Origin of the sequence: Campylobacter sp. BCW_6468 (genome assembly GCF_001762865.1) — a bacterium.
In the GTDB taxonomy this organism is placed as follows: Bacteria; Campylobacterota; Campylobacteria; order Campylobacterales; family Campylobacteraceae; genus Campylobacter_D; species Campylobacter_D jejuni.
Genome location: NZ_MJXQ01000030.1, coordinates 115,343 through 172,552, shown reverse-complemented (window position 1 = coordinate 172,552; position 57,210 = coordinate 115,343). Strand labels below are relative to the sequence as shown.

Annotated in this window: 60 protein-coding genes, 2 tRNA genes and 2 pseudogenes (2 of these 64 only partly in view); 45 read left to right on the top strand and 19 right to left on the bottom strand. The window is 30.1% G+C overall.

The window, feature by feature from the left end; genetic code table 11:
• On the top strand, positions 1-195 hold the 3' portion of the coding sequence (locus AJ889_RS03670; protein ID WP_002935306.1) for an MATE family efflux transporter. It extends 1,134 nt beyond the left edge of the window; the window shows 195 of its 1,329 coding nt (coding positions 1,135-1,329); its start codon lies beyond the left edge, outside the window; it ends in the stop codon at positions 193-195.
• A 47-nt stretch (positions 196-242) separates the two neighbouring features.
• On the opposite strand, the gene AJ889_RS03665 is transcribed toward AJ889_RS03670, so the two are convergent.
• Entirely contained in the window at positions 243-1,172 is a 930-nt protein-coding gene (locus AJ889_RS03665) for a DUF2860 domain-containing protein (RefSeq protein ID WP_002859085.1), read from the bottom strand.
• Between the two features lie 153 nt (positions 1,173-1,325).
• Between AJ889_RS03665 and AJ889_RS03660 the strand changes: the two genes are divergently transcribed.
• From AJ889_RS03660 to AJ889_RS03625, 9 genes and pseudogenes are all read left to right on the top strand, one after another.
• Positions 1,326-2,702, top strand: coding sequence for a replicative DNA helicase (locus AJ889_RS03660; protein WP_032584709.1), 1,377 nt, complete (start codon positions 1,326-1,328; stop codon positions 2,700-2,702).
• A gap of 62 nt (positions 2,703-2,764) precedes the next feature.
• Entirely contained in the window at positions 2,765-3,367 is a 603-nt protein-coding gene (locus tag AJ889_RS03655; protein WP_079254347.1) for a hypothetical protein, read from the top strand.
• Positions 3,358-3,564: a hypothetical protein gene (locus AJ889_RS03650; protein ID WP_002935997.1), complete on the top strand. Its 207-nt coding sequence runs from the start codon at positions 3,358-3,360 to the stop codon at positions 3,562-3,564. The genes AJ889_RS03655 and AJ889_RS03650 overlap by 10 nt, the downstream gene beginning before the upstream one ends.
• A 78-nt stretch (positions 3,565-3,642) precedes the next feature.
• Positions 3,643-3,951, top strand: coding sequence for a GTPase (locus AJ889_RS09635; RefSeq protein WP_002935083.1), 309 nt, complete (start codon positions 3,643-3,645; stop codon positions 3,949-3,951).
• Positions 3,952-4,083: 132 nt separating this feature from the next.
• Entirely contained in the window at positions 4,084-4,761 is a 678-nt protein-coding gene (locus AJ889_RS09630) for a YcjF family protein (protein ID WP_224326892.1), read from the top strand.
• 10 nt (positions 4,762-4,771) lie between these two features.
• Entirely contained in the window at positions 4,772-4,942 is a 171-nt protein-coding gene (locus AJ889_RS09415) for a hypothetical protein (protein ID WP_002859946.1), read from the top strand.
• 13 nt (positions 4,943-4,955) lie between these two features.
• A complete protein-coding gene (locus tag AJ889_RS03635; protein ID WP_002859947.1) occupies positions 4,956-5,261 on the top strand; it encodes a hypothetical protein in 306 nt (101 codons plus the stop codon).
• Between the two features lie 8 nt (positions 5,262-5,269).
• Positions 5,270-6,337: an HP0729 family protein gene (locus AJ889_RS03630; RefSeq protein WP_002867693.1), complete on the top strand. Its 1,068-nt coding sequence runs from the start codon at positions 5,270-5,272 to the stop codon at positions 6,335-6,337.
• Positions 6,334-7,205, top strand: a pseudogene (locus AJ889_RS03625) (helix-turn-helix transcriptional regulator). The gene AJ889_RS03630 and the pseudogene AJ889_RS03625 overlap by 4 nt, the downstream one beginning before the upstream one ends.
• A gap of 21 nt (positions 7,206-7,226) precedes the next feature.
• On the opposite strand, the gene AJ889_RS03620 reads toward AJ889_RS03625, so the two are convergent.
• Together AJ889_RS03620 and AJ889_RS03615 are read right to left on the bottom strand one after the other, a co-directional pair.
• Positions 7,227-7,302 (bottom strand) — tRNA-Met (locus AJ889_RS03620).
• 33 nt (positions 7,303-7,335) lie between these two features.
• A tRNA-Gln gene (locus AJ889_RS03615) sits at positions 7,336-7,410 on the bottom strand.
• A 92-nt stretch (positions 7,411-7,502) separates the two neighbouring features.
• Here AJ889_RS03615 and AJ889_RS03610 point away from each other — a divergent pair.
• From AJ889_RS03610 to lpxD, 5 genes are read left to right on the top strand one after another with little or no spacing between them, the layout of a single operon-like run.
• Positions 7,503-8,522, top strand: coding sequence for a bifunctional 3,4-dihydroxy-2-butanone 4-phosphate synthase/GTP cyclohydrolase II (locus AJ889_RS03610; RefSeq protein ID WP_002935089.1), 1,020 nt, complete (start codon positions 7,503-7,505; stop codon positions 8,520-8,522).
• An 11-nt stretch (positions 8,523-8,533) separates the two neighbouring features.
• On the top strand, positions 8,534-8,977 hold the full coding sequence (locus tag AJ889_RS03605) for a GatB/YqeY domain-containing protein (protein WP_002852081.1): 444 nt from the start codon (positions 8,534-8,536) through the stop codon (positions 8,975-8,977).
• Positions 8,978-8,994: 17 nt separating this feature from the next.
• Positions 8,995-10,695 carry an acetolactate synthase large subunit gene (locus AJ889_RS03600; RefSeq protein ID WP_002887659.1) on the top strand — a complete coding sequence of 567 codons (1,701 nt, stop codon included), beginning with the start codon at positions 8,995-8,997 and terminating at the stop codon, positions 10,693-10,695.
• Positions 10,692-11,156 (top strand): acetolactate synthase small subunit, encoded by a 465-nt coding sequence (gene ilvN / locus AJ889_RS03595; protein ID WP_002852211.1) that lies wholly within the window; start codon positions 10,692-10,694, stop codon positions 11,154-11,156. The genes AJ889_RS03600 and ilvN overlap by 4 nt, the downstream gene beginning before the upstream one ends.
• A complete protein-coding gene (gene lpxD, locus AJ889_RS03590; protein ID WP_002852180.1) occupies positions 11,153-12,118 on the top strand; it encodes a UDP-3-O-(3-hydroxymyristoyl)glucosamine N-acyltransferase in 966 nt (321 codons plus the stop codon). Before ilvN ends, lpxD begins: the two co-directional genes overlap by 4 nt.
• Here the strand turns inward: lpxD and queA are convergent.
• From queA to hemW, 4 genes and pseudogenes are all read right to left on the bottom strand, one after another.
• Positions 12,107-13,135 (bottom strand): tRNA preQ1(34) S-adenosylmethionine ribosyltransferase-isomerase QueA, encoded by a 1,029-nt coding sequence (queA, locus tag AJ889_RS03585; protein WP_002935090.1) that lies wholly within the window; start codon positions 13,133-13,135, stop codon positions 12,107-12,109. The two genes, lpxD and queA, sit on opposite strands and share 12 nt — an antisense overlap.
• Positions 13,128-13,865, bottom strand: a complete 738-nt coding sequence (gene tatC / locus AJ889_RS03580; RefSeq protein ID WP_002856930.1) for a twin-arginine translocase subunit TatC — start codon at positions 13,863-13,865, stop codon at positions 13,128-13,130. The genes queA and tatC overlap by 8 nt, the downstream gene beginning before the upstream one ends.
• Positions 13,858-14,273 (bottom strand): annotated as a pseudogene (gene tatB / locus AJ889_RS03575) (Sec-independent protein translocase protein TatB). The gene tatC and the pseudogene tatB overlap by 8 nt, the downstream one beginning before the upstream one ends.
• A 58-nt stretch (positions 14,274-14,331) precedes the next feature.
• The gene (gene hemW / locus AJ889_RS03570) at positions 14,332-15,399 is read right to left on the bottom strand and encodes a radical SAM family heme chaperone HemW (protein WP_032584707.1); all 1,068 of its coding nucleotides are present in this window, start codon (positions 15,397-15,399) and stop codon (positions 14,332-14,334) included.
• Positions 15,400-15,499: 100 nt separating this feature from the next.
• Here hemW and AJ889_RS03565 point away from each other — a divergent pair, with 100 nt between their 5' ends.
• Genes AJ889_RS03565 through cmoA form a run of 10 tightly spaced genes read left to right on the top strand, consistent with a single transcriptional unit; the run spans position 15,500 to position 24,664 of the window.
• On the top strand, positions 15,500-15,970 hold the full coding sequence (locus AJ889_RS03565; protein WP_032581179.1) for an RNA pyrophosphohydrolase: 471 nt from the start codon (positions 15,500-15,502) through the stop codon (positions 15,968-15,970).
• A 1-nt stretch (position 15,971) separates the two neighbouring features.
• The gene (locus tag AJ889_RS03560) at positions 15,972-17,174 is read left to right on the top strand and encodes an aspartate kinase (RefSeq protein ID WP_002868086.1); all 1,203 of its coding nucleotides are present in this window, start codon (positions 15,972-15,974) and stop codon (positions 17,172-17,174) included.
• Complete coding sequence (locus tag AJ889_RS03555) at positions 17,175-17,711, top strand: HobA family DNA replication regulator (RefSeq protein WP_002861289.1); 537 nt, start codon at positions 17,175-17,177, stop codon at positions 17,709-17,711.
• 5 nt (positions 17,712-17,716) lie between these two features.
• Entirely contained in the window at positions 17,717-18,316 is a 600-nt protein-coding gene (locus tag AJ889_RS03550; protein ID WP_002867699.1) for a DNA polymerase III subunit delta', read from the top strand.
• Between the two features lies 1 nt (position 18,317).
• Positions 18,318-19,460: a dihydropteroate synthase gene (folP, locus tag AJ889_RS03545; RefSeq protein ID WP_032584706.1), complete on the top strand. Its 1,143-nt coding sequence runs from the start codon at positions 18,318-18,320 to the stop codon at positions 19,458-19,460.
• Positions 19,461-21,404: an NAD-dependent DNA ligase LigA gene (gene ligA, locus AJ889_RS03540; protein WP_002909507.1), complete on the top strand. Its 1,944-nt coding sequence runs from the start codon at positions 19,461-19,463 to the stop codon at positions 21,402-21,404. It begins immediately after the preceding gene.
• The gene (locus AJ889_RS03535; RefSeq protein ID WP_011049741.1) at positions 21,385-22,389 is read left to right on the top strand and encodes a membrane protein; all 1,005 of its coding nucleotides are present in this window, start codon (positions 21,385-21,387) and stop codon (positions 22,387-22,389) included. Before ligA ends, AJ889_RS03535 begins: the two co-directional genes overlap by 20 nt.
• On the top strand, positions 22,386-23,147 hold the full coding sequence (locus AJ889_RS03530) for a TlyA family RNA methyltransferase (RefSeq protein ID WP_070293262.1): 762 nt from the start codon (positions 22,386-22,388) through the stop codon (positions 23,145-23,147). The genes AJ889_RS03535 and AJ889_RS03530 overlap by 4 nt, the downstream gene beginning before the upstream one ends.
• Positions 23,113-23,967 carry a bifunctional riboflavin kinase/FAD synthetase gene (locus tag AJ889_RS03525; RefSeq protein ID WP_032584705.1) on the top strand — a complete coding sequence of 285 codons (855 nt, stop codon included), beginning with the start codon at positions 23,113-23,115 and terminating at the stop codon, positions 23,965-23,967. The genes AJ889_RS03530 and AJ889_RS03525 overlap by 35 nt, the downstream gene beginning before the upstream one ends.
• On the top strand, positions 23,954-24,664 hold the full coding sequence (cmoA, locus tag AJ889_RS03520; RefSeq protein WP_002859101.1) for a carboxy-S-adenosyl-L-methionine synthase CmoA: 711 nt from the start codon (positions 23,954-23,956) through the stop codon (positions 24,662-24,664). The genes AJ889_RS03525 and cmoA overlap by 14 nt, the downstream gene beginning before the upstream one ends.
• On the opposite strand, the gene AJ889_RS03515 is transcribed toward cmoA, so the two are convergent.
• From AJ889_RS03515 to nth, 5 genes are read right to left on the bottom strand one after another with little or no spacing between them, the layout of a single operon-like run.
• Entirely contained in the window at positions 24,654-24,875 is a 222-nt protein-coding gene (locus tag AJ889_RS03515) for an EexN family lipoprotein (protein WP_002859102.1), read from the bottom strand. The two genes, cmoA and AJ889_RS03515, sit on opposite strands and share 11 nt — an antisense overlap.
• The gene (locus AJ889_RS03510; protein WP_002855128.1) at positions 24,872-25,306 is read right to left on the bottom strand and encodes an EexN family lipoprotein; all 435 of its coding nucleotides are present in this window, start codon (positions 25,304-25,306) and stop codon (positions 24,872-24,874) included. Before AJ889_RS03510 ends, AJ889_RS03515 begins: the two co-directional genes overlap by 4 nt.
• Positions 25,307-25,363: 57 nt before the next feature.
• On the bottom strand, positions 25,364-25,996 hold the full coding sequence (locus AJ889_RS03505) for a trimeric intracellular cation channel family protein (RefSeq protein WP_002852232.1): 633 nt from the start codon (positions 25,994-25,996) through the stop codon (positions 25,364-25,366).
• Between the two features lie 10 nt (positions 25,997-26,006).
• Positions 26,007-26,657 carry a DNA/RNA non-specific endonuclease gene (locus tag AJ889_RS03500; protein WP_002852117.1) on the bottom strand — a complete coding sequence of 217 codons (651 nt, stop codon included), beginning with the start codon at positions 26,655-26,657 and terminating at the stop codon, positions 26,007-26,009.
• Positions 26,654-27,280, bottom strand: coding sequence for an endonuclease III (nth, locus tag AJ889_RS03495; protein WP_002852225.1), 627 nt, complete (start codon positions 27,278-27,280; stop codon positions 26,654-26,656). The genes AJ889_RS03500 and nth overlap by 4 nt, the downstream gene beginning before the upstream one ends.
• 80 nt (positions 27,281-27,360) lie before the next feature.
• On the opposite strand from nth, the gene peb4 reads away from it, so the two are divergent.
• From peb4 to AJ889_RS03470, 5 genes are all read left to right on the top strand, one after another.
• The gene (gene peb4 / locus AJ889_RS03490) at positions 27,361-28,182 is read left to right on the top strand and encodes a peptidylprolyl isomerase PEB4 (protein ID WP_002852119.1); all 822 of its coding nucleotides are present in this window, start codon (positions 27,361-27,363) and stop codon (positions 28,180-28,182) included.
• Positions 28,182-29,246, top strand: a complete 1,065-nt coding sequence (gene fbaA, locus AJ889_RS03485; protein ID WP_002852272.1) for a class II fructose-bisphosphate aldolase — start codon at positions 28,182-28,184, stop codon at positions 29,244-29,246. Before peb4 ends, fbaA begins: the two co-directional genes overlap by 1 nt.
• A 94-nt stretch (positions 29,247-29,340) precedes the next feature.
• Positions 29,341-30,783, top strand: a complete 1,443-nt coding sequence (locus tag AJ889_RS03480) for a MotA/TolQ/ExbB proton channel family protein (RefSeq protein ID WP_002852205.1) — start codon at positions 29,341-29,343, stop codon at positions 30,781-30,783.
• Positions 30,780-31,733 carry an OmpA family protein gene (locus AJ889_RS03475; protein WP_002852313.1) on the top strand — a complete coding sequence of 318 codons (954 nt, stop codon included), beginning with the start codon at positions 30,780-30,782 and terminating at the stop codon, positions 31,731-31,733. The genes AJ889_RS03480 and AJ889_RS03475 overlap by 4 nt, the downstream gene beginning before the upstream one ends.
• Positions 31,720-32,595 (top strand): 1-aminocyclopropane-1-carboxylate deaminase/D-cysteine desulfhydrase, encoded by an 876-nt coding sequence (locus tag AJ889_RS03470; protein WP_002852217.1) that lies wholly within the window; start codon positions 31,720-31,722, stop codon positions 32,593-32,595. The genes AJ889_RS03475 and AJ889_RS03470 overlap by 14 nt, the downstream gene beginning before the upstream one ends.
• Here AJ889_RS03470 and AJ889_RS03465 read toward each other — a convergent pair.
• Genes AJ889_RS03465 through dsbD form a run of 3 tightly spaced genes read right to left on the bottom strand, consistent with a single transcriptional unit; the run spans position 32,587 to position 36,349 of the window.
• On the bottom strand, positions 32,587-33,930 hold the full coding sequence (locus AJ889_RS03465) for a sodium-dependent transporter (protein ID WP_052775708.1): 1,344 nt from the start codon (positions 33,928-33,930) through the stop codon (positions 32,587-32,589). The two genes, AJ889_RS03470 and AJ889_RS03465, sit on opposite strands and share 9 nt — an antisense overlap.
• Positions 33,931-33,980: 50 nt before the next feature.
• On the bottom strand, positions 33,981-34,649 hold the full coding sequence (locus AJ889_RS03460; RefSeq protein ID WP_002852293.1) for an MOSC domain-containing protein: 669 nt from the start codon (positions 34,647-34,649) through the stop codon (positions 33,981-33,983).
• Positions 34,646-36,349, bottom strand: coding sequence for a protein-disulfide reductase DsbD (dsbD, locus tag AJ889_RS03455; RefSeq protein ID WP_032584701.1), 1,704 nt, complete (start codon positions 36,347-36,349; stop codon positions 34,646-34,648). Before dsbD ends, AJ889_RS03460 begins: the two co-directional genes overlap by 4 nt.
• 95 nt (positions 36,350-36,444) lie before the next feature.
• On the opposite strand from dsbD, the gene ppk2 reads away from it, so the two are divergent.
• The 5 genes from ppk2 to AJ889_RS03430 all read left to right on the top strand — a co-directional run bounded on the left by ppk2 (position 36,445) and on the right by AJ889_RS03430 (position 43,073).
• Positions 36,445-37,326 carry a polyphosphate kinase 2 gene (gene ppk2, locus AJ889_RS03450; RefSeq protein WP_002852184.1) on the top strand — a complete coding sequence of 294 codons (882 nt, stop codon included), beginning with the start codon at positions 36,445-36,447 and terminating at the stop codon, positions 37,324-37,326.
• 8 nt (positions 37,327-37,334) lie between these two features.
• Positions 37,335-38,525 (top strand): M20 family metallopeptidase, encoded by a 1,191-nt coding sequence (locus tag AJ889_RS03445; protein WP_070293260.1) that lies wholly within the window; start codon positions 37,335-37,337, stop codon positions 38,523-38,525.
• Positions 38,526-38,603: 78 nt separating this feature from the next.
• On the top strand, positions 38,604-39,776 hold the full coding sequence (locus AJ889_RS03440; RefSeq protein ID WP_070293258.1) for an efflux RND transporter periplasmic adaptor subunit: 1,173 nt from the start codon (positions 38,604-38,606) through the stop codon (positions 39,774-39,776).
• Positions 39,776-41,701, top strand: coding sequence for an ABC transporter permease (locus AJ889_RS03435; protein WP_002852201.1), 1,926 nt, complete (start codon positions 39,776-39,778; stop codon positions 41,699-41,701). The genes AJ889_RS03440 and AJ889_RS03435 overlap by 1 nt, the downstream gene beginning before the upstream one ends.
• 1 nt (position 41,702) lies before the next feature.
• A complete protein-coding gene (locus tag AJ889_RS03430; protein ID WP_002858594.1) occupies positions 41,703-43,073 on the top strand; it encodes a TolC family protein in 1,371 nt (456 codons plus the stop codon).
• A gap of 2 nt (positions 43,074-43,075) precedes the next feature.
• Here AJ889_RS03430 and AJ889_RS03425 read toward each other — a convergent pair whose 3' ends face one another.
• The 4 genes from AJ889_RS03425 to ctf are packed head-to-tail and all read right to left on the bottom strand — an operon-like array spanning position 43,076 to position 47,174.
• The gene (locus AJ889_RS03425; protein ID WP_002871373.1) at positions 43,076-44,254 is read right to left on the bottom strand and encodes an SGNH/GDSL hydrolase family protein; all 1,179 of its coding nucleotides are present in this window, start codon (positions 44,252-44,254) and stop codon (positions 43,076-43,078) included.
• Entirely contained in the window at positions 44,241-45,251 is a 1,011-nt protein-coding gene (locus tag AJ889_RS03420) for a DUF459 domain-containing protein (protein ID WP_032581164.1), read from the bottom strand. The genes AJ889_RS03425 and AJ889_RS03420 overlap by 14 nt, the downstream gene beginning before the upstream one ends.
• Positions 45,252-46,628 (bottom strand): MBOAT family protein, encoded by a 1,377-nt coding sequence (locus AJ889_RS03415; protein WP_070293256.1) that lies wholly within the window; start codon positions 46,626-46,628, stop codon positions 45,252-45,254.
• A 42-nt stretch (positions 46,629-46,670) separates the two neighbouring features.
• Complete coding sequence (ctf, locus tag AJ889_RS03410) at positions 46,671-47,174, bottom strand: non-heme ferritin (RefSeq protein WP_002852256.1); 504 nt, start codon at positions 47,172-47,174, stop codon at positions 46,671-46,673.
• A 179-nt stretch (positions 47,175-47,353) separates the two neighbouring features.
• Here ctf and AJ889_RS03405 point away from each other — a divergent pair, with 179 nt between their 5' ends.
• The 10 genes from AJ889_RS03405 to hypF all read left to right on the top strand — a co-directional run.
• Entirely contained in the window at positions 47,354-48,349 is a 996-nt protein-coding gene (locus AJ889_RS03405; protein WP_002859112.1) for a substrate-binding domain-containing protein, read from the top strand.
• Between the two features lie 9 nt (positions 48,350-48,358).
• Complete coding sequence (pstC, locus tag AJ889_RS03400; protein WP_002776292.1) at positions 48,359-49,273, top strand: phosphate ABC transporter permease subunit PstC; 915 nt, start codon at positions 48,359-48,361, stop codon at positions 49,271-49,273.
• The gene (pstA, locus tag AJ889_RS03395) at positions 49,270-50,358 is read left to right on the top strand and encodes a phosphate ABC transporter permease PstA (protein ID WP_002885789.1); all 1,089 of its coding nucleotides are present in this window, start codon (positions 49,270-49,272) and stop codon (positions 50,356-50,358) included. The genes pstC and pstA overlap by 4 nt, the downstream gene beginning before the upstream one ends.
• Positions 50,355-51,095, top strand: coding sequence for a phosphate ABC transporter ATP-binding protein PstB (gene pstB, locus AJ889_RS03390; RefSeq protein ID WP_002776307.1), 741 nt, complete (start codon positions 50,355-50,357; stop codon positions 51,093-51,095). Before pstA ends, pstB begins: the two co-directional genes overlap by 4 nt.
• Positions 51,096-51,155: 60 nt before the next feature.
• Positions 51,156-51,767 carry a DUF2920 family protein gene (locus tag AJ889_RS09625; protein WP_010891868.1) on the top strand — a complete coding sequence of 204 codons (612 nt, stop codon included), beginning with the start codon at positions 51,156-51,158 and terminating at the stop codon, positions 51,765-51,767.
• A complete protein-coding gene (locus AJ889_RS09620) occupies positions 51,737-52,384 on the top strand; it encodes a DUF2920 family protein (protein WP_002858554.1) in 648 nt (215 codons plus the stop codon). The genes AJ889_RS09625 and AJ889_RS09620 overlap by 31 nt, the downstream gene beginning before the upstream one ends.
• 88 nt (positions 52,385-52,472) lie before the next feature.
• Positions 52,473-53,789 (top strand): MATE family efflux transporter, encoded by a 1,317-nt coding sequence (locus tag AJ889_RS03380; RefSeq protein ID WP_032584688.1) that lies wholly within the window; start codon positions 52,473-52,475, stop codon positions 53,787-53,789.
• The gene (locus AJ889_RS03375) at positions 53,765-54,412 is read left to right on the top strand and encodes a M48 family metallopeptidase (protein ID WP_002852366.1); all 648 of its coding nucleotides are present in this window, start codon (positions 53,765-53,767) and stop codon (positions 54,410-54,412) included. Before AJ889_RS03380 ends, AJ889_RS03375 begins: the two co-directional genes overlap by 25 nt.
• A gap of 41 nt (positions 54,413-54,453) precedes the next feature.
• Positions 54,454-55,974, top strand: coding sequence for a hypothetical protein (locus AJ889_RS03370; RefSeq protein WP_002885455.1), 1,521 nt, complete (start codon positions 54,454-54,456; stop codon positions 55,972-55,974).
• Positions 55,955-57,210, top strand: the 5' portion of a protein-coding gene (gene hypF / locus AJ889_RS03365; RefSeq protein WP_032582488.1) for a carbamoyltransferase HypF. Its footprint extends 934 nt past the window's final position; 1,256 of the gene's 2,190 nt are visible here — the first part of the coding sequence; it begins with the start codon at positions 55,955-55,957; its stop codon lies off the right edge, out of view. Before AJ889_RS03370 ends, hypF begins: the two co-directional genes overlap by 20 nt.

Here is a 57,210-nt window from a genome sequence, read left to right as displayed (position 1 = left end):
GCTTTTAATAAGGCAAGCTTTTCTTTGGTTTTAAGTTTGGCGCAAAATTTATTTATACCTTTGTTTTTTCTTTTGTTTTTATCTTGTTTTATGGGTTTAAATGGAGTATGGCTAAGTCCATTTTTTGCTGAATTTTGTGTTTTGATTTTAGCTTGGATTTTTCTTAAAAGAATTTTTAAAGATCTATCTTTATAGGAGATAGATCTTTTTTAAATTTTATCAAAGGAGCTTTTTTATAATTTTTAGAATTTATATCCTATACCAGTTAGGACAATTTGATAGGTTTCATCATAAAATCCTATATCGCTATTTCTTTTTTCTATGCCATAATTTGCAAAACCATAAAGTCCGTTATAACCCAAAAATTGATTTTTAACAACTTTTAGATTAAGCTTAACTATATTACCATCTTGTTTTTTGTGGAAGATAGGATCAGTTCCTACTGCTTCATATTTGCTAAGATTTAAATTTGGAGTGAAGATGTAATCATTAGCAAAAGCCAAATTTGTTCCTATACTAAAACCATATCTTGAATAGCTTTGAGCTTTTCCGTCTGCATCATTGTAATCATAATTTAGTCCTAGGTTTAATAAGCTATAATTATAGTTTAATTCAATTTCGTGATAATATCCCTCCCTTTTTAAAGAGCTTTGTGCGATAGTGTCTTTATCATATTTGTTTTTGCTAAATAAATATGAAGTGGTAAATTTCCCAAAATCACTTTCATAAAGTTGAGAGATTTTAAAACCATATCTATCAACATCAGTTTCTTCTCTATTTCCTATTACATAAGGATTTGCATAAGCTTTTTCTCTTAAAGAGGAAATTACAGAAAAAGAAGTGCTAAAACGCTCTAAATAAGCTCTTTCGTAGCCTAAAGCTATACCGCTGATATCTCTTCCATTGTAGTTTTTAATAAAAATTCTATCATTATCTATAAGATTACCATAGTAAAGTTCTGCACCGATAAAAGGAATGAAAGAGGAGTCTGAATTATCAGCATTGTGACTGCTTAGATAATCGCTGTTTGCCAAGGTTGAAATATTACTTTTAATATCCCTTGCACCCACACCTATGCTTAAATTTCCACTAAAACCTTCTTGAAATTCTACAGCCGTAGCTGATTGGGTTAAAATGGAGGCTAAAACACAGGAAAATAAATATTTTTTCAAATGTTCTCCTTGAAATGTTTGTTGTTTGTAATTAAATTACATTTATAATTGTAACTAATATTACATTAAATATTTATAAAAAAATTAAGTTTTATAATTTAAGTTTTTTTAGATAGAATTTTTAGAATTAATTTATATTTATAAGGAAATTTAGTGCAGCAAGAGTATTATGACTTGGATTTAGAACGAGCTATTTTAAGCAGTTGTATCATGAGTGAAGAAGCTTATACTAGTATAGCAGGTGATATTAGCCCAAAAGATTTTAGTCTTAAAGCTCACCAAGATATTTTTAAAGCGGTTATAGCTTGTAGTAATAACAAAGAGCCCATTTCTGTAAGTTTTTTAAGAAAACATAAAAAAATAGATGAGCAAATTTTAGCAGAAATTCTTGCCACTCCTTCTATGATAGATTTGCCTGCTTATGTAAATGAACTTCACGAAAAGTCCGTAAAAAGACAACTCTTGAGTTTTGCACATCTTTTGCCAACTCGTATCAATGAAGATCGTGCTGTAAGTGAAATCGCAGATGAAATTGGTAAAGAAATTTTTAGCATTACAAATCGTGTGAATTCTAGAGATATTAAAGATGTTGATATGGTAATATCAGAACTTTTTGAAGAATTTAAAAAGCAAAAAACTTTAGAAAATAAAGGTATTATAGGGCTTGATACAGGTTTTGAAGGTCTAAATAAAATGACAAAAGGCTTTAAAGGGGGTGAACTTATAATAATCGCCGCGCGTCCAGGTATGGGAAAGACAACTCTTTGTTTAAATTTCATTGATAAGGTTTTAAGACAAAAAAAAGGCGTGGCTTTATTTTCTCTTGAAATGCCTGCAACTCAAATCATGCAAAGAATGCTATCTTCTAAAACTTCTATTCCTTTGCAAAAAATTTTAACTGCAGATTTAAACGATGATGAATGGGAGCGTTTAGGAGATGCTTGCAATGATTATAGTCAAAAGAAATTATATATTTACGATAGTGGTTATGCAACTATTGCTGATGTAAGGGCTATTTTAAGGCGTTTAAAATCTCAAGATGAAAGTATAGGACTTTGTGTGATTGACTATATAGGGCTTATGATGAGTAATTCAAATTTTAATGATAGACATTTGCAAGTTAGTGAAATTTCAAGAGGACTTAAGCTTTTGGCTAGGGAGCTTGATATGCCTATTATCGCACTTTCACAACTTAATCGTGGCTTAGAGCAAAGGGCAAATAAGCGTCCTTTGATGAGTGATTTGCGAGAAAGTGGAGCTATAGAGCAAGATGCGGATGCTATTTTGTTTGTATATCGCGATGAGGTTTATAGAGAACAAGAAGAAAAAGAAAGAGAGAATAAAGCTAAAGCCGAAGGCAAAGCTTATCAAAGGCTTTTTATACCAAATCCTATGCAAGAAAATGCTGAAATTATTGTTGGAAAAAATAGAAATGGACCTGTTGGAACTATAGAAGTTGTATTTTTAAAAGAAAAATCTTGTTTTGTAGATAAACCTATAGGCTATGAAACTACTGAATTTACAGGCTAGCTTTAATAAAATAAGTTTTTAATATTTTAAAGTTATTTTTTACGACACAACCTGTCGCAAGGGTGTTTTATACTTTCTTTGTTATTTTAAAACAAGGAGAGAAAATGTTAAAACAAATCGCATTTGGTAGTATAGCTCTTACAGCTACAGGATATGGCATAAAAAAATTATACGAAAAATTATCCAAGCCAGAAAGAAAATTTGATACACATGCTATTGTTCCAAGCTGTAAAGATATGATCAATACCGAAGAATACAAACTCAAAAGAGAGCTTGAAATCGAACAAAAGAAAAATCAAATTCAAGAATTTCTTTGCGAATGTATGGAGTGTTATAGCGGCTTTTCAAAATATTTTAATTCTAAGGAATTTTTAGAATTTGAGCAAAATTTTACCTCTAAAAATAATCATAAAACAGAATTTCTTTTGTCGTCTTATAAAGATCAAATGATAAAAGTAATCGACTATGCTAAAAAATTTAAATGCTTGAGTGCTTTTTTGGAAACACAAAGCGAAAAAAATGACTTAGCGGTTGTAAAAATGATAAGTGAAAGTATGGAGAGAAAAACACAGAGATTTTATCTGCAAACAAAATTTCAAACTTTTCCTCAGTATATTTTTCCTTCTGTGTGGAGTTCTCCTATGTGGGATAAACAATGGGAATAATACTTGGAATTTTAAGCCTTATAGCTGGCTTTGTTGCCATAGTGTTGATGTGTGGTTTGTATTTTATAGCGTTTATGGTTTTTGTTGGCATAGCGATACTTATTTTTCTTTCTATGCAACCTTATCCTTATAATATAATATTTTATGCTATATATTTAATCACAATTTTAGCGCTAGTGCTATGGCGTAAAACTTAAAAATTTCACTTCCCCCTTGACTGGGGGGGGGGATTTGATAAAATACAAAGTTAAAAATTTTAAAAACAAGGAGAAAATATGGCAAATAATGAGTTTAATTTCAACAATGGATCTTTTTTTAACGAGATAATGACATCGTTTGAAAAAATCAAAAAAGAAGAACAAGAAAATAATAAGTTAAATGTTTTAATACTTGGAAAAACAGGTGCAGGAAAAAGTACTTTAATTAATACCGTATTTGGTGAAAAAGTAGCCAAAACAGGTAGCGGCTCTCCAATCACTGCTAATTTAAACAAATATGAAAAAGATGGACTTTGTATATATGATAGTAAAGGTCTTGAAATAAAAGATGACAAAGGTATTGATAACTTAAAACAATTTATCTAAGATCAAAAAGCAAAAGAACCTTCAGATCAAATTCATTTGGTATGGTTTTGTATTTGTGAAGCAAATCGAAGAATAGAACCACAAGAAAAAGAATTAATAAAATTTTTAAAATCTGAAAAATTTTGTACAATATTGGTTATCACTAAAGCTCAACAAGATAAAGATGAAAATGGTTGTAGTTTTAAGGATATTGTTAAAAAAGAGCTTGAATTAGATGATGAAAAAATAGAAAGAGTAAGAGCTATAGCAATTGAAGATGATGAAGGAAATGTTAAAAAACTTTTAGGTATTAAAGAGTTAGTCAATAAAACTTATTGTTTTTTAAATGAAGGACAAAAAAATGCTTTTGCAAGAAAACAACAATATGATAAAGATTTAAAAAGAGAAGCTTGCAAAGAAAAGGCTCAAGATAAGATTAAATATTATGCAGGATTATCTTCAACTGTAGCATTATCTCCTATACCTTTTTCTGACTTTCCTCTTATTGCAACCAATCAACGTGCTATGATTTATCATATTAGTATGATTTACGAGCTTAATTTAAGCAGTAAAGATGATGCTTTAAAAATTTTAACAGCTTTACTTGCTACAGGTGTTACAGGATTTGCAGTCAAAACGCTTGCTACAGGTCTTATGAAATTTATTCCTGGTGTCAATTTTATAGGTGGAGCTATTAACGCAACAGTAGCCTACAACGCCACTAAAAAAATCGGAGAATTTTATATAGATTATTTAGATGAACATTTTGAAGATATGCAAAATGGAAAAAAACTTGATTTTGAATTTAAAAATTTATCAATAGAAAAATAAGCAATAAATCATGATTAAGCCTATTCCAAAATTTCAAAAATGTATAAAATGTGGCAAAAGTTTTTTAGCTAAACCTAAAAGCGATGCTTTAAATACTTTAGATTTTATATGTAGTGATTGCAAAGGCGAAAAAAGTGGATTTTTAAGTTCTTTGTTTGAAATTTTTAAACCAAAACACTAATCAAGGAAAAGAAATGTTTTCTAAGATTTTCTCATCTCTTAGTCTTGCAAATGCGTTTAAAGGCTTTTTATTTAAACGCATTTCAAGCCCTATGCAAAGTGCTCGTATTATCAGTATGGTTTTAGATATAAAAAATGCTTTTAATGACAGCAAAGATCAAGCAAGTAGTATTTGCAAAACTTTGGATTTGATAATAAATTTTAAAAAAGAACACCCGCAGGATTTTAACGAGTTGTTTGAAATTTTAAAAGATCTCATACAAGAATACGAGCAAAATCCTAATGAAATCAAGCAAAATCTCAAAGAAATCCTAAAATAAGGCAAAGCATGAACCACCTTTTAATCCTTTATAACCCCTACTATCAAGAAGATGTCATCAAGCAACATTTAAGCATTTTGCAAGAAAAATCCCAAGTTGCCTTTGGCAAAATCAAATCAAAGCTCAACGATCAAGAAAAGCAAAATTCCTTAGAAGAAATTTACCAAAGTACAAATGAAGAAAATTTCTTGCAACTCTTTTTAAGCGATTATGCTAATTTATTTGTCGCTAAGGTGATAAAAATTTCTAAAAATGTTGATGAAAGTTTGATTCCTAGTTATTATAAAGAAAAAAATTTAGAAGTGGAAGACTTTTTTATCATCAGTGATTTAAGAGAATTGGTCAGGGAAGATTTTAGTCTTTTAAGAGATAAATTTTTAGCCAATTTCATCACCCCAAACGATCACACTTATGCTATCTATGGTAATAATTACACCTATCCTTTGCCTGTGAGATTAAAAGAAGAGTGTTCTTATTTTTTAGGAGATGAAAAGCATTATCTAAGTGTGTATAAAAGCAAAGAATACCTAGCCATGCAAGAAAATTTCATACGCTTTGTTTTTGGCAAAAGGATTTTTTATCTCTTGCACCCTGATAGCATAAGCAATATCATTCATGCAGAATTAGAGCTTTTGCAAAGCGAAAACGATCTTTTAAATGATTTTACAAGCATTATAGTCAAATACTCCAAAACCTTAGAATATGAAATTTATGCTTTTGCCAAAAAAGTTCTTTTAAAAGCTTGTATGAAAGATCCTAGCCTTTATGATTTAACTTATAATGTCCAAAGCAAATCTTTTATACTTAAAGATTTTTTTACCCAAAAACCCAATCTTGGAAGTATTAAATTTCTACTCAGACATGAAAATATCCAATGTCATTTAGGAAAAAGTTTAACTCAATTTATCAATTATCCTTTTTCAAAAAGTCTTACTCTCATTCAAGAAATCCGCAATGAAGCCGTTCATGCAAAAGCCCCAAGTTTAAATGAAGTCAAAAAACTTAGAAATGAAATTTTAGGCATAGAAGGCGTAAGTTTGTTAAAAAGCATTTTAACTCACAAGGAAATTTCATGAAAGAATACGACAAATTAAGCATACGCTTGGTGCAGATTTTATCAAAATTTAACAATGGAGAAAGTCTAAGTGCCCAAGAGCTTGCACAAGAGTTTAATGTCGATACAAGAACCATACAAAGAGATCTTAACGAAAGACTTACTTTTATGCCTATTAAAAAAGAAAATGGAAGATATGTTTTAGAAAGCTTTGCTTTGGGAAAATTAAGCTTTAAAGACATACAGAATTTCGCCACCTTAAGCGGCATTGCTGAGCTTTATCCAAAACTCGATCAAGGCTTTATAGTCGATCTTTTAAGCCATAGGGTAAATAAAGTTTTGATGGTAAAAAACGAAGGTTTTCAAAAGGTGGATTATGAGCTTTTTAAAGATCTTAGTGTAGCTATACTCAAACACAATGTATTGAATTTTTCTACAAGGAAAAAGAACGCCAAATCAAACCTTACAAACTCATAAATTACAAAGGAATTTGGTATCTTTTAGGAGATGAAAACGATAAATTAAAACATTTTAATTTAGATAAAATTTCAAAACTTCGCACTAAAAATGAAAATTTTATTCCCAATGAAAAACTTCAAGAACAAATCCAAAATGATCCTAATATCTGGCTTGGAGAAAGCAAAGAAGTGATTTTAAAGCTTGATAAAAATGCTAAGGAATATTTTTTTAGAAAAGAAATACTAAGCAATTGTCAAATCATTGATGAAGATGAAACAAGCTATACTTTAAGCACTCAAGTTTCCTATGAAGATGAAATTTTACATTTGGTTAAACAGTGGATCCCCTATATAAAAATTCTAGCTCCTATAGAACTGAAAACACGGCTGGAGAATATTTTAAAAAGTTATTTAAACAATCTATCTAAATAAAATTTATTTTAAATCCATAACTGGTTGCGAAGGGGAGATTTGAACTCCCGACCTTCGGGTTATGAGCCCGACGAGCTAACCACTGCTCTACTTCGCGGCATATAAGATCTTTGAAATATAAAATAAGAAGTGGATGGGGTAAAGGGATTCGAACCCCTGAATGACAGGACCAAAACCTGTTGCCTTACCGCTTGGCGATACCCCAATAAATATTTTTTAAAAGTGTGATTATAATGAATTTTAATTTATTTGTCAAGCAATTTAAGTTATAATTTTAAAAATTTTAAGGAAATAAAAATGAAATTTGTTAGCGTAGAACAAGCGATTAAGGATTTACAAGCAGGAAAAATGCTTGTTATGGTAGATGCAGAAGATAGAGAAAATGAAGGCGATTTAATCTTTCCTGCGCAATTTAGTACTCAAGAAAAAGTAAATTTCATGATAAAAGAAGCTCGTGGTGTGGTTTGTGTAGCCTTAGATGAAGCTTTAGCAAAAAAATTTGAACTTCCTTTAATGGTGCCTAAAAATACTTCAAACCACGAAACTGCTTTTACTATAACTGTAGATGCAAAAGATGCTACAACGGGAGTTAGCGCCTATGAAAGAAATATGACTATACAAATTTTTGCCGATGATAATGCTAAGGCGAGTGATTTTGTAAGACCAGGGCATATCAATCCTTTAATCGCAAAAAAAGGTGGGGTTTTAGAACGCACAGGTCATACAGAAGGCACGGTTGATCTTTGTAAATTAGCAGGATTAAAAGGTGCTTGTGTGATTTGTGAAATTGTAAAAGATAATGGAGATATGGCAAGAAGAGAAGATCTAGAAATTTTTTGCCAAAAACATGATTTAAACATGATAGCCGTAAGCGATCTTATAGAATATCGCCTAAAACATGAAAGCCTTATTAAGCTTGAAGAAAAAAGTCAAAGTGTTTTAGCAGGCTTTAAAGCAGAAAAATTTATCTTTAGTGATCATAATCAAACCCAACACATAGCTTTTTGCTTTAAAGATATCAAAAAATGTGAAAATGTTAAATTTCATATCAGTGGTAGTGATTTTGAGCTTTTAACTTCAGATAAATTTTCAAAACTTTTAGAGCAAATCAAATTTCTTAGTGAAAATGGTGGCGTTATAGTTTTCATGCAAGGAGAAAAATCCAGTACTACTCAATACAAAAACTATGGTATAGGAGCACAGATTTTAAGATATTTTGGTATAGAAGAAATTAAACTTTTATCTCAAAGTTGTGATAAAGACTATATAGGCTTAGAAGGTTTTGGTTTAAATCTTAAAGCTTGTAATTTTAACTAAAAAGGAAAAAAATGACTTTAAAAGAACAAATTTTAAACGATATCAAAGAGGCAATGAAACAAAAAGATGATTTTAAAAGAGATAGTTTAAGAACTCTAAATGCAGCTTTTAAGCAAATAGAAGTGGATGAAAGAATAGAGTTGGATAATGAAAGAATTTATAAAATCATTGCAAGTGAAATCAAAAAACGCAAAGACGCAATCGAACTTTATCTTAAGGCAAATCGTGAAGATTTAGCACAAAAAGAACAAAATGAAATAAGTCTTTTTGAAATTTATCTGCCTAAACAACTAAGTGATGAGGAGTTAACTTTAGCCTTAAAACAACTTATAGAAGAATTGGGCGTAAGTTCACTAAAAGAACAAGGTTTGGTAATGAAAGAAGCTAAAATAAAATTAGGTGCGAGTGTTGATGGCAAAAGACTTAATTTAGCACTTAAAGAGCTTTTACAATAATTTTTTGGAGTGTTATTATGAAAGAGTTAAGCGGTTCGGCAATGATTTGCGAGGCTTTAAAAGAAGAAAATGTTAAAATTGTTTTTGGTTATCCTGGAGGCGCTGCGCTTAATATTTATGATGAAATTTACAATCAAAAGTATTTTAAACATATTTTAGTGCGTCATGAACAAGCGGCTTTGCATGCTGCTGATGCTTACGCAAGAATGAGCGGAGAAGTGGGCGTAGCTATAGTTACAAGCGGACCAGGTTTTACAAATACTATTACAGGTCTAGCTACGGCTTATAGCGATTCTATCCCTTTGGTGTTGATTTCAGGGCAGGTGGCAAATTCTCTTATTGGTACAGATGCTTTTCAAGAAATTGATGCAGTAGGCATTTCAAGACCTTGTGTAAAGCATAATTATTTAGTTACTTGTATAGAAGAGTTTCCACGCATTTTAAAAGAGGCTTTTTATATAGCAAGAAGTGGTAGACCTGGGCCTGTGCATATAGATGTGCCAAAAGACGTAAGTGCAACTTTGGGACTTTGGGAATACTCTAAAGAAATTTCCATGAAGACTTATAAGCCCGTTTATAAGGGTAACTCAAAGCAAATTAAAAAATTTGCAGAGCTTTTAAAAGAAGCAAAAAGACCTTTGTTTTACTTAGGTGGAGGTTGCATCAGTTCTAATGCAAGCGAGCAAATCAGAGAGCTTATAAAATTTACAAAAATTCCAGCAGTTGAAACTTTGATGGCGCTTGGAACTTTAAGAAGTGATGATGTTTTTAATCTTAAAATGGCAGGCATGCATGGAAGCTATGCTGCTAATATGGCTTTAAGTGAGTGTGATTTGCTTGTGAGTGTAGGAGCGAGATTTGATGATAGGATTACAGGAAAAACAAGTGAATTTGCTAAACATGCGACTATAGTTCATGTTGATATTGATCCTAGTTCTATTTCAAAGATTATCAATGCGCATTATCCTATAGTAGGAGATATTAAAGAAGTTCTTAAAGAGCTTTTAGAAGAGCTTAAAAAGGAAAATTTCAACACAACTTTTAAAGAATGGCACGAAACTTTAAAGCGTTATAATGAACTTTATCCGCTTTCTTATGAAGATAGCAATGAGATTTTAAAACCGCAATGGGTGATTGAAGAATGTGCAAAAATGGCTCCAGATGCAAGGATTATTACTGATGTGGGTCAGCATCAAATGTGGGTGGCACAGTTTTATCCTTTTAATTATCCAAGACAACTTGCAACAAGCGGAGGGCAAGGAACTATGGGATATTCTTTACCTGCTGCTTTGGGTGCAAAGCTTGCTGTGGGTGAAGAAGTGGTGATTAATTTCGTAGGCGATGGATCGGTTTTAATGAATATCCAAGAGCTTATGACTGCTTATGAGTATGGTATAAAAACTATAAATATTATTTTAAATAATGCCTTTTTAGGTATGGTAAGACAATGGCAAAGTATGTTTTATAAAGAGCATTTTTCACAAACTGATTTAAGCACTCAGCCTGATTTTATCAAAATAGCTCAAGGTTTTGGTTGTGAAGGTTATGAAATTTCAAACAAAGAAGAATTCATTCAAGCTTTTAGCCAAGCTTTAAAAAGTGATAAAACCTCTCTTTTAAATGTAAAAATTGATCGCTTTGAAGATGTTTTACCTATGGTGCCTGCAGGAGGTGCGATTTATAATATGATTTTACCAAAGGCAAAGGATAGACAATGAGAAGGGTTTTATCGGTAATTGTTTTAAATGAGCATGGGGTTTTATCTCGTATAGTAGGACTTTTTTCAGGAAGAGGTTATAATATTGACTCGCTTACAGTAGCACCTTTGGAAAATAAAGAATTTTCTCGTATTAATATAGTCACCTCAGGAAATGAAAGAACTTTTGAGCAGATAGTCAAACAACTTCATAAGCTCATTCCTACTTATAAAGTGATAGAAAGTGAAGAATTTATTGACAAAGAAATGGCTTTAGTGAAAATTCCTTTAAATGAAAATTTAGGTGGACTTGATGCCGTTTTGAAAGCTTATAATGGTACTATTGCAAATAGCAATGAGAATTTTTTGTTTTTAATGGTTGCTGATGATGCAAATCGCATTGATAATTTTTTAAAAACAATTAAAAAATACAATCCTAGTGATATAGTTCGCAGTGGATCTGTTTTGATGGAGATTAAATGAAATTAAGTGAAATAGCAGAATTTTTAAGCTTGGAATATAAAGGCGAGGATATAGAAATCAGTGCTTTAAATTCTTTATTGAAAGCAAATTTTACAGAGCTTACTTATTGTGATGGTGAGAAAAATACCAAAGATATACCTCACACAGGAGCTGCTGCTATTTTAGTATCTAAAGAATATGAAAATTTAGTACCTAAAGATACTAAAGCTTTGATTACTCAAAGTCCACATTTGAGTTTTGCTTTTTTAAGCAAGCTTTTTGCTAAACCTTTGATAAGCACAGCTAAAGAAAAAGTACAAAATATCGCAAAAAGCGCAAGAATCATGCCTAATGTTTATATAGGTGATAATGTAAATATCGGTGAAAATGTAATCATTATGGCGGGAGCTTATATAGGCGATAATGTCAGCATTGGTGATGAGAGTATTATCCATCCTAATGTAGTGATTTATAATGATACTAAAATCGGTAAAAAATGTCATTTGCTTGCCAATTGTGTAATAGGAAGCGATGGCTTTGGTTATGCGCACAATAAAAACGGCGAACATTATAAAATTTATCATAATGGCAATGTGGTTTTAGAAGATTTTGTAGAAGTGGGGGCTTGTACAACTATAGATAGAGCAGTTTTTGATAGTACTATTATCAAAGCAGGTACTAAGGTAGACAATCTAGTTCAAATCGGACATAATTGCAATATAGGTCAAAATTGTATCATTGTGGCACAAACTGGAATTTCAGGTTCAAGTGAGTTAGGACGCAATGTTATTATGGGTGGTCAAAGTGCAACGAGTGGACATTTAAAAATAGGCGATTTTAGTACTATAGCTGCAAGAGGCGGTGTGAGTAAAAATTTAGAAGGCGGGCGTGTTTATGGAGGTTTTCCTATCATGCTTCAAAAAGATTGGCTAAAACTTCAAGCTAAAATAGCAATAAATTTTAAAGAAAAATCACAAGATTAACATCGCATCGCCATAAGAGTAAAAGCGATATTTTTCTTTTATGGCGAGTTCATAAAGTTTTAAACACTGTTCTCTACCGATAAAAGCTGAAACTAGCATGATAAGAGTAGATTTTGGTAAATGAAAATTGGTTAAAAGATGATTTTGTCTTATAGGTGGATTTTGCGGGTGTAAAAAAAGATCACAAAAACCATTTTTTGTTTTAGTTCTTGCATAATATTCTATGGTTCTTGTTACTGTTGTTCCTACGCCTAAAATAGCTTGTTTAGAATCTATAATTTCACATGCTTGCTGCGGAATATTAAAAAATTCGCTATGCATTTTATGCTCTTGTATATTTTCGCATTCCACGCTTTTAAAGGTTCCAGCTCCTACATGTAAGGTTAAATGATAAATTTCGTGTTTTTTTCTTAAATTTTCAAGCATAGTCTCACTAAAATGTAAACTTGCAGTCGGAGCAGCCACTGCACCTAAATTTTTTGCAAAGATACTTTGATAATCTTTCAAATCACTTTTTTCATCCTCCCTTTTAATATAAGGAGGCAAGGGTATACGTCCTATCTTGTCAAGCAGGTTGTAAAGATTTGAGGTGTCTAAGGTTTTATCATTTTGAAAAAATTGAACTTTTCGAAGACCATCATTTAAAAGTTCTACAACGCGTACTTTTAAATCATCTTTAAAATATAAGATTTCATCTTTTTTAACACGCCCTTTAATTTGAGCTAGAAAAAGCGGATCGTGAGAATTTAAAAAAGGTTGATGCAAGAAAAGCTCTATTTTTCCTCCGCTTGCTTTATTGCCATAAATTCTTGCTTTAATAACTTTGGTATCATTGAAAAAAATCGCGCAGTTGGGTAAAAAGTCTTGTAAATTTTTAAAAGTAGTATGAAAAATTTCTTTGTTTTTGCGATCAAAAACCAAAAGCCTAGCATCTTCTTTTGGATTTGTAGGATAGTTGGCTATGAGTTCATTAGCTAGAGTGTAATCATAGCTTGAAAGAAGTAAGTCTTTATTCATCACTTTCTTTATCTTTTGGAGCAGGATTTACCTTTTGAACAATTAAAATAGAAAGTCCATAAAGTCCGCAAAGTGGTCCTGCCATTAAAAATTGAGATAAAACATCAGGTGGAGTCATAAAGGCTGAAAAAACAAAAATAACTAAAACAGCTATGCGAAAATGGCGTTTTAAAAAACTATCATCTATAAGTCCGATTTTAGCAAAGAAAAAGGCAATTACAGGCATTTCAAAAGCTAAGCCAAAAGCCACAACAACTTTCGTAAAAAAATCTACATAAGTTCCTATGGTAATCACAGGATTAAAATCTTCATTTAAACCAAAATTAATTAAAAATTTAAAAGCCAAAGGCACTACAACAAAATAGCAAAAACAAGCCCCCAAGGCAAACATAATGCTTGCAAAGCTAACAAAAGGCACCACAAGGCGTTTTTCATTATCATAAAGTCCTGGAGCTACAAATTTCCAAAATTGCCAAAAAATTACAGGTAGAGAAAAGATAAAGGCTGCAAAAAAACTAACCTTCATTGCGGTAAATAAGGCTTCTTGTACTTCAATTACATTCACATGTTTGGCTACTTCGGGTAAAACAGCTATAAGTGGAGCTTTTAAAATATCTAAGATATAGCTTCGTAGAGCAAAACATACAATAAACATAACTACAATGCAAGCAACGCTTATAAAAAGGCGTTTTCTAAGTTCTATTAAATGAGGTCTTAATTCTTCAAACATTTATTTTTCCGTTTTATCTTGTGTTTCTAATTTGCTAAGATTTGGTTTTTCCTCTGTATTTAAATTTTGTCCGCTAAGGTTATTTTTTACTTTATCATCTCTGCTATCAAAGGTTAAATCTACCTTTGTTTTATCTAAAATATCTCTTTTAAGGTCATCAAATTCTTCAAAACTGAGTTTTTTGCGTATATTTTCATTAGTGCTTGAAAATTCATCTTTGTATTTCTTAGCTTCTTCTTTTAAGTCATTGATGCGTATTTCTTTTTCTATGCTTGATTTTGCATCATCTATGTTGCGTTTTACAGCCTTTAGAATTTTTGCTATTTGCACTATAGCTTCTGGAAGTTTATCAGGCCCTAAGACTAAAATCGCTACAACTAAAATAACTATAATTTCACCAAAACTCATTAATCGTTACTCTTTGATTTGATATTTTAAATAAATATTTTACTTAAAAAACTTAAATTTAAGATGAGAGATATAAAGCAAGTTCGTCGCTAATGAGAAAATTAGGATTAAAATATCTTTTATTTTTGTAAAAGAGTTTTTTTTCTTTTAATAATATATTTATTTTGTCTTTTTGCCATTGATTGAGTTTTGTTTCATCAATCCCTACTATACTTCTAAGTCCTAAAAATAGGTGTTCTAAATTCAAGTCTTTAGAGCTTAGTTGCTCTATAGATCTAAAAGTGGGATTTTCTATGTAATTTTTTAAATTTTTTGCTGTATAAAAACGCTTATTTTCATAAAATCCTACCGCACTTAATCCACAAGCTAGGTAGTTTTTTCCTTGCCAATAAGCAAGATTATGTTTGCAAATTTGGGCTTTGGTTTTTGAAAAATTGCTGATTTCATATTGAAAAAAGTCAAGCTCTAGAAGTTGTTTGATAAAAAATTTCATTAAATTAGGAGCATTTTTTTTGAAATGTTCTTTTTTGGCAAAGGCTGTGTTTGATTCTATGGTTAAATTATAAGCACTAAGGTGTGTGATTAAAGCCTTGATTTGTTTTAAGTGTAAGAGTTCAAATTCAAGCATTTTTTTATTGTCTAATTTTGTATCATAAATAAGATCTAAATTGATATTTTTAAAACCTACTTTATTTGCATTTTCTAATGCTTTGATAATCATTTCTTGATTGTGAATTCTTCCAAGAAAGTGAAGTTTTTTAGGATGAAAACTTTGAGCTCCAAAAGAAATGCGACTAACTCCTAGATTTTTCATATTTTTAAGCCAATTTAATGTTGCTGAGTTGGGATTAGCTTCGCATGAAATTTCTACATTTTTATCTAGTAAGGGATATAAAATTTTAAAAATATCTTCATAATTATACGCATCGACACAACTTGGTGTTCCTCCGCCTATGAATAAGGTTTTAATTTGATTTGATTGAATGTTAAATTGTTTTAATTGAAAAACAATATCTTCTTTTAAAGCCTGAAAATAGGCTTTTTCATAATCATTTTTTTTCAAACTTGTAAAAGCGCAATAATTACATTTGCTTTCACAAAATGGAATATGGATATAAAAATGCATAAAAACCCTAAAATATTTTATTAAATTTTTAATGTATTTTAATAAAAATTTGATTTGATTTAGGTTAAAATTATATCCTTGAGATTTAAGGAAAAATATTGTGGAAAACGAGAAAAATTATAGACCAAATGTTGCAGCTATTGTTTTATCAAGTTCTTATCCTTTCGAGTGTAAGATTTTTATAGCTAAAAGAAGTGATATGGATAATATTTGGCAATTTCCACAAGGAGGCATTGATAAAGGTGAAAGTGTCAAAAACGCTTTATTTAGAGAATTAAAAGAAGAAATAGGCACTGATGAGGTTGAAATCATTGCTGAGTATCCAGAATGGTTGAGTTATGATTTTCCGAGTAAAATTGTTAAAAAAATGTATCCTTATGATGGGCAGATTCAAAAATATTTTTTAGTGCGTTTAAAGCACGGTGCTACAATCAATATCAATACTAAGCATCCTGAATTTGATGATTATCAATTTGTGAGTGTTAAACAAATTTTTGAAATGATTAATCATTTCAAAAAAAATATTTATGTTAGAGTGATCAAATATTTTGAAGAGAAAGGTTATATCTAAAATGCTTATAGTTCAAAAATATGGTGGAACAAGCGTTGGAACACTTGAGCGTATCGAAGCAGTAGCCAATAGGGTTATCCAAAGTGTGCAACAGGGTAATCAACTTGTTGTTGTAGTATCTGCAATGAGTGGGGTGACAAATACTCTTATCGAGCAAGCTGAATATTTTAGTAAAACTCCTAATGGTAAAGATATGGATATGCTTTTAAGCAGCGGAGAGCGTGTAACAAGCGCTTTACTTTCTATCGCTTTAAATGAAAAGGGTTGTCCCGCTATATCGTTTTCTGGGAGAAAAGCAGGAATTATTACAGATAGTGTTTTTACAAAGGCAAGAATTCATCATATTGATACAAAAGCGATAAAATCAGAACTTCAAAATGGTAAAATAGTCGTTATAGCAGGTTTTCAAGGTGTAGATGAGGAAGGTAATGTAACTACCTTAGGGCGTGGTGGAAGCGACTTAAGTGCTGTGGCGGTAGCAGGTGCCTTAAATGCGGATTTGTGTGAAATTTATACCGATGTTGATGGGGTTTATACAACAGATCCAAGAATTGAACCAAAGGCAAAGAAATTGGATAAAATTTCTTATGAAGAAATGCTTGAACTTGCAAGTTTGGGTGCAAAAGTTTTGCAAAATCGCTCTGTAGAGCTTGCAAAAAAATTAAATGTTAACTTAGTAACTAGAAGTAGTTTTAACAATAACGAAGGAACAATGATAACAAAGGAAGATGGAATGGAACAAGCTTTAGTAAGTGGTATTGCTTTGGATAAAAATCAAGCAAGAGTGACTTTAAGAAATGTAGAAGATAAGCCTGGAATCGCAGCTGAAATTTTTTCTGTTTTGGCAAATGAAAATATTAATGTAGATATGATTATACAAAATGTTGGAGTTGATGGCGCTACAAATTTGGGTTTTACAGTTCCTCAAAATGAACTTGAATTAGCCAAAAATGCTATGCAAAAAATTTTAAGCTCAAAAACAACTATAGAAAGTGATAGTGCTGTAGTAAAAGTTTCTATAGTCGGCGTAGGCATGAAATCACATTCAGGAGTGGCAAGTAAAGCTTTTAAAGCTTTAGCTGATGAGGGGATTAATATCGGTATGATTTCTACTAGTGAAATTAAAATTTCAATGATAGTTCATGAAAAATACGGAGAACTTGCAGTTAGAGCACTACATGAGTGCTACGGACTTGATAAATAAATGAGTGATTTTTTAAGTTTTACTCTTGAAAATATTCGCAATGGCGGAGCTTTTATGGCATGGTTGGAGTCGCGTCGTTTAGAATGGGCTCCTTTGATGGCTGCAAGACTTAAATATCTTTTAGAGGGACGCACTTTTGTCTTAATGTGCGATGAACAAAGATCTTGGTATGAAGAGTATTTTTTAAAAAATATAAATTCAAAAGCCGCTCGTCCTATGCTTCCTTTTGTGTCGTTAAATTCTTTATGCAAGAAGAAAGTACAAAGTTCAGAAGATATAGCTTTACTTAATGACTTGCTTGACATTTCTTTTCCTAATGGTTATGTGTATTTTTATATAGGAAGTGCTTCTGATAATAAATCTTTAATCGCTAAATCAAGAGATGATAGTTTATTGTGGCTTTTTGATGAGCAGTTACAAGATAGTTTTTATTTAAATTCTAAAGATAAAGACTTGGATATCAAGCTTATTAGTTTATATCAACTTTTTGATGTAAGTTTGGATGCAATATTATTTTCCAAGGTGCAATTAGGATAAATATTTTGTTTATTAGTAAGATTATTATCAGCGAAGATTTTTTAGGTATTAAAGAAGAAATGATTAATAATTTTGGTATTAAAAAATTAAGATTTTTTATGCCACAAAATGAATTTTTACTTGATGATGCAAGAGCGGTTGAAAAAGAAAGCTATATTGCAGAAACTGAAGAAAAAATTATTGTTTTAATGGCGGATTCTTATAGGATAGAAGCACAAAATTTTTTACTTAAACTTCTTGAAGAGCCTCCAAAAAATATTAAATTTCTTATTGTGGTACCTTCTAAAAATTTACTTTTACCTACCATAAAATCGCGTCTTATTTGCGAAAAAAGAAAAGTTGAAAAGGAAGTTAAAAAACTTGATTTAGATCTTAAAAGAATGGATTTAAGAATGCTTTTTGATTTTTTGCAAAAAAATGAAAATTTGGATAAAAATGAACTTATGGATCAAATCGCATTACTTGCTAAAGAATGTGTGAAATATAAAGATTTTAATGCTGAAGAATTAGAGTTTTTTTATGAAGGCTATGAGCTTGCAAAATTAAATTCTAAAAGCGGGGTGCTTTTAGCTACTCTTTTGTTAAATTACTATACAAAGAAATAAAATGAAATTTTTTAAAATCAATCCAAATACCGATTTTGATTTGCTTTGTTCTTTCATAAATCCCCATAAAATGGGACAAAAGATTATGAGTGAAAAAACAAAAATTCATTTTATTTTTATCAAAGATATTTCCACTCCTGCAGCAAATATTTTAAAACAAGATGCTTTAAGAATAGGAGCTGAACTTATTACTCATAAAGAAGTAATTACTGCAAAAATCACTCATTCAAATGCACTTTTAATGGCAAGTAAAGAGCAAATTCAAAAGCTTATTGCTAAAGAAAAACTTCAAGATTTTGGACTTAAAAATTTGGCTCTTTTTTTACAAAAAGATTTTTTAAAACCAAAAAAAGCTGAGCTTATGGCAGTGATTAATGTCAATGAAGACAGTTTTAATGCAAAAAGTCGTGTGAGTGAAGAAGACTTTGAAAAAAGGCTTAATGACTTTCTTGCTTTAAAGCCTGCGTATATCGATATAGGTGCGGTTAGTTCAAGACCTGGGAGTGAGTATTGTGGCAAGGAAGAGGAATTTAAAAGACTGAAAAAAGTACTTGACTTAATTTATGAGAAAAATTATTACGAACAAGCAATTTTTAGTTTAGATAGTTTTGATGAATATTGTCTAGAATATGCTTTAAATAAGGGTTTTAAACTCATTAATGATATTACAAGTTTAAGAAATCTTAATCTAGCTAAACTTGCAAGTAAATATGAGGCAAAATATTGCTTAATGCACATGCAAAACAATCCAAATAACATGCAAGATAATCCTTCTTATGAAGATTTGCTTGATGAGATGACTTTGTTTTTTAAAGAAAAACTTGAACTTTTAGAAAGTTTTGGAGTAAAAGAAAGTATTTTAGATGTAGGTATTGGTTTTGGAAAGAGTGCGGGGCATAATATGATTTTAATCAAACACTTAGAGCATTTTTTGCAATTTAATAAGCCTTTACTTATAGGTGCGAGTCGCAAAAGTGTGATTAATGCGTATTTTCAAAGCGAGATTAAAGATCGTTTAGCAGGAACTTTGTATTTGCATTTAAAGGCTTTTGAAAATGGTGCTAGTATTATAAGAGTGCATGATTTATATGAACACAAACAACTTTTTGCTTTAGCGCAGGCAATGGATAATATAGGAGTTTAGATGAAAAAAGAAGAGTATTTAGAAAAAGTTGCTTTAGCAAATTTGTGGATGAGGGCATATTATGAAAAAGATGAACCCTTGGCTAGCGATGAAGAATACGATGCTTTAATTAGAGAATTAAGAGTTTTTGAAGAACAAAACAAAGATGAAATTTCAAAAGACTCTCCAACGCAAAAAATAGCTCCTATCATACAAAGCGAGTTTAAAAAAATAGCTCATTTAAGGCGTATGTGGTCGATGGAAGATGTATTTGATGAGAGTGAGCTTAGGGCTTGGGCAAAACGCGCAAAATGTGAAAAAAACTTTTTTATAGAGCCTAAATTTGATGGAGCGAGTTTAAATTTGCTTTATGAAAATGGTAAATTAGTAAGCGGTGCCACTAGGGGCGATGGCGAAGTGGGTGAGGATATAACGCTTAATGTTTTTGAGATAGAAAATATACCTAAAAATATAGCCTATAAAGAAAGGATAGAAATTCGTGGAGAAGTGGTGATTTTAAAAGATGATTTTGAGAAAATTAACGAAAAAAGAGCCCTTTTAAATCAAAGTTTATTTGCCAATCCACGCAATGCTGCAAGCGGGAGTTTAAGGCAGCTTGATACAAGCATCACTAAAGAAAGAAATTTGAAATTTTATCCTTGGGGAGTAGGGGAAAATACCTTAAATTTCACCAAACACAGCGAGGTGATGCAATTTATCAGAGAGCTTGGTTTTTTAAAAGATGATTTTGTAAGACTTTGCGCTAATTTAGATGAGGTTTTAAAAGCTTATGATGAGCTTTTAGCTTTAAGAGAGAAAAAGCCTATGATGATGGACGGTATGGTGGTAAGAGTTGATGATCTTGCACTTTGTGAAGAATTAGGCTATACGGTAAAATTTCCAAAATTTATGGCAGCTTTTAAATTTCCTGCACTTGAAAAAACCACGCGTTTAATAGGGGTAAATTTACAAGTAGGAAGAAGTGGAGTGATTACTCCTGTGGCGGTTTTAGAACCTGTAAATTTAGATGGGGTTGTAGTAAAATCAGCCACCCTTCATAATTTTGATGAGATTGCAAGACTTGATGTTAAAATCAATGATTTTGTAAGCGTGATAAGAAGTGGCGATGTTATCCCTAAAATTACTAAGGTTTTTAAAGAGCGTAGAGAAGGTTTAGAGATGGAAATTTCACGCCCTAAGCTTTGTCCTACTTGCCAAAGTGAGCTTTTGGATGAAGGAACTTTAATAAAATGTCAAAATATAGATTGTGAAGATAGACTTGTCAATTCTATCATTCATTTTGTTTCTAAAAAATGTCTTAATATCGACGGACTTGGAGAAAATATAGTAGAACTTTTATACAAGCACAAAAAAATCACTACGCTTGAGAGCATTTTTCATTTAAAATTTAGTGATTTTGAAGGTTTGGAAGGCTTTAAAGAAAAGAAAATCAACAATCTTTTAAATGCCATAGAGCAAGCCAGAGAATGTGAGCTTTTTCGTTTTATCACGGCTTTAGGAATAGAGCATATTGGCGAGGTTGCGGCTAAAAAATTAAGTTTAAGTTTTGGTAAAGAGTGGCACAAGCAAAGCTTTGAAGCTTATGCTAATTTAGAAGGTTTTGGAGAGCAAATGGCTTTAAGTCTTTGCGAATTTACGCGTGTTAATCATACAAGAATTGATGAATTTTACAAGCTTTTAAATTTGAAAATAGAAAAACTTGAAATCAAAAGTGATAGTATGATTTTTGGTAAAACTTTTGTGATTACAGGTACTCTTTCACGTCCAAGAGATGAGTTTAAGGCTTTGATAGAAAAGCTTGGGGGTAAGGTAAGCGGCTCTGTTTCTAAAAAGACTGACTATGTGCTTTTTGGAGAAGAGGCAGGTTCTAAACTTAGCAAGGCTAAAGAGCTTGAAGTAAAATGTATAAATGAAAGTGCTTTTAATGAGCTTGTTAAAGAATAGTTCTTATATTTTAACGCTTTTGAGCCTTTTTGGCTTTTTGCTAACTTGGCAAAGGAGTGCTTTTTCTTTATTTTTTTTAATTCCTATTTTTTTAACACTTTTTTGGGAATTCTTTTTATTTTTAAAGCTTAGAAAAAATATTATAAAAGAAGCTACTTTGATTAAGGGAAGTTTGTTTTATCGTATTAGTATGGGGGATTTTTATCTTTATATTTTTAGCTTTTTTTTGGCGATTTTTGGACTTGTTTCTTTATTTTTAAATTTTTTAAATCTTGAAAAAATTGATTTTGTTTTTATATTTATAATTTTACCTTTATTGATGATATTTTTAAAAAAAGAATTGCATTTGCAATTTATAGATAATGCTTACAATGATTTTAGAATAGTTGTTATCGCTAGTTTTTTTACTGCTTTATTTTATGCATTTTATGGGCTTTTTTTTACTTACAATGAACTTTTAAATTTAGAACTTTTTTCTAGGAAAATCATTGCCTATAAGAGTGCTTCTTTTGTTTATTTTGATTTTTTATCTGAATTTTTACATTTTGTTTCAAATTTAAAATTTTTTATTTTTTCTTATTTTGGATATTTGGGGTTTAGGGCTTTAAATTTTATTTTTGATTTTTTTAATTTTTTTATGTTTTGTTCTCTTTTGGCTTTTGTTTTTAATTTTGTTTTGAAAATAAAGATAAAAATAATTGTTTTATTTTTATGTTTTATCATGGTTTTAGGAAATTATTTTTTAAAAGAGCAAAGAAATAATGCCTTAAAATCCGAACAAGAGCAAATACTTTTATGGATGAATAATTTTAATTTTTTAAAAGATAATAACTTAAGTTTAATTCAAAAAGAAAAAGATCTTTTTGAAAAAGATCTTAAAGATCTTAGAGAAATTTTTAAAAAAAATGCTTTTGAAATAGGTATTTGGTGGTTTTCTAAAGAAAAAGAAGACTTAGAAAAAAGAATAAATGAGAGTTTAAAATGAGATTTGATTTTTTTGTTTCAAAGCGTTTAAATATCAGTAGAAATAAAGCCTTAGAGCTTATAGAAAATGAAGAGATTTTACTTAATGGTAAGAGTTTTAAAGCTTCTTTTGATGTAAAAAATTTTTTAGAAAATTTAAAAAAAACGCAAGATTTAAATCCTGAAGATATACTTTTAGCCAATGAGTTAAAATTGGATCTTTTAAGTGAAATTTATGTTTCAAGAGCAGCTTTGAAATTAAAAAAATTTTTAGAAGAAAATGATATTGAAATAAAACATAAAAATTGTCTTGATATAGGATCTAGTACGGGCGGTTTTGTTCAAATTTTACTTGAAAATCAGGCTTTAAAAATCACTGCTCTTGATGTGGGTAGTAATCAACTCCATCCAAGTTTAAGAGCAAATGAAAAAATTATCTCGCATGAAAATACAGATCTTAGAGCCTTTAAAAGTGAAGAAAAATTTGAACTTGTTACTTGTGATGTGAGTTTTATTTCTCTTATTAATTTACTTTATTATGTCGATAATTTAGCTTTAAAGGAAATTATTTTACTTTTTAAACCTCAGTTTGAAGTGGGAAAAAATATCAAAAGAGATAAAAAAGGTGTTTTAAAAGATGACAAGGCAATCTTAAAAGCAAGAATGGATTTTGAAAAAGAATGTGCTAAGTTAGGTTGGCTTTTAAAAAATACGCAAAAATCAAGCATTAAAGGAAAGGAAGGTAATGTTGAATATTTTTACTACTATATCAAAAATTAATATTACTTCTTTAGCCATAGGTTGTTTTGATGGTATGCATTTAGGACATCTAAAACTTGTAAAATATTTAGATGAGAATGGGGCTTTGCTAGTTATTAATAAATTTAAAGGTCAATTTCTTTGCTCAAATCGTCAAAAAGAAGAAATTTCAGGAAAAAAAGTTATAGAAGTGGATTTTGAAAGTATAAAATCTTTAGATGGTAAAGATTTTTTAAGCTTTTTGAAAAAAGAATTTACCAGTTTAAAATTTATAGTCGTGGGTTATGATTTTTCTTTTGGGAAAAATAGGGCTTATAGTGCTAAAGATATTGAGTTTTTAAGTGGGATAAAAACTATAATAGTTGATGAATTTAGCATAGGTGGAATAGGTGTTCATGCAAGTTTAATTAAGGATTTTTTATCAAGAGCAAATTTGCAAAAAGCAAAAGAATTTTTAGGGAGAAATTATAGCATCAAAGGAAAGGTAATTAAAGGACAAGGCTTAGGTTCTAAAGAACTTTTTGCAACTATAAATTTAGATTGCGAAGGTTATTTTTTGCCTCAAAATGGTGTTTACGCTACTTTGTTAAAAAGTCAAAGAAAAACTTATAAAAGTGTGAGTTTTTTAGGTGTAAGATCAAGCGATGAAAATTTTGCTATAGAAAGTCATATTTTAGAAGAATTGGGTGAAAATTTCACGCAAGGAGAGTTTTTTGAACTCGAGTTTATATCTTTTCTAAGAGAGAATCAAAAATTTCAAGATCTAAAAAAACTTAAAAATCAAATTACTAAAGATATAGATCAGGCTAGAGAATTATTAAGGAAAAATGATGAAAGATGAACTTTTTAAACAAAGCCCTAAAAAACAATTTGAATTTGATAAAAGCGTGGCTAGTGTTTTTGATGATATGATCAATCGTTCTGTACCATTTTATAGAGAAAATTTAGAACTTTGTGGCAATTTATTGGCTAAAATTTTACCTACAAATGCAAGTGTTTGCGATTTGGGCTGCTCAAGTGCTAATTTTTTGATTTTTTTGGCAAATCTAAGAAAGGATTTTAAACTTTTTGGCGTGGATAATTCTGCTTCCATGCTTGAAGTTGCAAAATCAAAAGCTAAAGCTTATGGGCTTGATATAAGTTTTTTTGAAGCTAATTTATGCGAATTTGATTTTTTTACTTGCGATGTTTTTGTAGCAAATTATACCATGCAGTTTATTCGTCCTCCTAAAAGACAAGAATTGCTTGATCAAATTTATAAAAATTTAAACTCTAAAGGCATTTTGATTATGAGTGAAAAAATCCTTTATGAAGATGCTTTTTTGTCTAAAAATATCATAGAACTTTATGCTGATTATAAAGAAAAACAAGGCTATTCTAAGTTTGAAATCGCAGCTAAAAGAGAAGCTTTGGAAAATGTTTTAATTCCTTATAGTCAAAAAGAAAATTTAAATATGCTAGAAAAGGCAGGTTTTAAGAAAATAGAAAGTATTTTTAAATGGGCAAATTTTGAAACTTTCATAGCTTTTAAGGATTAGAAATATTTTCATCTTCCCATTCATCTTTTGGAAAACCTATCTTATATGCATTAACACAATCTTGACTAATGATAGCTTTGTGTCTGCATTCTAAACTTCTTTTTTTTGCTTCCTCGGGGTGATTTTGATAATATTCTACACTTTTGGTTTGTTCGCATGCTGCAAAAAATATACCAATAAGGCTTAAAAAAAGAGTTATTTTCATGGTCATTTTTCCTGTGTCATATTAACATCATCGCTAAAGATAGAACTTTGATTGTTTTCTGTTGTTTTGGAAGGATAAATTTCAGAAGGTGTTTCTGCTATAGGTGGTATTATAATACTTTCATTATTTTCTGAACTTTGGTTAATATCTTTTGTGGTTTTTTCTTTTTTTAAATCATTTTGTTTTAAAGCTTCTAATATTTGATTATCAGATTTTTTCGGTGTGTTTGGACTGTATTTACCCTCTTCATTTGTTGGTTTAACACCAACTTTTAATGCATTAATACAATCTTCGCTAAGAGTTCCGCTTTCTTTGCATTCTTTCGCTTTTTCTTTTGCTTCGCTAGGAAGATTTTTGTAGTAATTTTCTGTTTTACTATCACAAGCTGTTATATTAATAACTATTAAAATTGCAAGTAAAATACTTAGTCTTCGCATTTATCAATCTCCTAAAATTTTTAATATCTTAGCAAACTTGTATAAAGCAACGATAAATTATTTTTCTTCATTGTAAGAAAAAATAGGTAAAGACCATTGATATTTGATAGCTAAAAGCCTTGCAAAAACTCCTATAAAAAGAGTTAAAAGTGTGCAAACTAGGGCATTAAGCTCAAGCCAAATTATTAGAGAATAATAGATTGCTCCTGCAATTATGGCAATTCCTGCATAAATTTCTTTTTGAAACACCAAGGGGATTCTCATACATAAAATATCTCTTAAAATTCCACCAAAAACACCGGTAATTACAGCGGCAGCAACGGCTATGATAAAGCCATGGTTTTGATCTATAGCTATTTGAGCTCCAAGTATGCTAAAAACAACAAGTCCTATAGCATCAAGAGTTAGAAATAAAGTTTCAAGTTTGGTTACTACGCGCGGAATTTTTGTGGCTACAAGGGCGCAAAAACAGATTAAAATAATATATTCAGGATGTTTAACCCAAGTTAAAGGATAATGTCCTAAAAGCACATCTCGTATGCTTCCGCCTCCAATTGCTGTTACGAGAGCAATAAAAATAACTCCAAAAAGATCCATTTTGTGGCGTCCTGCAGCTAAAGCTCCTGTCATTCCTTCTGCGGAAATACCTATGATATAAAGAGTGGTTATCGTAAGAGCATTTATCTCCATAATTTATACCTTAAAATTTATCACAATTTATTTGATACTGTTTAATATTTTCATCATTTACTTCGTGGTTTGGTGCTTGATAGCATTCTTTAAATTTCGGAGTTTTAATAATTTTCACATAAAAACTTGGTATAGCAATACGGTTTTTAATGTATTGTGGTTCTTTATCGTAAAGTACTAAATTTAAAACTTCGATACTTTGAAATTCTAAAGCTAAATTTCTTTCTCTTTGTTCGATTTCATTCCAAATTTTATTATTTATTTGTGCATTTTGTGGGGTAATATTACTCATTAAAAATACTGAATTTTGAGCAGCTTTACTAAAGCTAAAAGAAGCATTGGGTGCAGTGTGTCCTCGTGTGTAACCACTGTTTTTATAATTACTCCAAGTAGTGCGGTATTTTTTAGGAATATTTGTATCATCTTCAAAGCGAGGGCGTTTTTTGATTTGTCTATCTTTCAAATTTGAAGCTTCTACCTTATAAGCAACAGCTTTTGTGCCTTTGAGTTTATAATCATAGCAATTTAGATAAAAAAACTTATCTAAGATTTGCGAGCAATTTATATTGTTAAAATAAGAAGAAAAATCAGCACTAGGCTTGTAAGGTTCTAAGGCAAAAATATTAAGAGATATAGTGAGTAAAAAGATGAAAATTTTCATTTAAGTTCCTTATCTTTACTTTTGCAAAGATGATTTAAAAAGCATTCTTTACATAAAGGTTTTTTAGCTTTACAGGTGTAACGTCCAAAAAGAACCATGGCTTGATGAAGATAGTTAAGATTATCTTTAAATGTGCGTGTTAAATCTTCTTCTGTAGCTTCTGGAGTTTTTGCTTTGCTAAGTCCTAAGCGGTGAGAAACTCTAAAAACATGAGTATCTACAGCCATGAAATTTGCTCCGCACCATTCTATTAAAACTACATGAGCGGTTTTTTGTCCTACGCCTGCTAAGGATTTTAAATTTTGTTCATCAAGGGGAATTTCTCCGTCAAAATTTTCACAAACTGCTTTTGCCATTTTTATAAGATTTTGTGCTTTATTATTAAAAAATGAACAAGTTTGTATATAGGTTTTAAGACTTGATAAATTTGCATTTGCAAGGGATTTAATATCAGGATAAGCTTTAAAAAGATCAGGAGTGATGAGATTAACTCTTTTATCAGTGCATTGGGCTGAAAGCATTACGCAGACTAAAAGCTCATATAAATTTGAAAATTTAAGCTCTGTTACAGGCTTGTCAAAATGTTTTAAAAAAAGTTCTTTGATTTCTAAATTTCTTTTCATTTTTTAATTTTAGTTAATTAGCTTTAAACCAAGTTTAGATATAATTGATTTTATATACATTTTATTAAAAAGGAAACCTAATGAAAAAATTTTCTTTAGTCGCAGCAACTTTGATTGCAGGTGTAGTTTTAAATGTAAATGCAGCTACAGTAGCTACTGTTAATGGCAAGAGCATTAGCGATACAGAAGTAAGTGAATTTTTTGCCCCTATGCTTAGAGGACAGGATTTTAAAACTTTGCCAGATAATCAAAAAAAAGCTCTTATTCAGCAATATATTATGCAAGATTTAATTTTGCAAGATGCTAAAAAACAAAATTTAGAAAAAGACCCTTTATACACAAAAGAACTTGATCGTGCAAAAGATGCAATACTTGTTAATGTTTATCAAGAGAAAATTTTAAATACTATTAAAATTGATGCGGCTAAAGTTAAAGCTTTTTATGATCAAAATAAAGACAAATATGTAAAACCTGCAAGAGTGCAAGCAAAACATATCTTAGTAGCGACAGAAAAAGAAGCTAAGGATATTATTAACGAACTTAAAGGTTTAAAAGGTAAAGAACTAGATGCTAAATTTAGCGAGCTTGCTAAAGAGAAATCAATTGATCCAGGTTCAAAAAACCAAGGTGGTGAGCTTGGTTGGTTTGATCAATCAACTATGGTAAAGCCTTTTACAGATGCTGCTTTCGCGCTTAAAAATGGTACTATTACTACAACTCCGGTAAAAACGAATTTTGGTTATCATGTAATCTTAAAAGAAAATTCGCAAGCTAAAGGTCAAATCAAATTTGATGAAGTAAAACAAGGTATTGAAAACGGACTTAAATTTGAAGAATTTAAAAAAGTTATCAATCAAAAAGGCCAAGATCTCTTAAATAGTGCTAAAGTGGAATATAAATAATGGGTGTTTTAGACATTGTAAAAGCAGGGGTGATTAGCGGAGATGAGCTTAATAAAATTTATGACTATGCTAAAGCAGAGGGTTTTGCTATCCCTGCTGTTAATGTTGTAGGAACTGATTCTATTAATGCAGTTTTAGAAGCTGCAAAAAAAGTTAACTCTCCAGTTATTATCCAGTTTTCAAATGGTGGGGCAAAATTTTATGCAGGGAAAAATTGTCCTAATGGAGAAGTTTTAGGTGCAATTAGTGGGGCTAAACATGTACATTTACTTGCTAAAGCTTATGGTGTACCTGTGATTTTACACACTGATCATGCTGCAAGAAAACTTTTGCCTTGGATTGATGGGCTTATTGAGGCAAATGCACAATATAAAAAAACCCATGGACAAGCTTTATTTAGTTCTCATATGCTTGATCTTAGCGAAGAAAGTTTAGAAGAAAATCTTAGCACTTGTGAAGTTTATCTTCAAAAACTTGATGCTTTAGGTGTCGCGCTTGAAATAGAATTAGGTTGTACAGGTGGCGAAGAAGATGGAGTGGATAATACAGGTATTGATAATTCCAAGCTTTATACCCAACCAGAAGATGTAGCTCTTGCATATGAAAGACTTGGAAAAATTAGTGATAAATTTTCAATCGCAGCAAGCTTTGGAAATGTACATGGAGTTTACAAGCCAGGAAATGTTAGCTTACAACCTGAAATTTTAAAAAATTCGCAAAAATTTGTAAAAGATAAATTTGCTTTAAATAGCGATAAGCCTATAAATTTTGTATTTCATGGCGGTAGCGGTAGTGAGCTAAAAGATATTAAAAATGCAGTAAGCTATGGCGTAATTAAGATGAATATTGACACAGATACTCAATGGGCTTTTTGGGATGGGGTGCGTGAATATGAACTTAAAAATAGGGCTTATTTGCAAGGACAAATTGGAAATCCAGAAGGTGATGACAAGCCAAATAAAAAATACTATGATCCGCGTGTTTGGTTAAGAAGCGGTGAAGAAAGCATGATAAAACGTCTTGAAATCGCTTTTGAAGATTTAAACTGTATAAACAAAAACTAAGCATTTTAAAAGCTTAGTTTTATTTTGTTTTAAAAATTTTTATCAAATTAAGTAGCAATCTTTAAAATAAAATTTTTAATGAGGTATTGGTTTCATGGATATTAAATCAGATGAAATTTCAGAACTTGTTTTGCCTGAAGGCAAAGATGCAAGAGGTTCTTTGGTTTATTTTAAAATTATTTTTATTCCAGCTTTTCTTTATATTTTGATTTTATTGGGTTATTTTAATGTAATTGACTTTAAGGTCGAATTACATACGGTTATTATGACAGGTGTGATTTTTTTTACAGCATTGATTTTTGCTAGACATAGTGCTGAGTATGCGTATAGTATTTTTGAACAACAAAAAGATGAATTTAAACAGGCTTTAAAAAGACATATTATGAGGCATTTTCTTGCCATAGGGAAAGACACGAAATCAAATGCCAATTTTGATGACTTTGCTTATACATATATTAAGGGTGCAAGAAATGAGAATTTTGCTAGTATAGGTTCGGCAATTTTTCCAATGATGGGAATTTTAGGAACTTTTATCAGTATAGCTTTTTCAATGCCAAATTTTAGTTCTAGTGATACAGCCGCTTTAGAACAAGAAATTGCAGATTTGTTAAGTGGAGTGGGAACTGCTTTTTATGTTTCAATTTATGGAATTTTTCTTGCATTATGGTGGATGTTTTTTGAAAAATATGGTAAAAGCAAAATAGATCGTTTGCTAAATCGTCAAAAAAACGCTACAAGTGGATTTTTTTGGACAAAAGAAGAGCTTGATCAAAGATATTTAACTGAAAGTTTGCAACATTTTGAAAAAATTGGAGCAATTTTTAAACAAGTTAGTAATGATGATTTTTTTGCAGAGCTTGATCATGCTATTGATAGAAAATTTGGTATTTTCCAAGATATGCTAAATGTAGAAGAAAAGGCTATTAGATTAAGTAGTGAACATATCAAACAAACCATGGGTGAGCTTAGTAAAGCACAAAGAGATCAACGCGATCTTGGAAAGCTTTATAGTGAAATGTTAAATGGTATAGGTTTGCTCAATCAAAATTTAAAAGAAATCAATACAAGAATGTCAGAACAATATAATCGCTTGCTTGATATCAGTAGTGATAAAATTCATCATCTTGATAAGACACTAAGTGCATTCGATGAAAAAATAGAGCGTTTTGGTAAAAATTTTGAACTTTATGAAAAAGCAATGTTGGAAAGTCAAGAAAAGGTTTTTGAGGGATTTAAAGCAAGCTTGTTTGAAGGTATGCATAAATTTAAAGAAGTATATGAAGAAGAAAAAAGTATTGATGCTAAAATCAAAATGATGGATGAGCTTAAAAAAGAAATGAAAGCACTTGATGAAGAAACAAGTCAAATGATGAGCAAGCTTTCTGGGGATGAAAATCAGAATAAAGAAAATGAAACCAAACAAATAGAAGATTTTTCAGAGTCTAAGACTGAAGAAAATCAAGATGAAATTCAAGCAGAAATATCTAAGCAAGAAAGCAATGATGAGCTAAAAAATGAAGATAAAGAAAATAAATGAAAAATGAGTCAAAAGAAGATAGCAATTTTTGGATAGCTTATGCTGATTTAATGGCAGGATTGCTGTTTGTTTTTATTTTGCTAATAGGTGCTATTGTTGTAAAATATGTTTTAACTCAAAGTGATTTAAAAGAAATCAAAGATAATCTCAATAAACAAGAGGCACGCTTAGAGGAGAGTAAAGAAGAGCTTAGAAATAAAGAAGCCATAGTGTTTAAACTAAGTTCTGATTTAAACAATGCTTCTAGTGCTTTAAATCTTGCTAATTCTCAAAAAGCAGAATTAGAGGCTAATATTACAAATTACAAGCAGTTAAGTAAAGATTTAAACTCAACTTTAGATAATAAAGATAAGCAAATTTTGATTTTACTAGGTCAACTAGAGAAAAAAGATGAAGAGCTTAAAAATTTACAAGAAGATTTTCAAAAAGCTAAAGAAAAGGTGCAAAATCTTGGTTTGATTCGTGAAAATTTAAGCAAGGAATTACAAAGTAAGCTTGATAATAATATCACTATAGATGAAAAGACAGGATCTATTTCTTTGCCTGCTGAAGTACTTTTTGATAAAGATTCTTATGTGTTAAAAAATGAGGCAAAGGCAAGTTTGAGAAAAATCTTAAGCGAATATTTTGATGCTATTCTTGAAGATCCAAAAATTTTTTCTAACATTGAAAATATTATTATTGAAGGACATACTGATAGTGATGGATCTTATATTTATAATTTAGATTTGTCGCAAAAAAGAGCTTATGAGGTGATGAATTTTATCTATACTTTTTATAAGAGTGATAAGCTTCAAAAGCTTTTAATGGCAAGTGGACGTTCTTTTTCAGATCCTGTGTTTGTCAACGGAGTTGAAGATAAGGATAAGAGTCGTCGCATAGAAATAAAATTTAGCATTAAAAATGATAATGCTTTAAAGGATGTAGAAAAATTCTTTGAATTTCATTAAAACAATTAGTCCTATACAAAAAATCAATTTTAACGGATTTGAATTTTATATTAAAAGAGATGATTTATTAGGGGAAATTAATGGAAATAAAGCTAGGAAACTTGCTTTTTATATCCATCAAAGATATCCTAAAAATCAATCTTTTGTAAGTTATGGAGGAAGCCAAAGTAATGCTTTGGCGGCATTAAGTATTTTTGCCAAACAAAGATCATATAAGCTTGTTTTTGCTTGTGAAAAAATTTCTACTTTTCTTAAGAATAATCCTTGTGGAAACTATGCTTTAGCTTTAGAAAATGGTGTTGATTTTGTAGAAAATATCCATTCTTTATCCTTAAAGCAATTTGCTTTGTCTTTGTGTAAAAAAGATGATGTTTTTATAGAACAAGGTATAGCTAATTTAGAAGCTCAATATGGCTATATGGAACTTGCTCAAGAAATTCAAATGCAAAGTCAAAGTTTAAAGCTTGATTTTGATATTTTTTTACCTTCGGGTACAGGCACTTCGGCAGCTTTTTTGGCAAAGTATTCTAAATTTAAAGTATTTACTTGCGCTTGTGTAGGTGATATTAAATATCTTAAAAAACAAATTTTAACATTAGATCCAAGCTATGATTTTTCAAATTTAGAATTTTTAACAAGTGATAAAAAATATCACTTTGCTAAGCCGTATAAAGAATTTTATGAGCTTTATATGGATTTAAAGTTAAAGTGCAATATAGAATTTGACTTGTTGTATGATATTTTAGGATTAAGTATAGCATTAAAACAAGAGTGGAAAAAACCATTGCTTTATATACATCAAGGTGGAATTTTAGGAAATTCCACTATGTTAGAGAGATATAAATTTAAAAAATCAGTTTAAAATTCCATAGATAAAAATGATTAAAATAATCAAAGGTACTATATATTTTACATAATAAAACCAAATTCCAAACCATGAACTTTTAAGTGTATTGTTATTGCTAAGTTCTTTTAGACTTTCTTGTTTGCCTAAAATCCAACCTACATAAATACAGCAAAAAAATGCAGTTAAAACAAACAAAATATTTCCACTAATGAAATCAAAACTATCAAAAATGTTTTTTCCTTTGATGATAACAATATCACGCCAAGGCCCATAAGTTAGAATACAAGGAAGATTGCCAAGTATGAAGATAAACCCTAGAGTTAGGTTAATAGAAAGATTTTTAGAATATTTAAATTTTTCTTCTAATACGCTAATAATAACTTGATAAATTGGCAAGCTTGTGGTTAAAGCTGCAATCAAGAGTAAGACAAAAAATAAAATACACACAATAGTGCCAAAATGGATATGAGAAAATGCTATAGGTAAAGTTTCAAAAACCAAAGAAGGCCCGCTATCTGGAGCAAGTCCCGCTGAGAAAAGTGCTGGAAAAATCATAAAACCAGCCAAAACAGCTATGATAGTATTTAAAACCCCTGTATAAATAGCGGTTTTTGCCATATTTTCATTTTTATTAAGATGAGATGAAAGTGTTATCATTACCCCAAAACCTAGGGATAAAGTAAAAAAGACTTGTCCTAAAACATCGATTAAAAGTTTTGGTGATAAAATTTTACTAAAATCAGGTTCAAGATAAAATTTAACTCCAGCCATAGCTCCATCAAGGGTTAAATTGCGTCCTACAACAATAATAAGACAGATAAATAATAAAGGCATTAAAAATTTTACGGATTTTTCTATACCATCTATAATGCCTCTTTTTAAAATAATATAATTAATAATTACAAAAACAGTGGTAAAAATACCAACTCCTAAAGGATTGAAGGCTATTTTGTCGTTAAAAAACTGATGAGTAAATTCTTTGCTTACTACATTGGCAAGACTAAAATTCCCTAGGGTTAATTCCCAAATATAAACTAAAACCCATCCTCCAAGTACCATGTAGTAAGCCATTATGCCAAAGCTTCCTAAAAGTCCCATATATCCAATACTTTGCCATTTTTGTTTGAAAGCATCTACGCTATTTGTCATCGCTTTTCTGCCTATGACATTTTCAACTAAAATAACAGGAATGCCTATGATAATCATGGCTATACAAAAAACTAATACATAAGCACCGCCACCATTTTCTCCTACAAGATAGGGAAAACGCCAAGTTGCTCCAAATCCTATGGTTGCTCCAGCAACTGTTAGAATATAAGTTAGTGTGCTACTCCATGTTTGTCTTTGCATGATTATCCTTTCGAAAAAGAATTATTTTACCTAAAAATAACTTTAAAAACTTATAAGCTATCCATATAGCTTATATCGTAAGTATTTTTTAAGCGTTTGTGTATCGTTTCGTGCCAATTTTGAGATATGAGAGAGTTTAATTTTTCTAATTTATCTAATAAATTCGGATTTTGCTTAAGAATTTGATGCGGGGAGTAAAAAAGTTGATTGAGTTCAAATACACTAAGTGAAGTAGAATTTTTTTCTAAAATTTTAATGTTTTCATGCTTTCGTATTTGTCCAACTTGTAAAACTTTATAATACCATCCACTCAAGCCCGTTTTAAAAATTTCATGTGTAAAATTTGGATTATTGTGAATTTTAGAAATTTTTACACAAGGTTTTCTAGGTTCGCTTACTTGCAGTATTGCATTTGAAAATTGATGTATATCACCTATGCAAACATTTTGTTCACAAAGCCCATCGATGCTCAAATTTTCACCCATTGAGCCAAAATTTAGCTTTTTATTAAGAAATCTTTCCCATATAGGATAGTTTTGACAAGAGTTGGCAAAAATAGCCTTATGGTAGCCTCCATGATGAATTTTATCAGCTATTTGATCATCTAAAACACCTAGAAAATCAATTTGTGTTTCTTCTAGGTAAGTATCTTTAATAAATGCGCTTTGGAAATTTTTATAGTTTTTAATTTTCCCTATTTGCAAACTTTGAATTTTCATGGTTCTATTTTTTTTAATAAATCATCAGCACTGATAAAACCCGTGATTTTTAATTTTTCTTTTCCATTTTCAAAGAAAATTAAAACAGGTGGGCCAAAAACATTAAATTCTTTCATGGTTTTAATTTGTTCATTATTATTTTCGCTTACATCAACTTTGATAAGTTTGTAATTTTGCATTTTTTGTATGATTCTTTCATCGCTAAAGGTTAATTCATCTAAAAGTTTGCAATTTTCACACCAAGATGCAGTAAAATCAAGCATTATAGGCTTTGTATTTGTTTGTATTTCTTGCTTTAATTGTTCAAAATTGTTGATATAATCATAGCTTAAAGCATGTTTTGAGGCAGATATAGTATTGAAATTTAAAGGATTTAAGAAATTTTTAGCCCCAAAAAGTCCTCCTAGGAAAATACTTAGAGAATAAGCTAAAATAAGAATTAAAATACTTTTTTTAATTTTAGAAATTATTGTAAAACTTTTTTCAAAAATTCCCATAAAAACACTAAAAAATACACCTAAAATTCCATAGGCAATTAAAATGTAATTTTCTTCAATAATTCTAGAAAGTATCCAAATAGCCATAGCCAACATAACAAAACCAAAGAAAATTTTTACTTTTTCCATCCAAAAACCAGGTTTAATAAAACCTAATCCTAAGCCTATGAAAAGCAAAGGTATACCCATGCCAAAACTCATGATAAAAAGTGCACTACCACCTAATAAAGCATTGCCTGTATTGGCTATATAAATTAAAGCACCTGCTAAAGGAGCTGCTACGCAAGGACCTACTATTAAAGCAGATAAAAATCCCATGATGGCTATACCTACAACTCCCTTCCCTTTTTCGCTTTTTTTATGTATAAAGGTTTGAAATCTTAATGGCAATTCAAAACGAAAAGCTCCAAACATAGCAAAAGCAAAAGCTATGAAAATTAGAGCAAAAAGAATTAAAATAATAGGTTTTTGTAAAATTCCTTGAATACTTGCTCCTAGAAAACTTGCTATAACTCCAGCAATAGCATAGGCTAAAGACATGAAAAAAACATAGATAAAAGAGAGAAAAAAACTATATTTTTTTGAAAATTTAGCATTACTTTTTGCTACGATAAGAGAAGATAAAATCGGAATCATAGGTAAAATACAAGGTGTTAAGGAGAGTAAAAGTCCATAGCCAAAAAAACTTAGCAAAATCCAAAAAAAGTTATCTGTTGCTAAAAAATTTGCTATAGAGCTTTCTTCAGATTCAATTTTAGTTTTTTTACCTGTTTTTTGAGCTTTGTAAGGTTTTGAAATTTCAAAAGCATCTTTTTTAGAAATGAGATCAAAGTACCAAGTTTGAGGATTATAACACAAGCCTTGTTCAGAACAGCCTTGAAATTCGAGTTTGATTAAATTTGTGGTATTTTTTGCAAAGCGCTCTAGTAATAAATTTGGCAAAGCTAAATTTAATTTTTGATAATAAACATTTTCATTACCTCTTGTAGAACTTTGAGGTAGATTAATCAAAGAACTTATATCTTTTTCGTTTATATATAATTTAAGTTTATTAGAATAAAGATAAATATCTTTTCCAAGTTCAATATCAATTGAGATAGAGTTATTATAAGAGTTTGATTTTACATTAAAAGCTTCATTTAAAGATAATATAGAAGCAAAACATAAACAAAAACTTAATAAAATAATACCAAAAATACGCATAAATTTCCTAAAAACTTATTTTTTCCTTATATTTTTAACTTCAATTATAATTTATTATGGTAAATTTACTTTAAATACTTTATAAAGGTTTGAAAATGCAAGAAAATAATTCTCCAAAAGCGCAAGCGGTTGTTAAAAAGAATGAAATTTATGTTTCTGTTAAAAGAAAGAAAAGTACAATAGAATATGAAAAAGATTTAAAGAATTTGCAAATTGAGCTTTTGAAATTTCAAAATCATGTTAAAGCCAAGGGTTTAAAGGTTCTTATACTTATAGAAGGGCGTGATGCGGCTGGAAAAGGTGGGGCGATTAAACGTTTGATTGAGCATTTAAATCCGCGTGGTTGCCGCGTTGTGGCTCTTGAAAAACCTAGTGATGTGGAAAAAACACAGTGGTATTTTCAGCGTTATATAGCACATTTGCCCTCAGCCGGTGAGATTGTGATTTTTGACAGATCTTGGTATAATCGTGCAGGAGTAGAACCGGTTATGGGTTTTTGTACACCGCAACAACATAAAGATTTTTTAAGAGAAGTGCCTTTGTTTGAAAATATGATTTCAAATAGTGATATTATTTTTTTTAAATTTTATTTTTCAGTATCAAAAGATGAGCAAAAAAAACGTTTTGAAAAACGCCGAAGCGATCCGCTTAAACAATATAAATTATCTCCTGTGGATCAAAAATCGCAAGAATTATGGGATAAATATACTTTAGCTAAATACTCTATGCTTTTAGCATCTAATACTCCAACTTGTCCTTGGACTATTATTTCTTCTGATGATAAGAAAAAAGCAAGATTAAATTTATTGCGTTTTATACTTTCTAAGGTAGAATATCCAAATAAAAAAACTGGAGATTTTTCCAAAATTGATGCAAAATTAGTGCGTAGTGGAGAAGAAGAAATACGAAAAATGGAGGCGAATTTGGAAAAACTTGACAGTAAAAAAGCAGATGAGAAAATAAAAGATTTAGATTAAGGAAAAGAATGCAAAAGCTGGTTGAAAATTTAGCACTAAAGTACTATGATAAAGTAGTTGATTTAAGACATCAAATTCATATGCATCCTGAGCTTGAATTTGAAGAAGAAAATACAGCTCGTTTAGTGTGTAAAATTTTAGATGAGTTTGGCATTAAATATCAAAAAAATATTGCAAAAACAGGAATTTTAGCTACTATAGAAGGAAAAAAGAAGAGTCAGAAAAAACCAAAATGCGTTCTTTTAAGAGCGGATATGGATGCTTTGCCTGTACAAGAAAAAACTAATCTAAGTTATGCTTCAAAAATTGATGGTAAGATGCACGCATGTGGACATGATGGACATACAACAGGACTTTTGGGAGCTGCTTTGATATTAAATGAGCTCAAAGATGAATTTTGTGGCACGATTAAATTTATGTTTCAGCCCGCAGAAGAGGGAAGCGGTGGAGCTAAACCTATGATAGAATCAGGTGTATTGGAAAATCCTTATGTTGATGCGGTTTTTGGTTGTCATTTATGGGGGTCTTTGCTTGAAAATACTGCTCAAATTGTAAGTGGCGAAATGATGGCTGGAACGGATATTTTTGATTTGGAATTTATTGGCAGAGGAGGACATGGAGCTCATCCGCACACTTGTATAGATCCTATAATTATGGCAACGCAATTTGTAAATAATATACAAAGTGTTGTTTCTAGGCGTTTAGCCCCTTATGAAGCAGGGGTGATTACCGTAGGTCAAATTTGTGCAGGAACTACTTATAATGTTATTCCTACAAATGCTTATTTAAAAGGAACCGTGCGTTTTTTAAATGATAAAACACAAGATATTTTAAAAAGTTCTCTAGAAGAAGTGGCTGCTGCTACAGCAAAATCTAATGGTGGAGATTATAAGCTTAAATATACTAAAGAATTTCCTCCATTGATTAATGATGAAAAAGCTGCTTTAATAGCAAGAAAAGCTTTTGCAAAGGTCTTAGGAGAAGAAAATATCATTGTTTCTTCTAAACCTGACATGGGGGCTGAAGATTTTGCTTTTTTAACACGAGAAAGAATGGGAGCTTATGTGTTTGTTGGAATTTCAAAGGATTTAAATCATCCAGCTTTGCATCATAGTTCTACTTTTTGTTGGGATGATGAAAATTTAAAAGTCTTAATGCAAGGTGATGTGATGATGGCTTTAGAATTTTTAAATTTATAAAATAGAATTAAAAATTCACAAAAAATTCACAAAAAATGAGTAAAATTTAATCTTGATTTTTCTTTAGGATTTGTTATTATGAAAAAGAAGGTTATTTTAATCGTTTTAATTGCAATACTTGGAAGTGTTGGAGCTTATTTTATTTTTTTTAATAATGATGAAAAAATCAGCTATTTAACTCAAAAAATACAAAAAAAAGATATATCTCAAACCATAGAGGCAGTAGGAAAGGTATATGCCAAAGATCAAGTTGATGTGGGTGTTCAAGTTAGTGGACAAATTATAAAACTTTATGTTGATGTGGGAACTCATGTAAAGCAAGGTGATTTGATCGCTCAAATTGACAAAGATAAACAACAAAACGATTTAGATATTACAAAAGCTCAGCTTGAAAGTGCTAAGGCTAATTTAGAGAGTAAAAAAGTTGCCCTTGAGATTGCGAATAAGCAATATCAAAGAGAGCAAAAACTTTATGCAGCTAAAGCAAGTTCTCTTGAAAATTTAGAAACTCAAAAAAATAATTATTATACTTTAAAAGCCAATGTTGCAGAGCTTAATGCTCAAGTAGTTCAGCTTGAAATCACTCTTAAAAATGCACAAAAAGATTTAGGTTATACAACCATTACTGCTCCTATGGATGGTGTTGTGATTAATGTAGCTGTAGATGAAGGACAAACAGTTAATGCTAATCAAAACACTCCTACTATAGTCCGTATAGCTAATTTAGACGAAATGGAAGTAAGAATGGAAATAGCAGAGGCTGATGTGAGTAAGATAAAAGTAGGAACAGAGCTTGATTTTTCTTTGCTTAATGATCCTCAAAAAACTTATCATGCTAAGATTGCAAGTATAGATCCAGCTGATACTGAAGTGAGTGATTCTAGTACAAGCTCAAGCTCATCAAGTTCGAGTTCTTCAAGCTCAAGCTCATCAAATGCTATTTATTATTACGCAAAATTTTATGTAGCCAATAAAGATGATTTTTTGCGTATTGGTATGAGTATACAAAATGAAATTGTCGTAGCGAGTGCAAAGGCTGTTTTAGCAGTGCCAACTTATGCAATTAAAAGCGATCCAAAAGGTTATTATGTTGAAATTTTAGAAAATCAAAAAGCTGTTAAAAAATATGTCAAACTTGGCATTAAAGATTCTATCAATACTCAAATTTTAGAAGGCGTAAATGAAAATGAAGAATTGATAGTAAGCTCAAGTGCTGATGGCTTAGCCACTAAAATGAAGTTGAGATTTTAATGATTTTTCTTAAAAATATTTGCAAGAATATAGGTGAAAATGCCATTTTAAAAAATGTAAGTTTAAGTATAGAAAAAGGTGAATTTGTTGCTATTATAGGACAAAGTGGAAGTGGTAAAACTTCACTTTTAAATATCATAGGAACATTAGATACGCCAAGTAGCGGAACTTATGTTTTTGATGAGTATGAAGTCACTAAACTTAATAACGATGAAAAAGCAAGATTAAGGCGTGAAAAAATAGGCTTTATATTTCAAAGATATAATCTTTTAAGCTTGCTTAGTGCTAAAGAAAATGTTTCTTTACCTGCAGTTTATGCGGGAAAAAATTTACAAGAAAGAAGTCAAAATGCTAAAAAACTCTTAAATGATTTAGAATTAGCTCACAAGTTAGATTCTAAGCCAAACGAATTAAGCGGAGGGCAGCAACAACGCGTTTCTATAGCAAGAGCTTTAATCAATGGCGGAGAGCTTATTTTGGCTGATGAGCCAACGGGAGCTTTGGATAGTAAAAGCGGTATTATGGTGCTTGAAATTTTACAAAAACTTAACGAGCAAGGTCATACTATAGTCTTAGTAACTCACGATCCAAAAATTGCAGCACAAGCTAAAAGGGTTATAGAGATTAAAGATGGAGAAATTTTAAGCGATACTAAAAAGGAAAAAGCTCAAGAAAAACTTATTTTAAAAACAATGCCCAAAGAGAAAAAAACACTTACTTTGCTTAAAAATCAAGCCTTTGAATGTTTTAAGATAGCTTATTCTTCCATACTTGCACACAAACTTCGTTCTATTTTAACTATGCTTGGAATCATCATAGGTATTGCTTCTGTAGTTTGTGTTGTAGCTTTAGGATTAGGCTCTCAAGCTAAAGTGCTTGAGTCTATTGCAAGACTTGGGACAAATACTATTGAAATTCGCCCTGGAAAAGGATTTGGGGATTTGCGTTCGGGTAAAACAAGGCTTAATTTTAGTGATTTAGAAACGCTAAGATCTTTAGAATATTTAGAAGCAGTTGATGCTCATTCAAATACTTCAGGAGTGGCAACTTATACCAATATTTCTTTAAGCGCAAGAGCTGAAGGAGTAGGGGTAAATAATTTTGCTATAGAAGGTTTAAGGATAGATGCGGGAAGAATTTTAAATAATGATGATGTAAAAAATAGTACCAATGTTGCTGTATTGGATTTTAATGCTAAAAAAAATCTTTTTCCTGATGAAAAAAGTGAAAATATTTTAGGTCGTGTGGTGCTTTTTAATTCTCAACCTTTTAAGATTATAGGAGTTTTGCAAAAAGATACAGACAAGCCTATAGAAGATAATGTAGTACGTCTTTATATACCCTATACAACACTGATGAATAAGCTTACAGGAGATAGAAATTTGCGTGAAATCATAGTTAAGGTTAAAGATGATGTGAGTTCAACTTTGGCTGAAAATGCTATTATAAGAATTTTAGAAATTAAACGCGGACAAAAGGATTTTTTTACTTTTAATTCTGACACTTTTAAGCAAGCTATTACAGCAAATAAACGCACTACAACCATACTTACCGCTTGTGTGGCTGTGATTGCTTTGATTGTTGGGGGTATAGGAGTGATGAATATCATGCTTGTTTCTGTAAGTGAAAGAACAAGAGAAATAGGCATACGCATGGCTATAGGGGCTAGAAGAGAAGATATTATGATGCAGTTTTTAATCGAAGCGGTTATGATTTGTACTATAGGGGCGATTTTAGGTGTGATTTTATCGATTTTTGTTATTTTTGCTTTTAATACTTTAAGTACGGATTTTCCTATGATTTTAAATGCCTATTCTGTGCTTTTGGGACTTTTAAGTTCTATGTTTATCGGTGTGGTTTTTGGTTTTTTCCCTGCAAGAAATGCAGCAAATTTAAATCCTATTAGCGCATTATCAAAGGAATAAAATGAAAATAATACTTAGCATTTTTTTAGCATTTTTCTTGAGCGCTTGTGGTGTAAAACTTAGCTTGCCTAAAGAAGTTGATTTAACTCAAGAACAAATGAAAGATTTAAATCTTACTTATGATTGGTATAGATCTTATGATAATGCAAAATTAAATGAATTTCTAAATTTTGTTTTATTGAATAATAGTGATATTAATATTGCTAGAAAAACTTTGCTTTCGGCTTTGGCTAGAGCTGATTTGATTGATTATGATTTATATCCGACTTTAAGTGGAAATTTGGGTTTTGGTGCGGATAAAGATTTAAATTCAGGCAAACAAAGTAAAAATTTCAATAATTCTTTAAATTTAAGCTATGAGCTTGATATTTATGGCAAATTAAGAGATAGTGCAAGTGCGAGTGAATTTAGTGCAAAAGCAAGTGCTTATGATCTTGAAAATTTAAAAATAAGTATGATCAATACAGCTTTAAATGATGTGTTTGAGCTGGCTTATTTTAACGATGTAGATAAATTGCTTCGAGCTTATCTTTCAAATTTAGAACAAATGAAAGAGCTTTATAACTATAAATACAAGCTTGGAAAAATAGAAGAATTAGATCTTTTAAACATAGAACAAAGCTTATTAAGAGCTAAACAAAATTTATTAAGCAATGATCAAAATCGTAATTTACTCATAAAAAATTTACAAGATTTATTGGCAAGGCAAGAAGGTTTTGCTTATATAGAGTATTTTAAAACTTTATCTTTAAATGATTTTAAAACCTTAAGTCCTGATTTTAATATACCTTTAAAAGCTTTAGCGTACCGTGCAGATGTGAGATCTAAACTCAATAGCTTAAAATCAGCCTTTAAGGATTATTCTTCCATGCAAAAATCTATTTTGCCTAGTATTTCTTTAGGTGGAGCATTAAGCGGAAGTGATAAAAAAATCGATGATAGTTTTAAATTTGAAATTTTAAGTGGCAATGTTAAGATTTCTTTACCTTTCTTAGATTATGGTAGAGTAAAGCAAAATATCAAAATTTCACAATTTGCTTATGAGCAACTTTTAATTTCTTATGAGCAAGTCTTGCAAAGCGCGATGAATGAATTTGCATTGAATTATAAAGATTATCAAAGCGATACCTTGCTCTTGCAAAATTTGCAAAATATTAACATTAAACAAGAGCTTATCACTAAGGCGTATTATGAAAAATATATTTTAGGAAAAAGCGAATTAAAAGATTATTTGGATGCAAACAATACTTTAAATTCTACCCAGCAAGAATTTTTAAGAGCTAGATTTAATCTTTTAAAAACCATTAATTCTTACTATCAAATCACAGCTTTAAGTTTTAATGATAAAAACTTAGAATTTCCTAAGTATTAAATTTAATAATCGATGATATTTTTTAAATCCTCGAGTAACTTTTTAGCCATTAGCTCATAGCCTTTTATAGTAAGATGTACATCATTGAGCGAAAGCTTTTGTTCTATCCATTTGTTTTTTCCCCCACTATCTTGCATAAACTGATGCATATCAAAGATAAGAGTTTTTTCTTCTTTAGCAACTTCATATAATGCTTTGCGTATGGTAAAAAAATCAGGAGCAAGCTTGTAGTTTTTACCTTGTTTTTGAACTACGGTTGGTGGAGAGATTAGCATGATAACAGCGTTTTTATTGTAAGTTTTTAAAATACTAATCCATTTTTTTAAATTGTTTTTAAATTTTTGTTTTTCAAACCCTTTAAAGAGTGCATCATTAGAACCATAGGCAAGAATAATTAAATCATTGTGTAAAAGTTCTAGTTCTTTTTTTACAACTGTTTGATTCCAAGAGAGCCATAAATCACTTTTGGCACCATTGATTGCAATGGTATCTAAGAAAACATTATTATTTTTATTTGTGATGAAATATCCTCCTAGTTCAGCATCCTTTTGTAAGGCTGAAATTTGCAAAGGAAGATCAAGTTCTAGTTCTTTATAAGACCATTTGTTAATTTGTGTAGTTCTTAACTCATAGCTTTGATTTTTTGCATCTTTGATGCTAAAAGCATTGGTATTTTGCTTGGCCTTAAATAAAAATCCTATTTTGAATTTTTTTTTATCTAGGGTTGTATCAAGGTTGATTTTTGCGCCTTTAGTTTTTGCTTTGGCTATTATCCCACCTAGTGGAAAATTATGTCCAGCATTAGCAGGATTTCTTGAGTTTAAAATTTCAAAGTTTTTATAAGAATAAACAAGATTAAGATTTTGTTGATATTTAGGCTGTAAAGGATAGGCAAAACCTATAGAGTTAGAACGGATTAAATATCCTCTTATGACACGCGGAAAGAAATCAGCCGCCATATGAGAATCTCCATAAATTCTAATTCCTATGTTTTGATTTTTTTCTAATTTTTTTTCTAGATTTTTAAGATCTTTTTTTAATACATAACTTGTTAAAGCAGAGTGATTTTTGTTTTGATTGAGTATGGAATCTATTGTGTCATTTGTATTTAAATTTTGTGCATAAGAGCTAGTAAAAATAATAAAAAACAATAAGATAATTTTAAATTTATTTACTAACATTTTCTTCCTTAAGTTTTATGTGTTCTAATAAAAGTTTAGACATTTCTCTTGCGCCACTTGGAGTAAAATGAACCCCATCATCTGTTCTTACTTTTATACTTCTATTGTTTTCATCTTTTATATAAGCTGAGTATTGATCATTGACGCTAAAAAATAGCTTAGTGTTGATAAAAATTTCTTTATTTTTAAGAATTTCATCGCTGTAAATTTTGTTAAGTATTTGTATTTTTTTGTTTAGTTCCTCTCTTTTTACAGGAGGGATTTCAAACCAAAAAACTTTGGCTTTATGTTTTTTAGCGATCTTAATGATTTCATCTACACGACTTGTGTAAATATCTATCCAAGAAGGGGAGCCAAAACGATGATAACTTCCTCCTTTTTTAATATCCCAAGGATCATTAGCACCAAGAAGAACAACAAGATATTTAATATTTGAGTTTTTAACAAAAGCTTCATTGGTGGCTTTTGACCAGTCAAAATAGGATTTATAAGAAAGGCCTGTATTTTGTTTGCTAAGATCGGTTACCTTAAGATTTAAATTTCTTAAATCTCTATTTAAGGCTATTGCAACACCTTGCATTAAAGAATCTCCGATAAATAAAAACTCATCTCCATTTTGTAGTTCTAATTTGGTATTGTCGATAAAACTAATATTTGCATCTCGGATTAAGGTTGGATTTGTTTCTTTATGAGAAGTGTTTTCATCATTTTCTAAAGTGTTTAGAACTTTATCTATTTTACTTAAGTTTTCATCTATTGATTTATTTTCTTGATTTGTAGTTTCTTCATTAGTTTGAGGCAAGGGTTCGTTGCTTAAAATTGCACGAATTTGTTCTAATTTAATTTTGAAGCCATTGGCTTCTTTTAAAAGATCATTATGAGGATAGAATGCAAAGTGATATTTTTGTTCTATATAAGAGCTAATGCTCTGATTCATAACTACAACAACCAAGCCAAGCACTATAATCAAAATAAAGAAAAATCTAACCACACTCATCTAAAAACTCGAATAAATAAAATCAGGAATTCCATCTGGCATAAAAGCAAAAACCAAAAGTAAAATAAAAGCTATGATAAAAGGTTTTAGTAAAAATGGAGTAAGATTTAAAATCTTAATGCAATATTCTTTAAAATTAATAAATAAAGGATAGATCATAAAAAGAACCCCAAAAGCAACCAACATATAGATATCGTTATAAGATGGAATTTGGAAGAAATTATAATAACAAGCTTTAAAATATTCTATTGCATCTTCTAGATTTTTGCTATAGTAAAAGAAAATCCAAGTAAAACATACAAATTGAAAGGTTAAAAATCTTCCTAAAGCTGGAATTTTTTGTAAACTAAATTTGCTTAAAGCTAGCAAATGTATAAAAACTATGCCAATACCATGCAATAAACCCCAAACAATAAAAGCAAGTGTATTGCCATGCCACATACCTGAAAGTATAAAAGCGATGAGTATGTTAACTATAGTGCGTGACATTCCTTTTCTATTGCCCCCTAAAGGTATATAGATATAATCTCTTATAAAGGTTGAAAGACTGATATGCCATCTAGCCCAAAAATCTTTTAGGTTTTTTGCAAGATAAGGCATGTTAAAGTTAGATGGAAGGGTAAAACCTAACATTAAAGCAAAAGCACAAACTAAATCAACATATCCGCTAAAATCGCAGTATATTTGAATCGCATAGGCGTAAATTGCGCTTAAAAGTTGTATGAAATTATAAGATTGTGGAAAGTCTAAAATACTTTTAGCATAAATTCCAAGGTAATTGGCTATTAAAACTTTTTTAACTATACCAAAAACAAGCAAGATGATGATTAAATTTGCATGTTTAAATTCGCGTTTTTGATAGGCCTGCTCAAAGAAAAAAGAACTTCGCATAATAGGCCCTGAAAGTAGTGTTGGAAAAAATGATAAGAAGGTTGCTAAATTTAAAAAACTTTCTAAACGGCGTTTTTGATAAACTTCTACAAGATAGGTGATAGAAGTAAAGGTATAAAAACTAATTCCTATTGGTAATACTAAATTAATATTTAAAAATTCTAAACCGAAAAAATTTAATATCTCATCAACACTTCCTTTGATGCTAGGAAAGTATTTAAAAAAACATAAATTTAAAATAATAAAAGCCATGCAAGTAGCGAAAATATAACGCTTGCGACGCACAAAAATTAGCAAGGCAAAATAGTGTATAAAAAAGGTATATATAAATAAAACTAAGGCGAAATAAGGATTGATTAAAATATAAATAATATAAGAGAAAATTAAAATTAAAATATTTTGTATTTTATAATTATTTTTAAAAGTCCAATAAATAGCAAAAAAAGCTATCATTAAAATACTAAATTCTAGAGAAAAATAAGTCATACCTTCAATCCAAAGCGAGATTTGCCCATAATAGGGCAAAGATTATTTTTTTCTACTTAATGCAATATTTTTGATGTATTGATCAGCTAAATAAAGTCCATTTCCGTGTTCTCCGATTAACTTAATCTTGTCAACTATACCGCGGAAAAGTGCTTCTTCTTCGTGTTGTTCGCTTACATACCATTGTAAGAAATTAAAAGTAGAATAGTCTTTATGTGTTAGCATGTGTTCAACTAAAGTATTGATTGATTTTGTGATAAATTGCTCATGTTCATAGGTTTTTTCAAAAACATCAAGTAAAGATTTGAAATTTTGTTCAGGCTGTTTTACTTCTTGAAGCTCTACATGAGAATCTGTTTCATTAAGATAAGTGATAAGCTTTTTAGCATGATCGCTTTCTTCGCTTGCATGTGCAAACAAGAAGGCTCCAGCTCCATCAAGACTGTTTTCATAGCACCAAGAACTCATACTAAGATATAAGTTTGCTGCATACATTTCTTTGTTTATTTGTTCATTGAGTAATTTTACAACTTCTTTAGAAAGCATTCTTATCTCCTTATTAAAATTTAAAATGTTTTATAATGATATATTATTTTTTTAAAAACAAGCTAAATTTTTTGATAGTTAAAAATTATATTTAAGAAAAATACAAAATAAAAAATGTTTCCAAAATGTTTCCAAGTTTTTTTAAACTTCCATTACTTTTTTAAAGTTAAGGAGAAAAAATGAAAAAAATTCTATCTTTAAGTGTGGCAAGTCTTGCACTTTGTGGTGCTTTAAATGCAGCAGATTTAAAAATCGCAGGTTCATCGACTGTGTATCCTTTTACTTCTTTTGTAGCTGAAGAATATGCTTCGATTAAAAATACAAAAACCCCTATAGTAGAGAGCTTGGGAACAGGGGGTGGATTTAAGGTATTTTGTGAAGGAACTACTGATATTTCTAATGCTTCAAGACCTATGAAATTAAGCGAATTTGAAACTTGCAAAAAAGCAGGGGTAACTGATATAGTAGGGATGATGATAGGTTATGATGGTATAGTTTTAGCTCAAAATAAAACCAATGCTCCATTAAATATCACAAAAAAAGAACTTTTCTTAGCATTAGCAAAAGAAATTCCACAAAATGGAAAACTTATACCAAATCCTTATACAAACTGGAATCAAATCAATAAAAATTTACCAAATCGTAAAATTAGTGTTTATGGTCCACCATCAAGTTCAGGAACAAGAGATACTATAGAAGAGCTTGTAATGAGTGATGTGTCTAAAAAAATTCCTGAGTATAAAGGCGAGTATAAAACCATACGCCAAGATGGTGCTTATATCCCAAGTGGTGAAAATGATAATCTAATCGTTTCCAAACTTACTATTGATAAGGATGCTTTTGGAATTTTTGGTTATAGCTTTTTAGTGAGCAATTCAGACAAAATCAATGCTGCTAATATCGATGGTGTTACGCCAAGCGAAGAAAGCATCGCAGATGAAAAATACGAACTTGCAAGAAGTTTGTTTATTTATATCAATGCTAAGAAAAATCCAAAAGAAGCCTTTGATTTTGCAAAAATTTATATGAGTGATGATTTGGCAAAAAGTGGTGGAGAGCTTGAAAAAATAGGACTTGTTCCTTTGAGTGATGATAAATTAAAAGCTTCTCAAAAACACGTAGAAGATAGAAAAATTTTAAATGATGAGCTTGTAAAAGCTGGAAAAGTTTTTTAAGGAAAAACTTTGTTAAAAGAAAAAATAATCAAATTTGCACTTTTTTTATGTGCTTTTGTAAGCGTGATAGTAAGTTTTGCTATCATGCTTACAATTTTAATTGAAGCTTTAAAATTCTTTCAAAAAGAAAGCGTTGTTACCTTTTTATTCTCAAGTCAGTGGGCAGCTGATGCAGCTTTTATGAATGCAGATGGCACGAGTAAACAAGGTGTTTTTGGGGCGCTATCGCTTTTTTGGGGAACTTTTTATATTTCATTGATTGCTATGCTAACGGCTTTACCTTTAGGGGTTATGTGTGCTATATATTTAGGTGTTTTTGCTGGCAAAAAATCTAAAAATTACTTAAAACCTATTTTAGAAATCATTGCAGGGATTCCTACTGTTGTTTTTGGATTTTTTGCGGCTATAGTTGTAGCGCCTTTTATAGTGTGGTTTTTTTCTTTATTTGGCATACAAGCAAGCTTTCAAAGTGCTTTAGGCGCAGGTTTTATCATGGGGATCATGATAGTACCTATAGTGGCTTCTTTATCTCAAGATTGCATTGAAGCAGTAAGCGAGAAAAGGATTAATGGCGCTTATGCTTTAGGTATGACAAAAAAAGAAGTGGTTTTTGCCGTGATTTTACCTGAGGCTATTCCTGGTATAGTTGCAGCTTGTCTTTTAGGACTTTCAAGAGCCTTAGGCGAAACTATGATAGTGGTGATGGCAGCTTCTTTGCGTCCAAATTTAACTTTAAATTTTTTAGAAGATATGACAACGGTAACGGTAAAAATCGTAGAAGCTTTAAGTGGAGATCAAGCTTTTGATAGTTCTTTGGCTTTAAGTGCTTTTTCTTTAGGTTTGGTGCTTTTTGTCATCACTTTAATCATCAATATGTTTAGCGTTTATCTTATCAATCGCTTTCACAAAAGGAAAAATTTATGAAAAAACTTTTTAAAAAAAGACAAAAAGCTTCAAAGTCTTTTAAAAGACTTTGTAAAATGGGGCTTTATATTAATTTAATTTTTCTTTGTATCTTTTTAGGAAGTGTGGCTTATCTTGGATTTCCTGCTTTTAAGCAAACCTATATTTTTGTAGAGGCTAATAGAAATTCTCCTGCTTATGATCTTTTATCTCGCGCAGAACAAAGAAAAATAAGAACAGGACAAATCGCTGAAAAATCTTGGCTTTTGGCAAATTCAGAAGTAGATCAATATATGAAGCAAAAATATAATCGCCTTAGTGAAAAACAAAGAACTTTAGTCGATGATCTTGTGCAAAAAGGCGAGATAGAGCTTAAATTTAATAGCAATTTCTTTTTAAATGGGGACTCAAAATCTCCTGAAAATTCAGGAATTTTATCTTCAGTTGTAGGGACTTTGCTTGTTATGCTTGTTTGTATGGTTGTGAGTGTTCCTATAGGCGTTGCAGCGGCAATTTACTTAGAAGAATTTGCGCCACAAAATATCCTTACACATTTTATAGAAGTGTGTATTAACAACCTTGCAAGTATTCCAAGTATCTTGTTTGGACTTTTAGGACTTGGAGTGTTTATCAATCTTTTTGGAATGCCTCGCTCAAGTGCTTTAGTGGGTGGGCTTACTTTGGCGATCATGAGTTTACCTATTATCATTGTTTCAACTAAGGCAGCTTTAAAAAGTGTGGATATTAACATGAAAAATGCCGCTTATGCCTTAGGTATGACTAAGGTTCAAATGGTAAAAGGCATTATGCTACCTTTAGCTATGCCTATGATTTTAACAGGTTCTATTTTGACTTTAGCAGGGGCTATAGGCGAGACTGCGCCTTTGATGATTATCGGTATGATAGCCTTTATCCCTGATGTAGCTAGTTCGATTTTTGATTCAACTAGCGTTTTGCCTGCTCAAATTTACTCATGGTCGGCTATGCCAGAGCGTGCATTTTTAGAAAGAACCGCAGCGGGTATTATTGTGCTTTTAGGACTTTTAGTTGTGTTAAATCTTAGTGCAATATTATTAAGAAAATATTTTCAAGGAAAATTAAAGTGATAGCAAAAACAACAAATTTAAATTTATTTTATGGAAAAAAACAAGCTTTATTTGATATCAATATGCAAATAGAACAAAACAAAATTACTGCACTCATCGGTGCTTCAGGATGTGGTAAATCCACTTTTTTGCGCTGTTTTAATAGAATGAATGATAAAATTGCAAAAATCGATGGTTTAGTGGAAATTGAAGGAAAAGATGTTAAAAATCAAGATGTAGTAGCCTTGCGTAAAAATGTAGGCATGGTTTTTCAACAACCTAATGTTTTTGTAAAAAGCATTTATGAAAACATCTCTTATGCACCAAAACTTCATGGTATGATTAAAAACAAAGATGAAGAAGAAGCTTTGGTGGTGGATTGCTTGCAAAAAGTGGGGCTTTTTGAAGAGGTTAAAGATAAATTAAAGCAAAATGCCCTAGCTCTTTCAGGCGGACAACAACAACGTCTTTGTATCGCAAGAGCTTTAGCGATCAAACCTAAACTTTTGCTTTTAGATGAGCCAACTTCTGCACTTGATCCTATAAGTTCAGGCGTGATTGAAGAGCTTTTGAAAGAATTAAGCCATAATCTTTCTATGATCATGGTTACGCATAATATGCAACAAGGCAAACGCGTAGCTGATTATACAGCATTTTTTCACCTAGGTGAGCTTATAGAATTTGGAGAAAGCAAGGAATTTTTTGAAAATCCAAAGCAAGAAAAAACCAAAGCTTATTTAAGTGGTGCTTTTGGGTGAGATTTATTTTTTGGAAATTTGATGATATAATTAATTAAAAATTTCAAAAAAAGGTTTAATATGATTATAAACCAAATTTATTCTATAGATTCTTGTGATGATGTAGAATTAAATATCAAAAGGGGAAGTAAATTAGAATTTAGATTGACTTATGATGATAGTAAAGAAATAGAAGCTATTGTTTGTATTATTCCAGGTGGTGCTGAAGATATGAATAGTTATATTTATATTGATGATTATTTGACTAGAAATTATAAAGTTGCTGTTATTAATATTAACTATCATTGTATAGGAAATAGACCTCATTTGGGTTCTAGTTTTTATTTGGATGATATAGATAAATTCATTTTAGATACTAGTTTAAAGGCTATAAATTTAAAATGTATAAATGTTTATGGTATAAATTCTTATGAAAATCTAAATAATGCTTTTATAAGAATAGATCAAGAAATTCAAAAATTAAAATTAAATCAACAATTACATCAAAACTATAAGTTAAAAACACATGTAAGTTTTTTACCATTTAAAAATGAATATCAAAATTTTGGTATAATGCAAGCTATGGATATTTTAAATGCTATTTTTTATATAAAAGAAAATTCTCCATTTAAACTAATGAGGGGGGGGGTATTAGAACGATTTTGTTTGGAAATTCATATGGCGGATATTTAGCAAATTTATGTGCAAAAATAGCTCCTTGGAGTATTGATTTTATATTAGATAATTCTTCTTTTGTTAATTTGTTTGGAAATATTTTTAGACTTATAGGTTTTGGAAAAGAAATCGATTTTACTAGATATCATGGAACATATGATGATACTTTATTTAAAAATATATTTTTATATTTAAGTGATAAAACTTATTGGAATAATAATAAATTTTCAAAAAATTATTTTTCAAATGCTAGAAAAATCATAAGAGAACCATTAAACAAAGAACATCTAATAATACAAAGCTTATACCCAAATCCAAAATATATTTTATATCATAGTATTTTTGATGAAAGATCTCCTTTTAAAAATAAGGAAAATTTTGTACATATTTTAAAAGAATTAAATTTTAAAGTAGAATTTTTTGCTATTTCACAAGTTGATAATAAGTTTATTAAAAATTTAAATCATGGAATGGGATTGAGCACAAAATTATTTTTTAAAAAACATTTATTGCAAATATTAAAAGAACCTTTGCAAGATAAAATTTGCAAGAAGGAAGTCTCATATAAATGTGATGAGCTAGTGTATACTTTCAAAGAAGAAAATCATCAAATTATTTTAAATATAACAAATTGAGTATATTAAATGTTTATATTTAAAAAAGTAATTTTTAAGTAGAATTGTTTTTTAAAAAAATATTTAAAAAAAGAGATAAGATAACATCATGGCAAAAAAACAACTCTCCTTAACAAGACTCAGTTTTCCTATATTTTGGGATTTGCTTTCTAAGTATTTAACCGTGATTATCAATACCGCTATGGTGTCGCATTATTCTAATTTTCTTGTTGGTGCTATGGGCGCTGGAAATCAAATTTTAGATCTTTTTATCACTATTTTTTCATTTTTAAGTGTGGGTTGTAGTGTGGTGATCGCACAAGCAATTGGTGCAAAAGATCATGTTTTAGCAAGAAAAGTGATTCATCAAAGTTTGTTCTTAAATGCACTTTTAGGCTTTGTATGCGGTGTGCTTATTTTATGGCATGGGGAGTATTTGCTTTATCTTTTAAAAATTCCACAAGAATTGCTCAAAGATAGCGAAATTTACTTACATATGCTTGCAATTTGTTTGTTTTTTGATGCCATAGGTATTGTTTTAGCTGCTATTGTAAGGGTTTATAATATGGCTTATTGGGTCATGTTTATAGGTTTTTTGATGGATATAGTGGTGATTTGTGGAAATTATTATGTTTTGCATTATACAAAGTCAGAACTTTTTGGAATAGGGCTTAGTAATATTTTTGCTCGCATTGTTGCTATAGTTGCTTTGTTTGCGATACTTTTTTATAAACTTAAAATTCATCTTAAAATCAAAGAAATGATAAAACTTGAAAAAGAAGTTTTAAAAAAGGTTTTAAATATAGGAGGATTTTCAGCAGGGGAAAATCTTTTGTGGATAGTCCAATATACTATAGCTTTTGCTTTTGTAGCAAGCTTAGGTGAGGCGAGTTTGAGTGTGCAAACGATTTATTTTCAAATTTCAATGCTTATCATGCTTATAGGACAAGCTATAAGCATAGCTAATGAAATCATAGTAGGTAAATTAGTCGGTGCTAGATATGAAAATATCGCTTATAAACATGCTTGGCGTGCTTTATATTTTAGTGTAATAGCGAGTGCTTTAGTGGCGTTTTTAAACTATCTTTGTCAAGATTTTACTATGCAAATTTTAGGGCTTAAAGAAGAGCTAAAAAATTTAATGATACCTTTATTTGCTCTTTCAATCTTTCTTGAAATTTCACGAACTTTTAATATAGTTATGGTTAATTCCTTGCGCGCAAGTGGCGATGCTAAGTTTCCATTTTTTAGCGGACTTGTTTTTATGATGGGGGTATCTTTGCCTGTGGGTTATGTGCTTTGTTTTCATTTTAATCTTGGAATTTTAGGGGTTTGGATAGGGTTTTGTGCAGATGAGTTTTTGCGTGGAATGGTAAATTCATACAGATGGAAAAGTAAAAAATGGCAAGGCAAAGCTCTAGTTTAAAATCATTTATTTATAAAGATGAGTGCTATTTTTATTCTAAAAAATGCATAAAAACTTTAAGATTAAGGCTAAATGAAAAGGGTGAATTTGTTCTTAGTATTCCTTATTTTTGCACCTTTAAAAGTGTTTATGAGTTTTTAGATAAATCAAGTTCTTGGATGAATGAGGCAAAAACAAGATTTGAAAAAAAAGTTTTAAAAGATGATGAGTTAATCTTTTTAGCTAAAAAATATCAAATCATTTTTGATGAAAATGCCAAAAAAATTTATTTTGATAAAGATAAAATAATTTGTCAAAATAAAGCAAAATTGGATTTATTTTTAAGACAAAATGCTAAAAAGATTTTTACTTTTTATCTTAAAAAATGGAGTAAAAAAACAGGCTTATTTTACACGCATTTAAGCATTAAAAATATGAAAACACGTTGGGGTTCTTGCAATCACAATAAAGCTTATATTAATTTAAATTTAAAACTCATTCAAAAGAGTTTAAGAGCTATTGAATATGTGATTTTGCATGAAATTAGCCATTTAAAATTTCCCAATCATAGCAAAGAATTTTATACTTTTATAGAGCATTTTATGAGTGATTTTAGGCAAAGAGAGAAAGAATTTTTAAGTTAAAAATGTTATATTTATAGTTTATTTTTCAAAAAAGGCATAATATGACTTTGGATTTTGATTTTATTTATAATGCAGATAATGATATTTTTGAATATTTATTGCGTTTTTATGCGAAAAATTACAATTATATCCTTAGTAAAGAAGAAAATACTTATCATTTTTCTATCGATGCAGATGAAGAAAATTTAAAGACTTTTTGTGATTCTTTGAATTTCATGAGTCATAGCGTTTTTTTGAAAAAATTTGATGTAAAAGCGGGGCAGGGTTTTAACCCTTGTATACCAGAAGATAAAGAATTTTCAAGATTTTCTTATATTACTCATTTAAATTCTAATGCTTATCAAGAAAAAAAACTTTTAAACAAAAACGAATGGGGCGTGTTTTGTGAGTGTGAATTTTCAAGCAATTTATCAGAATTTGAAAAAATCAATGAAGAAAATTTCAATACTTTTTTAAATCTTGCCTTTGATTTGTTAAGTCAAGAAAAAAAGATTTATTTGAAAGATAAAAATGGCATTTATGAATTTTCTTTGTTTAAGAACGAATTTATAGGAGATTTTTTACTTCCTTGTGATATTAAAGCTATAAATTCAGTTTTTGTTTGTTCAAATGAAAATTTAAAACTTCTTGCAAGTTTAGAAAAACCTTTGATGAAACTAAGGCTTAATGCCATATTTAGAAAAAATCACAATCTTGATTTTAGTGATTTTAAAATTAGACTTGCTAGGGATTTATTTTGTTTTGCTTTAGGTTTGAAACTTTTTGAAAATGAGTATAAATTTTTAAGCGTAAAAAAGATAGAAGAGTATCAAAAAGATTTTTATATCAGTGCTTTAGATGAGCAAGTGGTGGTTTTGGAAGGCTTTGAATTTATCAATACTAAGGCAAGAGAGCTTATTTTTTCTAAAGAAGATAAAAATATGGCAAGAATTTCTTATCTTGTAAGCCGTTATAAAGAAAAGGCTTTTATTTTAGAGCTTAGTAAGGATTATGAAGATATTTTGCTTGTCAATAAAGAGCTTAATTTGCTTAAACTTTCCTTGCCAAAACACAGCAAAGAACTTTATGAAGAAATTAAAAAAGATGAAATTGGTGCAAGGCTTTTAGAAAATTTTAGCAAGGAATTTCCTCTTTTAGATGAAAATTTTGAGCTTCAAAACAATTTTTATTCTTTGCTTGGGTTAGTAGGTAGAGTGCTAAATTTGGGTAAAAATTTACAAGAGAGTGCTAGCGAGCTTTTAAAAATCGCTGATGAGTCAAAAATGCCTCGTGGAGTAAAGATTGATTATCGTTTGAAAGAAGATAAAAGTTTTGATTATACAAGAACCTTAAGATCTGCTATGAGTTTTATGTTAGCAGGTGTAGATAGTGCTAATATCGCTTATGGAGCGGTTGAGAGTTTGGCTTATTTCTTGCGTGATACTTATGATGAATTAAGAGAGAAAAAGCAAAGTGATTTAGCACTTATAAGTGGATCTTTGTTTGAACATAAATCTTTACTTAAAAATACTTTAAAACATCTTAAAAATTGTCAGTTAAGCGATGCGCCACTTAGGGTATAAGATCAAAATTTCAGGTCTAGTTCAAGGGGTGGGTTTTCGCCCCTTAGTTTATGAACTAGCTTTGAAATCAAAGCTTTTTGGAGAAGTAAGAAATGATGGTTTTGGGATAGAAATCATCCTTGCTTGCACTCAAAAAGAATGTGAAAATTTCATAGAAAATTTAAAAAATCATCTTCCACCTTTAGCAAGAATAGATAAGCTTATAATCACGCAAATTTCTATTTCAAACTATGAGAATTTTAGCATTACTCCTTCTTTAGAGAATACAAAAAGCACGCCTATGTTAAGCGATTTTGCGCTTTGTAAGGAGTGTAAAAAAGAATTTTTTGATGAAAAAAATCCACGCTTTTTATATCCTTTTATCACTTGCACACATTGTGGGCCACGCTTTAGTATTATAAAAAGTCTTCCTTATGATAGATTTAATACCTCTATGCAAGAATTATTGATGTGTGAGTTTTGTAAAAGTGAATATGAAGATCCTAAAAATAGGCGTTTTCATGCCCAACCTATTAGTTGTCCTAAATGCAAAATCAATGTTTTTCTTAAAAATCCAAAGGGTGAAATTTTAGCCAAAGATCAAGAAGCTTTTATGCAAAGTGCGAAGTTTTTAAAGGAAGGTAAAATTTTAGCCATTAAAGGCATGGGCGGTTTTCATCTCATGTGTGATGCGTTTAATGAAGAAGTTTTAAAAACTCTAAGACTTAGAAAAAATCGCCCCAAAAAACCCTTTGCTTTGATGTGTAAAGATTTACAAAGTGCTAAAGAACTTGCCTTTATAGATGAAAAAGAAGAAGCTTTGCTTGGTGGGGTTTTGGCTCCTATTGTGATTTTAAAGGCAAAAAAAGCCTTTTCTTTAATCGCTCCTGATGTTGATAAAATCGGTATTATGTTAGCTTATACGCCTTTACATCTTTTGCTTTTTGAGTATTTTAAAGGAAGCCTTGTAGCAACGAGTGCAAATTTAAGCGGAGAAAGTATCATTAAAGATGAGTTTAATTTGCGTCAAAAACTTGATAAAGTTTTTGATTTTTATTTGGATTATGATAGGGAAATTATCAATGCAAGTGATGACAGCATAGCTCAAGTGGTAAATGGCAAAACTATGTTTTTGCGTACTTCAAGGGGTTTAAATCCCTTTTATTTGGAAAGAAATTTTAATAAAAAAGGCACTTTTTTAGCTTTGGGTGCGGAACTTAAAAATGAATTTGTGATTTTTTATGAAAATAAACTTTT

Bases quoted from the DNA above. Each gene is read 5' to 3' on its own strand.
- AJ889_RS03650 (WP_002935997.1), top strand. From the start codon at position 3,358: ATGGGAATAATACTTGGAATTTTAAGCCTTATAGCTGGCTTTGTTGCC.
- AJ889_RS09635 (WP_002935083.1), top strand. From the start codon at position 3,643: ATGGCAAATAATGAGTTTAATTTCAACAATGGATCTTTTTTTAACGAG.
- AJ889_RS09415 (WP_002859946.1), top strand. From the start codon at position 4,772: ATGATTAAGCCTATTCCAAAATTTCAAAAATGTATAAAATGTGGCAAA.
- AJ889_RS03635 (WP_002859947.1), top strand. From the start codon at position 4,956: ATGTTTTCTAAGATTTTCTCATCTCTTAGTCTTGCAAATGCGTTTAAA.
- AJ889_RS03630 (WP_002867693.1), top strand. From the start codon at position 5,270: ATGAACCACCTTTTAATCCTTTATAACCCCTACTATCAAGAAGATGTC.
- AJ889_RS03610 (WP_002935089.1), top strand. From the start codon at position 7,503: ATGAAATTTGTTAGCGTAGAACAAGCGATTAAGGATTTACAAGCAGGA.
- AJ889_RS03605 (WP_002852081.1), top strand. From the start codon at position 8,534: ATGACTTTAAAAGAACAAATTTTAAACGATATCAAAGAGGCAATGAAA.
- AJ889_RS03600 (WP_002887659.1), top strand. From the start codon at position 8,995: ATGAAAGAGTTAAGCGGTTCGGCAATGATTTGCGAGGCTTTAAAAGAA.
- ilvN (WP_002852211.1), top strand. From the start codon at position 10,692: ATGAGAAGGGTTTTATCGGTAATTGTTTTAAATGAGCATGGGGTTTTA.
- lpxD (WP_002852180.1), top strand. From the start codon at position 11,153: ATGAAATTAAGTGAAATAGCAGAATTTTTAAGCTTGGAATATAAAGGC.
- queA (WP_002935090.1), bottom strand. From the start codon at position 13,135: ATGAATAAAGACTTACTTCTTTCAAGCTATGATTACACTCTAGCTAAT.
- tatC (WP_002856930.1), bottom strand. From the start codon at position 13,865: ATGTTTGAAGAATTAAGACCTCATTTAATAGAACTTAGAAAACGCCTT.
- hemW (WP_032584707.1), bottom strand. From the start codon at position 15,399: ATGCATTTTTATATCCATATTCCATTTTGTGAAAGCAAATGTAATTAT.
- AJ889_RS03560 (WP_002868086.1), top strand. From the start codon at position 15,972: ATGCTTATAGTTCAAAAATATGGTGGAACAAGCGTTGGAACACTTGAG.
- AJ889_RS03555 (WP_002861289.1), top strand. From the start codon at position 17,175: ATGAGTGATTTTTTAAGTTTTACTCTTGAAAATATTCGCAATGGCGGA.
- folP (WP_032584706.1), top strand. From the start codon at position 18,318: ATGAAATTTTTTAAAATCAATCCAAATACCGATTTTGATTTGCTTTGT.
- ligA (WP_002909507.1), top strand. From the start codon at position 19,461: ATGAAAAAAGAAGAGTATTTAGAAAAAGTTGCTTTAGCAAATTTGTGG.
- AJ889_RS03535 (WP_011049741.1), top strand. From the start codon at position 21,385: ATGAGCTTGTTAAAGAATAGTTCTTATATTTTAACGCTTTTGAGCCTT.
- AJ889_RS03530 (WP_070293262.1), top strand. From the start codon at position 22,386: ATGAGATTTGATTTTTTTGTTTCAAAGCGTTTAAATATCAGTAGAAAT.
- AJ889_RS03525 (WP_032584705.1), top strand. From the start codon at position 23,113: ATGTTGAATATTTTTACTACTATATCAAAAATTAATATTACTTCTTTA.
- cmoA (WP_002859101.1), top strand. From the start codon at position 23,954: ATGATGAAAGATGAACTTTTTAAACAAAGCCCTAAAAAACAATTTGAA.
- AJ889_RS03515 (WP_002859102.1), bottom strand. From the start codon at position 24,875: ATGACCATGAAAATAACTCTTTTTTTAAGCCTTATTGGTATATTTTTT.
- AJ889_RS03510 (WP_002855128.1), bottom strand. From the start codon at position 25,306: ATGCGAAGACTAAGTATTTTACTTGCAATTTTAATAGTTATTAATATA.
- AJ889_RS03505 (WP_002852232.1), bottom strand. From the start codon at position 25,996: ATGGAGATAAATGCTCTTACGATAACCACTCTTTATATCATAGGTATT.
- AJ889_RS03500 (WP_002852117.1), bottom strand. From the start codon at position 26,657: ATGAAAATTTTCATCTTTTTACTCACTATATCTCTTAATATTTTTGCC.
- nth (WP_002852225.1), bottom strand. From the start codon at position 27,280: ATGAAAAGAAATTTAGAAATCAAAGAACTTTTTTTAAAACATTTTGAC.
- peb4 (WP_002852119.1), top strand. From the start codon at position 27,361: ATGAAAAAATTTTCTTTAGTCGCAGCAACTTTGATTGCAGGTGTAGTT.
- fbaA (WP_002852272.1), top strand. From the start codon at position 28,182: ATGGGTGTTTTAGACATTGTAAAAGCAGGGGTGATTAGCGGAGATGAG.
- AJ889_RS03480 (WP_002852205.1), top strand. From the start codon at position 29,341: ATGGATATTAAATCAGATGAAATTTCAGAACTTGTTTTGCCTGAAGGC.
- AJ889_RS03475 (WP_002852313.1), top strand. From the start codon at position 30,780: ATGAAAAATGAGTCAAAAGAAGATAGCAATTTTTGGATAGCTTATGCT.
- AJ889_RS03465 (WP_052775708.1), bottom strand. From the start codon at position 33,930: ATGCAAAGACAAACATGGAGTAGCACACTAACTTATATTCTAACAGTT.
- AJ889_RS03460 (WP_002852293.1), bottom strand. From the start codon at position 34,649: ATGAAAATTCAAAGTTTGCAAATAGGGAAAATTAAAAACTATAAAAAT.
- dsbD (WP_032584701.1), bottom strand. From the start codon at position 36,349: ATGCGTATTTTTGGTATTATTTTATTAAGTTTTTGTTTATGTTTTGCT.
- ppk2 (WP_002852184.1), top strand. From the start codon at position 36,445: ATGCAAGAAAATAATTCTCCAAAAGCGCAAGCGGTTGTTAAAAAGAAT.
- AJ889_RS03445 (WP_070293260.1), top strand. From the start codon at position 37,335: ATGCAAAAGCTGGTTGAAAATTTAGCACTAAAGTACTATGATAAAGTA.
- AJ889_RS03440 (WP_070293258.1), top strand. From the start codon at position 38,604: ATGAAAAAGAAGGTTATTTTAATCGTTTTAATTGCAATACTTGGAAGT.
- AJ889_RS03435 (WP_002852201.1), top strand. From the start codon at position 39,776: ATGATTTTTCTTAAAAATATTTGCAAGAATATAGGTGAAAATGCCATT.
- AJ889_RS03430 (WP_002858594.1), top strand. From the start codon at position 41,703: ATGAAAATAATACTTAGCATTTTTTTAGCATTTTTCTTGAGCGCTTGT.
- AJ889_RS03425 (WP_002871373.1), bottom strand. From the start codon at position 44,254: ATGTTAGTAAATAAATTTAAAATTATCTTATTGTTTTTTATTATTTTT.
- AJ889_RS03420 (WP_032581164.1), bottom strand. From the start codon at position 45,251: ATGAGTGTGGTTAGATTTTTCTTTATTTTGATTATAGTGCTTGGCTTG.
- AJ889_RS03415 (WP_070293256.1), bottom strand. From the start codon at position 46,628: ATGACTTATTTTTCTCTAGAATTTAGTATTTTAATGATAGCTTTTTTT.
- ctf (WP_002852256.1), bottom strand. From the start codon at position 47,174: ATGCTTTCTAAAGAAGTTGTAAAATTACTCAATGAACAAATAAACAAA.
- AJ889_RS03405 (WP_002859112.1), top strand. From the start codon at position 47,354: ATGAAAAAAATTCTATCTTTAAGTGTGGCAAGTCTTGCACTTTGTGGT.
- pstA (WP_002885789.1), top strand. From the start codon at position 49,270: ATGAAAAAACTTTTTAAAAAAAGACAAAAAGCTTCAAAGTCTTTTAAA.
- AJ889_RS09625 (WP_010891868.1), top strand. From the start codon at position 51,156: ATGATTATAAACCAAATTTATTCTATAGATTCTTGTGATGATGTAGAA.
- AJ889_RS03380 (WP_032584688.1), top strand. From the start codon at position 52,473: ATGGCAAAAAAACAACTCTCCTTAACAAGACTCAGTTTTCCTATATTT.
- AJ889_RS03375 (WP_002852366.1), top strand. From the start codon at position 53,765: ATGGCAAGGCAAAGCTCTAGTTTAAAATCATTTATTTATAAAGATGAG.
- AJ889_RS03370 (WP_002885455.1), top strand. From the start codon at position 54,454: ATGACTTTGGATTTTGATTTTATTTATAATGCAGATAATGATATTTTT.